The sequence below is a fragment of the Mycobacterium sp. E2479 genome (genome assembly GCF_001667925.1).
Taxonomy (GTDB): domain Bacteria; phylum Actinomycetota; class Actinomycetes; order Mycobacteriales; family Mycobacteriaceae; genus Mycobacterium.
The window spans coordinates 1-46,828 of the sequence record NZ_LZJR01000069.1; the positions used below are offsets into that span (position 1 = coordinate 1).

Here is a 46,828-nt window from a genome sequence, read left to right on the forward strand (position 1 = left end):
GCTGTGGGCCTCCGGCAGCGCGTAGTGGGCGCCCGTGCCCGTGTCGGCGATGCCGGGGCCGGCCTCGCCGGGCGCTGGTATCACGACGATCGGACTTTCGTCCGCCGCATGGGCGAAGGCGTCCCGCAAATGGGCGGCGGCGACCCGCCATCCGTTGGTCGGGAGATCAACGAGCGCGTAGATCAGCGCCCGGCGAGGCCGGCCCCGGCATCGCCGACACGGGCACGGGCGCCCACTACGCGCTGCCGGAGGCCCACAGCGAGGCCTGCCGGCGAGCGCTCGATCGCGACCCGGCCCCCGCTACGGTCGTCTCGATGGCCGGAATCCCGCTGCACCAGGCGCCCTCCTTTCCACCGGGCACAGTTCACCTCGCGGTGACCGGGACGTGCATGCACTGGGTCGCCGACGCCGCCGGCTTGCCCTCGAGCGGCTCGGTCTTCCCCGGCTACCCGGACCACGTGGACGAGGACGAGCGACGTGCCTGGCGCGTGGCCGCGGAGCGGCACTGGGAGCGACTGCTCGAGATGCGCGCGGCGGAGTTGACCCCCGGAGGGTATTTCATCGCCGCCATCCCGGCCTCCCCCAAGCCGTGCCCGGACAGGACGGGGCTCTACGTCGAGATCATCGGAGACATGAACCGGCTGCTCGCCGATTGGCGCCGCGCGGGGCGCATCGGCAGCGCCACCGTCGAGGCGGCCGTTGTCCCGGTCTGGTCTCGCACGCTCGACGAGTTCGGGGCGCCCTTCAAGGCGGGCGGCGGGCGCTTCGCCGGCCTCGAGCTCGAGAGTGCCGAGCTGTTTCGTCTCGACAATCCCTACTGGCACGACGATCCCGCGGTGTTCGCGCGGGAATACGTGCAGAGCGTGGCCGCATGGGGAGGGCCGCTCCTCCTCCGTGCGTTCGTGCACGAGGGCGAGGCGTGCGCTGCCGGTCTTCTCGCCGACTTCCTCGCAGAGCTCGAGGAGCGCGTCACGGACGCCCCCGACCGCTACCGCTGGGACTACGTCGAGGCCCTCATCATCTGCCGGAAGACGGACGAGGCGGGGCGAGGTCGTGCCCACGTCTCCTCCGCAAGTTCACCAGCGCACCCTGGCGTCGTGCCTCATGGTTGATCGATCCGTTTCGCCGCTTAACACGCGCCTGCGAACTTCGACGGAGTCGGATACGAAGTTTTAAGACACCCATACGTCGCCTATTTCGGGGCGGCGTTCAGGTTTGCCCGGGCCTGGTCGATCTGGTCGCATGCATACGTCACCATCTCGGCCGTGGTCATCGTCTGGCCCTTGCGGGCAAGCGGTTCGTAGCCCTGGTCGCCGAGGACATCGCGGAGGTGGGTAATCGCCGTGTTCAGTTGGGGATAACTCGCACGCGAAAAGAGACTTGCCGCGAACCCGCTGATGATCGCGGCCTGTTCGTGGTGTCCGAGTCGGTCCAGTAGCGATACGAGTATTGCCAGCGGGTTCTTTATCAGGGCGGCGTTGCCGATCTCGTAATAGCGGCCGATCAATACCATCAAAGTCTCGAACGTTCCACTGGGATCACGTTGAGCCGCAACGAGTAATACCGTCGACGCCGACGCCGATTCCATCTGTCGGTTGCGGCTCTCCTGCGCGATGGTCAGCGATCGGCGTAGCGCGTCGTAAGCCCCCGCGGGGTCGGCATCGTGATAGGCAAGGCCGTGGGACAACAGCGCGAAGCAGGCCGTACTCGGGCTGCGCGCCGCGTCTGCGGCGGCGAGCAATCCCCGCGCTGCGACCCTCGCTTCATCGCCTCGGCCTAAGAAGTAGTACGCCATCACCAGAGATGCGCGGGCCACGGTTTGCGGGCCTCCGTATCGACCAATCGCACTGCGGCACATCTCAACCCAACGCTCGCTCTGCCCGGCGTGGGTGTACACAATTCCGGTCGAGATTTGCACTTCGTAGAAAGTCTCGTCGAAACCACCGTTGTCCGTTAACGGGCGGCTGGCGTCGAGATAACGGACGGCGTCGTCTGACCGCCCCGCCGCGTGGCACTGCGCGGCGACCACGTACAGGTGCGCGAGCCGCCGATGGTTCGCCCTTCGTGCAGGTTCGATCATTTCCTCGGCCCATCCGACGGGCTCGTACTGTTCGGTCATCAGGCCGAGCAGTGTCGCGCAGACGGCGAGCGACGCCGCGCTGTCGACGTCGCCTTGGTCGGCGGCCCAGCGAAATGCGGTGCGCAGGTTGGGTAACTCGGTGGTGAACCAGTCGTAGGCCTCGCGTTGTCGGGGGCTGTCCCATAGCGCCATGATGTCGGGTTCCCGGCCGGCGTAGTACCGCGAATGGGCGGCTCGGGCCTCGAATGCTTCACCGCGGGCCACGAGTTGTTCCTCGGCGAACTGGCGGATGGTCTCCAGCATCGAATACCGGGTCCGTCCCACTGACTGGTCGACGATCAGCAACGACTTGCGCACCAACGCTTCGAGCAGGTCGAGGACGGCAAGGTCGTCTCTGTCGTCGTATCCCCCTACCGCGCAAGCGCTTTGCAGATCGAATCCGCCGGTGAACACCGAACACCGCTCGAGTAGCCCCTTTTCGGCATCGTCGAGGAGCTCGAACGACCATGCGACGGCGTGGCGCAGGGTGTGGTGACGTTCCAGCGCGCGCCGCGAGCCCACCAGCAGACGAAACCGCTGGTCGAGCCGATCCCGCACCTCGCCGGCAGTCATCGACGCCATCCGCGAAGCCGCGAGCTCGATGGCCAACGGGATCCCGTCCAGGCGGCGGCAGATCTCCACCACCGCCGCCGCGTCGTCACGTGTAGTCACCGAGAACTGCCAGGCCTCGCCTTGCGCTCGGTCGACGAACAGCGCCACCGCGGCAGAGTCGGTGCCGGCACCGACATCCAACGAGGGCACCAACCACGCCCGCTCATCGGCAACCCGTAGCCCTTCGCGGCTGGTCGCCAAAACTTTCACCGTCGCCGATTGCGCCAAGATCGTCTCGACGAGATCGGCCGCAGCCTCACGCAGATGCTCGCAGTTGTCGATCACCAACAATCGGATCGTGCCGTCCATAGCGGCGGCCAGCGAGTCGCTCATGCTTTTTCCCGGCTGCTGGGCAATGCCCAGCACGCCCGCGACGGCGTCGGGCACCGCCGCCGGATCGGTGACGGCGGCCAACTCGAAAACCCATATCCCATCCGGGAATTCGTCGACCAGACGTCTCGCAACCTCCAGTGCCAACCGTGTCTTGCCGACCCCGCCCACGCCGGTCAACGTGACAAGCCGATGCGCTTTCACCGCCGCTTGCACCTCGTCGAGTTCGGCTTCGCGTCCGATGAAGCTGCTGGTCGCCAAACGCAGATTCCCCGGACTCGCGTCCAGCACCCGCAAGGGCGGAAAGTCGGTCCGCAGGCCGGGTGCGCGGACCTGAAACACCCCGACCGGGGTTGGCAGGTCCCGGAGCCGTCGCGCTCCCAGATCGATGAGATCAGCGTCGCTGAGCAGACCGGCAGTCGACTCGGCCAACAGGATCTGACCGCCGTGCCCGGCCGCCATCACCCGCGCGGCGCGGTTGAGCACCGCGCCGAAATAATCGCCCTCCCTCAACTCGGCCTCGCCGGTCGCAATCCCCATCCGCACCGGCAATTCCAGCACCCGCTGCGCGGTCACCGCGGCGTCCACCGCTGCCTTCGGGGAGCTGAATGCCGCACACACACCGTCACCGGTGTGCTTGAAAAGGAACCCGGCGTGCGCGGCCACAGCGTTACGCAATACCTCATCGTGGGCAACCAGCGCCGAGCGCATCCCCTCGGCGTCGGCTTCCCACCGACGGGTCGAACCCTCGACGTCGGTGAACAGGAACGTCACCACACCAGAAGGCGGTCCCGCTGCGGACACCCGCACAGAATGTCACACCGGGCGCCCGACCATCCAGCAAACTGCGACGGACGTTTCCAGACTCTCGTATGCCATCCAGCCAAGGGCCGCGATACACCGGGCGCGCGGAGGCGTTTTCACCCGCTGAGCGGGGCCTTTACTTCACAGCTTCTACATAAGTAGCGCATAGCGGCCACTACTGTTAACGGCTTCATCATTTGTCTCATGAGTGAAACACCTGAAACCCCCACTGTGCGGCACTCCACCGCAACTGCACCGGCCGCCGCGGAAGCGGTTGCGGCCTACCGAGCCCCGCGCGTCTTCCAAATCGCCGCGTGGGTCGCCATCGTCGCCGGGATCGTGTTCATCCTCGCGGTCATCTTCTTCACCGGCTTCATCCTCGGCCACCGCGGCGGCCATCACGGCCACCACCACAAGCACCACCACCACGCGATGATGCACCACCGCGGCCCTGGCGGCCCCGGCAACTTCGGTGGCCCGGGCGCACCCGGCGGCCAGGGTGGACAGGGCGGACAAAACGGCCCCGGAGCCACCACCACTGCTCCGGCCCCGTCGTCGGGCGTGCGTCCCAGTGGCATGGCCCCGGGTCAGCTCCCGGCGTCGGTGTTCCACTCGGCTGCCACCGCTCATGGCGCGCCGGGACAGGCGCCGAGCGTCATCGTCCTGACCAACTGAAAAACCCCATCAACCAGCGGCCCGGCGTTCGATGCGAGCGCCGGGCCCCTTGTCGTTGGCGGTCAGCGGCGCCTAACCGCAGCATCTCGATTGGCGACATTTTTGACGCCAGCCCCTGTTGGGCACCAGGCATGCGGGGCAATATGGCAAGGCATGAGCGAGACACCCGAACCACCAGTTGAGCCGACCGCCGAGCCGACGCCGGCCCCCTCAGTCGCCGAGCCACCGCCACCCACCCCGCACCGGGTGCAACCGCCGCGCCTCTACACCGCGGCTGCCTGGGTGGTGATCGTCGCCGGCGTCGTCTTCATCCTCACGTCGCTGTTCTTTGTCGGCGCCTTCATTTGGAAGCACAACTACTACTGCAACCACCACCACCACCACGGCATGTTTCATCCCGGCGGGCCCGGACCGGGCAACGGGCCATGGGGCCCCGGTGGCCCGGGACCCGGCAATGGGCCGGGGCAGTACGGCGGCCCCGGCGGCGGCTACGGCCCGTGGTACGGCGGGCCTGGTGGTCCGGGGCCAGACAACGGACCGTGGGGATACGGGCCCGGCGGACCCGGGCTGATCGTTCCCATGCCCCCGAGCGGTCCGGGCGGCCCCGGCGGACCGCATGCCGGCCCGGGCGTCAGCGGCCCCGGTCAGCCGCCTGCGAGCCCGCCCCCCGGCGCGCCCGCGCCACGTCCCTGATAGCGCTCACTTAAGCAGCGCCCGAAATGGGTACTAACCCGTAGTGGGCAACCGATCGCGAGTCGCCCGCATTTGTTGGACCAGATCAAGATGAGGAGAACACTCGGTTGCGGCCGGAGGATCCGGGGGGCTCACCGCCGTGCTGAAATTGCCTGAAGGAAAGCGGATTCGGTACCCGGGCATGCGACCTCGGATGCTGCGGCCCCCGTGACGAGGAGTAGAGCGTAATGACGGAGCGTTTCACGACCAATGACGCCGGTATCGCTGCGCCGAGCGACGATCAGTCGCTGACGATCGGCCCAGACGGCCCGATCCTGTTGCAGGACCATTACCTGATTGAACAGATGGCGATGTTCAATCGCGAGCGCATCCCGGAACGTCAGCCGCACGCCAAAGGTGGTGGCGCGTTTGGTCATTTCGAAGTGACCAACGATGTCAGCCAGTACACCAGGGCCGCGGTCTTCCAGCCCGGCACCAAAACCGACATGCTGGCCAGGTTTTCCACCGTCGCCGGAGAGCGGGGCAGCCCAGACACGTGGCGCGACCCGCGTGGCTTCGCGCTGAAGTTTTACACCAGCGAAGGCAATTTCGACCTCGTCGGCAACAACACCCCGGTCTTCTTCATGCGTGATCCGTTGAAGTTCCAGCACTTCATCCGGTCCCAGAAGCGCTTGCAGGCAAGCAATGTGCGTGACCACAACATGCAGTGGGACTTTTGGAGTCTCTCCCCGGAGTCGGCGCATCAAGTGACCTGGTTGATGGGCGACCGGGGAATTCCCAAAACCTGGCGGAACATGAACGGCTACAGCAGCCACACCTACAGCTGGATCAACGCCGCCGGCGAGATCTTCTGGGTGAAGTACCACTTCATCACCGATCAGGGCATCGAGTTCCTGACCCAGGAGGACGCCGACCGGCTGGCCGGCGAAGACGGCGACTATCACCAGCGCGACCTGTTCGAGTCGATCGAACGCGGGGATCACCCGAGCTGGACGCTGAAGATGCAGATCATGCCGTACGAGGAAGCCAAGGATTACCGGTTCAACCCGTTCGATCTGACCAAGGTGTGGCCGCACGGCGACTACCCGCTGATCGACGTCGGCAGGATGACGCTGAACCGCAACGTCACCGACTATCACGCGGAGATCGAGCAGGCGGCGTTCGAGCCGAACAACACCGTGCCCGGCACCGGCTTGAGCCCGGACAAAATGCTGCAGGCGCGGGGCTTTTCGTATTCGGACGCGCATCGTGCCCGGCTGGGGACCAACTACCGGCAGATCCCGGTCAACACCCCCAGAGTCGAGGTGAACAGCTACTCCAAAGACGGGGCCATGCGCATCAACAACGTCTCCGACCCCGTGTATGCGCCCAACTCCTACGGTGGGCCACACGCCGACCCGGCACGCGCCGCAGAGATCCGCTGGCATGCCGACGGCGACATGGTCCGGTCGGCGTACACGTTGCACGCCGAGGACAACGACTGGGGGCAGGCCGGCACCATGGTCCGCCAAGTGCTCGACGATGCGGCCAGGGAACGCTTGGCGCACAACATCATTGGCCACGTGTCCCAAGGCGTCAAGGAGCCGGTGCTGTCGCGGGTGTTCGAGTACTGGCGCAACGTCGATCCCGACCTGGGAAAGAAGGTCGAGGAAGGCGTCCGGGGCAACGGGGGCTGACCGCACGTCCGTGCGCCTGGCATGATCGCTGCATGACCATGCGGGTTACGCAGGCTGCCCAGATGCGGGGCGCTGTGATGGCCATCGGCTTGGCCCTGGCCGGAACCGTCGTGGCGCCCTCGGCCGCCGCGCACCCGTCGGAGCCGGGCGTGGTGAACTACGCGGTCCTGGGCAAAGGCTCGGTCGGCAACATCGTTGGCGGACCGATGGGGTGGGAGGCGGTGTTCACCCAGCCCGGGCAAGGCGACTGGGTGGACCTCCCGGAGTGCAACAACTGGGCCGACATTGGTTTGCCCGAGGTCTACAACGATCCGGATCTGGCGTCGTTCAACGCAGCCCTGACCCAGACGTCGGCCACCGACCAGACACATCTGGTCAAACAGGCCGTCGGCGTGTTCGCCACCAATGACGCCGCAGGCCGGGCTTTTCATCGGGTGGTGGATCGCACGGTGGGGTGTTCGGGACAGACCACCGCGCTGCATCTGGACAACGGCAGCACCCAGGTCTGGTCGTTCGACGGCGGGCCGGCCGGTCCCGCCGACGAGAACTGGACCAAGCAGGAGGCGGGCACCGATCGCCGGTGCTTCAATCAAACCAGGCTGCGCGAAAACGTGTTGCTGCAGGCGAAAGTGTGCCAATCCGGCAACGCCGGGCCCGCGGTGAACGTGCTCGCCGGGGCGATGCAGAACGCCCTGGGTCAATAATCGGGCGATGGGGTACCCGTTTTCCCCGTGCACGCAGACCGCGGGGAAGGGAATATGTCGGGGGCATCTGATAGATGAAGCACTAGACGAAGTAGTCCGATTATCGTTCGATTAGCTGCCGCAGGGAAGCGGTCCGCAGGGCTATGTGCAGGCTCGCCCGGACCCGAAGGGATCGTGATATGACGTTCGCGCCGATCACCCCCGCGGCTTCGCAGTCCGAGTCGCGGGTGGCCGGCGCTGACCCTGCCCCGGAGCTGGACATCGCCGAGCTGGCCGATTCCGCGGCCGTGGCGCAGTACATCGCCGAGGGGTGTCTGGTGGACGCCCCGCTGGGCCGTATCGGTCTGGAGTTGGAGGCCCATTGCCACGACCGGGCCGACCCGTATCGCAGGCCGAGCTGGGGCGAGATCGCCGACGTGCTCGACGCGCTGCCCGCGTTGCCCGGGGGCAGCAGGATCACCGTCGAGCCGGGGGGTGCCGTCGAACTGTCCGGGCCGCCGGCCGACGGCGTAGTGCCCGCTATCGACGCCATGCGCCGGGACCAGGCCGCGCTGCAGCCCGCGTTTGCTGAGGCCGGGCTGGGCCTGGTATTTCTTGGCGCCGACCCGCTGCGCCCGCCCAGGCGCATCAATCCCGGTGCCCGGTATCGCGCCATGGAGCGGTTCTTCGCCACCAGCCAATCGGGGGAAGCGGGAGCGGCGATGATGACGTCCACCGCATCGATTCAAGTCAACGTGGACGCCGGGCCGCGGGACGGCTGGGCGGCGCGGGTGCGCCTCGCACATGCGCTGGGGCCCACCATGATCGCGATAACGGCGAACTCGCCGATGCTGTGCGGTGAATTCACGGGCTGGGTGTCGAGCCGGCAGCGAGTGTGGGGTCAGATGGACTCGGCACGCTGCGGACCCATCCTGGGCGCCAGCGGAGACGACCCTGGCACCGACTGGGCCCGGTATGCGCTCAAGGCCCCGGTGATGCTGGTGCACAACCCCGACGCCGAGGCGGTCACGCACTGGGTGCCGTTTGCCGACTGGGTCGACGGCCGCGTGTTGCTCGGGGATCGCCGACCCAGCGTCGCTGACCTGGAGTACCACCTGACCACGTTGTTCCCGCCGGTGCGACCCAGGCAGTGGCTGGAGATCCGTTACCTCGACAGCGTGCCCAATGGGCTGTGGCCCGCGGTGGCGTTCACCATGGCGGTCCTGCTCGATGATCCGGCCGCCGCCGACACCGCGGCCGAGGCGGTCGAACCGGTTGCCACCGCCTGGGACACCGCGGCCCGGGTGGGGCTGCGGGATCGGCGACTGTACTTGGCGGCCAACGCGTGCCTGGCCGTCGCCGCCGCCAAAGCCCCGGCCGAAATCGGTGATTCGATGCAGCGGTTGGTCCGCCTCGTCGAACAAGGCCGCTGTCCCGGCGACGAGTTCTCCGACCAGGTGATCGAGCACGGCCTCGCGCCCACAGTGGCGCGACTGGCGCAGGGGGAGCTGTGACGTCTCCTGGCGATTCCGACGCGCTGCGCCCGGCCGCGCCGCGCTTGCCGTCGTCATGCCGGGAGGGCCTCGCCAACGAGTTAGCGCGGGCGCGGGCGCGGACGTTGCGCCTGGTCGAGTTCGACGACGCGGAACTCTGCCGGCAGTACGACCCGCTGATGAGTCCCTTGGTGTGGGACCTGGCGCACATCGGTCAGCAGGAGGAGTTGTGGCTGTTGCGGGGTGGTGACTGTTCGCGGCCCGGGATGTTGCCCCCGGCGGTCGACGGGCTCTATGACGCCTTCGTGCATTCCCGCGCCAGCCGGGTCGACCTGCCGCTGCTGTCGCCGGACAGAGCGCGCGCATATTGCCAGACTGTGCGGTCCGCGGTGCTCGACGCGCTTGACGTGCTGCCCGTCAATCCCGCCGGCGACGAGGCCGCCTTCGTGTACGCGATGGTGGTCAGCCACGAAAACCAGCACGACGAGACGATGCTGCAGGCTTTGAACTTGCGCACCGGCGCACCGCTCTTGCGCGACGCCCCGGGGCTGCCGCGCGGTCGGGCAGGGTTGACCGGCACGTCGGTGCTGGTGCCCGGCGGCGAGTTCGTGCTCGGTGTGGACGCCGCTGACGAACCGTCCTCGCTGGACAACGAGCGTCCGGCCCACGTCGTCGACCTGCCCGCGTTCCACATCGGACGGGTTCCGGTCACCAACGGCGAATGGCGCCAGTTCGTCGACGACGGCGGCTACGAGCAGCCGCGCTGGTGGTCGAAGCGTGGCTGGCAGCACCGCCAGGCCGCGGGCGTGACCGCGCCGCAGTTCTGGAGCTCCGATGGCACCACCCGCACCCGGTTCGGCCACGTCGAGGTCATCGCGGCCGACGAACCCGTCCAGCACGTCAGCTATTTCGAGGCCCAGGCGTACGCGGCCTGGGCCGGTGCCCGGTTGCCCACCGAGATGGAATGGGAGAAGGCCTGCGCCTGGGATCCGGTCACCAACGCCCGGCGCCGCTACCCATGGGGAGACCGCAAACCGGACAACACGCTGGCCAACCTGGGCGGCACGGCGCTGCGGCCGGCGCCGGTGGGCGCCTACCCCGGTGGCGCTTCGGCGTACGGGGCCGAGCAGATGCTGGGCGATGTCTGGGAGTGGACCGCCTCGCCGCTGCGGCCCTGGCCCGGGTTCGTCCCAATGCTGTACGAGCGGTATTCGCAGCCGTTCTTCGACGGTGATTACCGGGTGTTGCGCGGCGGCTCGTGGGCCGTGGCGGAAAGCATCATGCGGCCGAGTTTCCGCAACTGGGATCACCCCTACCGTCGCCAGATCTTCTCCGGCGTCCGGTTGGCATGGGACGTCTCCGACGCCGGGGATCCGGCCTGATGTGCCGGCACCTGGGCTGGCTGGGCACCGGCGTCACGGTTTCCTCTCTGGTACTCGACCCGCCGTTCGGGCTGCGCGTGCAGTCCTACGCACCCCGCCGCCAAAAGCACTGCCTGCTCAACGCCGACGGTTGGGGCGTCGGGTTTTTCGACACCCCATCGCAGGGCTCCCCGGAGGCCGGGGTGCCACGGCGCTGGCGCAGCCAGGCGCCGCTGTGGGGCGATGTGTCGTTCGATTCCATCGCGCCCGCCTTGCGCAGCCACTGCGTGGTGGCCGCCGTCCGCTCGGCCACCGTCGGCATGCCGATCGAGGTCAGCGCGACCGCGCCGTTCACCGATGGGCGTTGGTTGTTGTCGCACAACGGCATCGTCGATCGAGCCGTGCTGCCGATGACGTCGCAGGCCGAATCCGTCTGTGACAGTGCGATACTGGCGGCCGTCATCTTCGACCGCGGCCTCGACGCGCTGGGGGACACCATCGTCGAGATAGCTTCGGCCGACCCGGGTGCTCGGCTGAACATATTGGCGGCCAACGGCTCTCGCATGCTGGCGACGGCCTGGGGCGACACGCTGTCCGTCCTGCGCCGTCCGGACGGCGTGGTGCTGGCCAGCGAACCGTATGACAACGACTCGGACTGGGAAGACGTGCCGGACCGCCACCTCGTCGAAGTCACCGCGCAAGGTGTCACGCTGACGCCGCTGGACCAGTCGAGAGGATCCTGATGACACTGTCGCTGTCGAACCACCTGGCCGCCGACTCGGCGTACCACGCGTTGCGCCGCGACGTGCTGGATGGCCTGCAGAAGACACCAAAGACATTGCCGCCCAAATGGTTCTACGATTCGGTGGGTAGTGATCTGTTCGACCAGATCACCCGGTTGCCTGAGTACTATCCGACGCGGGCCGAAGCTGAGATCTTGCGCGCCCGCGCGACCGAAGTCGCATCGGCCAGCGAGGCCGACACCCTGGTGGAATTGGGCAGCGGCACGTCGGAGAAGACGCGGCTGTTGCTCGACGCGCTGCGCGCGCGGGATTCGCTGCGCAGGTTTGTTCCGTTCGACGTCGACGCCAGCATCCTGTCGACCTCGGCCGCGGCCATCCAACGGGACTACCAGGGGGTCGAGATCAGGGCCGTCTGCGGCGATTTCGAAGAGCATCTGACCGAGATCCCCGAAGGCGGGCGACGGCTCTTCGTGTTCTTGGGGTCGACCATTGGCAATCTCACACCTGGACCGCGTGCGGATTTCCTTGCCGCACTGTCCGCTCAGATGCGGCCCGGCGACAGTTTGTTGCTGGGCACGGACCTGGTCAAGGACACCGAGCGACTCGTGCGTGCCTACGACGACGCCGCGGGGGTGACGGCTGCGTTCAATCGCAATGTGCTCGCGGTGGTGAACCGGGAACTCGACGCCGACTTCGACGTCGCAGCCTACCGGCACGTGGCCCGGTGGAACGCGGCGGAAGATCGCATCGAGATGTGGCTGCGGTCCGACCGTCGCCAGCAAGTGCGGGTCGGCGCGCTCGAACTGACCGTCGACTTCGATGCCGGCGAGGAAATGCTCACCGAGGTGTCGTGCAAGTTCCATCCCGACAAGGTGACTGACGAATTGGCTGCCGCGGGGCTGCGCCGTATCCGGTGGTGGACCGACGAGGCGGGCGACTTCGGGTTGTCGTTGGCCGTGAAGTGACCGACGGCAACGCGCTGGCCCGCCGATGGCGGTCAGCCCGCCCGCCGATGGCCGGGCTACACCTGGACAACGCGGCCTGTTCGCGCCAGAGCCTGGCAGTGATCGAGGCGGCCGCGCAGCACGCCCGCAACGAGTCCGAGGTCGGCGGCTATGTCGCGGCGGAAGCGGCCACACCGGTGCTCGATGCCGGGCGTGTCGCGTTCGCCGCGCTGACCGGAATGTCGGATGCCGAAATGGTTTTCACCACGGGCTCGCTGAACGCTCTGGATCTGTTGTTGGGTGGCTGGCCCGCGGAGCGCCGAACGGTAGCTTGCCTGCCCGGCGAGTACGGGCCCAACTTGGCACTGCTGGCAGCGCACGGATTTGAACGACGGCTGCTGCCGACTATGGAAGACGGCCGGGTCGCGCTCGACGACGCGGCGCTGGCGTTACAGACCGATCCGCCGGACCTGGTGCACCTGACCGCGGTGGGTAGCCATTGCGGTGTGGTGCAGCCGGTTTCAATGATCGCCCGGCTCTGCCGGGAATTGGGGCTGCCGCTTGTCGTCGACGCGGCGCAGGCGCTTGGCCAGGTGGACTGCGCGGTGGGCGCCGACGCGACCTATTCCTCGTCGCGCAAGTGGATCGCCGGGCCGCGCGGTGTCGGGATGCTCGGCATACGCCGCGAGCTGTTGAAATCGCTGCACCCAAGGCTGGCGGCGCCGGACTGGGCCAGGAAAGACGGTTCGCCAACAGTCGCCGAACAGCTGGAATTCGGCGAGGCCAATGTGGCTGCGCGCGTTGGGTTTTCGCTGGCACTGGGCGAGCATCTGGCCTACGGCCCACAGACGGTGTGCGCACGACTGGCTGAGCTGGGCAGCCTGAGCCGCACGGTTCTGGCCGATGTGGCGGGCTGGACGGTGATCGAAGAGGTCGACGAGCCCAGTGCCATCACCACTTTGGCCCCGGCCGACGGCGCCGACCCGCAGGCGGTGCGGGCCTGGCTGCTGGCCCAGCGGCGGATCCTGACCACATTCGCGGGGGTGCAGAGGGCGCCCCTGGAGATGACGGAACCGGTGCTGCGGATCTCGCCTCACGTGGATACCACGGCCGACGATTTGGAGACGTTCGCCGAGGCGCTCATCGCCGCCACCGCAGCGACCGCGGCCGGCTAACCGGTTTTGTGCGCGGTCAACAAGTAGGCCGGCATCTTCATCCGGCCCTTCTCGTCGAGGTCGTGCGGTGGGAATTCGAAAGGCGCATCGGGGATTTTGACGACGTTCGACAGGATGTACGAAGGGCGAATCTCATCGATCTCCCAGTACTTGCCCACCGCGGCGCGCAACTCGTCCTCGTCGACCTCGTTGGGTTTGGGTTGCATCTCGGCCGGAAAAGCGCCCTTGGCGAACACCAGGACGAAGAAGCTGGCGCCCGGAGCGGCCGCACGGTGTACCGACTTCAGATAGCCATCGCGGCCCTCGACAGGAAGCGAGTGGAACAAGGTGCTGTCCACGACGGTGGAGAACCGTCCGTCGTGGCCGGAGAACGACGTGATGTCTGCCTGGACGAAACTGGCCGTGCTCAGGCCGCGCTCCCGGGCGGACTTGGTCGCCACCGCGATGGCCGTCGGTGTCAGGTCGACACCGACGACGGTGTAGCCCTGGTCGGCCAGTGTCAGCGACAGCTCGGCGAAGCCGCATCCGGCGTCCAGCACGTCGCTGCGGAATTTGCCGGCCGCGACCAGCGCCGCCAGTTCGGGTTGCGGCTCTCCGATATTCCACGGCGGTGGACCCTCGAAGTGGGCCTGCTCGCGATACGCACTGTCCCAGTCCATCACTTCATCAGACATGGTTTTCAAGCTACTCCCAGGTGTGGACCGGTTCGTTGGCGTGCATGTGGTCGCAGTATCGGTGCAGCATCTCTGCCAGCGCCGCGGGCCTGCTCAGGCCGCCGTCCTGCAGTGCCCGCACGGTGGACATCTGCCAGCTGGCGCCGTTGCGTCCGGCCCGGGCCCGGCCCTCGATGACCCCGAGGAACCGGTTGCGCACCTCGGTGTCGACGCCCCAGCGCTGCAAGCCTTCGTCGGCGATCGGCAGCAGCGTGTCGAGCACCAATTCGCGTGCGCTCACCTCGCCCATCCCGGGCCAGCGCTGCCGTGCATCGATGCCGTGGCGGGCCGCCGCCAAGAAATTGGCTTCTGCCGCACCGAATTCCATGTTCTCCCACAGCGGGTGCTCCGATTCGGACAGACCGCGCAGCGCGCCGTAGAAGAAGGCCGAATTCGCCAGCATGTCGACGACGGTCGGCCCGGCCGGCAGCACCCGGTTCTCCAGGCGCAGATGGGGGCGATTGTCGACCACGTCGTACACCGGACGGTTCCACCGGTAGACGGTCCCGCTGTGCAGGCGCAGTTCGGAAAGCTGCGGGATGCGCCCGGCGGCGAGCTCGGCGACCGGGTCCTCGTCGGACACCTCAGGCAGCAGGGACGGGAAGTAGCGGATGTTCTCCTGGTAGAGATCGAGGACCGAGTTGATCCACTGCTCGCCGAACCATACCCGCGGGCGCACGCCTTGGGTTTTCAGTTCCTCGGGCCTGGTGTCGGTGGACTGGGTGAACAGCTCGATACGCGTCTCGGCCCACAGCAGGTGGCCGAAGAAGAACGGCGAGTTGGCGCCCAGCGCCAATTGCGGGCCGGCCACGATCTGGGCCGCATTCCAGTTGGCGGCGAAAATCTCCGGCGCTAATTGCAGATGCAATTGCATGCTGGTACAGGCGGATTCGGGCGCGATCGTGGCGGTGCGCCAACTCAGCGGTTCGGGGCCGGAAATGTCGATGGGAATGTCTTCGCCGCGGGCGGTGAAGATCGAGTCGTTGAGTGCGGCGTATCGCGTCGACTCGCTCATCCACCCGTGGTCGAGGTGTTCGGACATCAGCGTGGGCAGGATGCCGATCATGACGATGTGGGCGCCGCCCGCGGCGCTGGCCTTCTTCTCGGCGTCGTTCAGGCTGGCCCGCACCTCGGCCTCGAGATCCAGCGCGGTGTGTCCGGGCAGCGCGTGCGGCGGAACGTTGAATTCGATGTTGTAGGCCCCCAATTCGGTTTGATACGCCGGATCGCCGATGGCGTCGAGCACGTGGCGATTAGACATGGCCGGCTGGTAGTCGGCATCGACGAGGTTGCATTCGATCTCCATGCCGGTCAGCGGCTGCTCGGAATCAAAGCATGACCGGGCGAGCATCGTCTCCAACGCGTCCAGGCACAGCTGTACCTTGCGCCGGTATTCCCGCCGTTGCGCGCTGTCGTACGTGGTGCGCTTGACCTCTTCGCCCACAACGCAGATGCAACAGGGTTACCGCCCGTAACGCAAGCTCCCGCGAGTCGCAGTCCCGGTCCCGGCCGTCGCCGCGGGTAGACCATGATGGACTTTGACGTTAAGTGTTCCGACTTACGGGTGGAGGAGACCAGTTGGCCGAGTTCGCCGAATTCGTCGCAGCCATCGACCAGGGGACCACCAGCACCCGCTGCATGATCTTCGATCACGATGGTGCCGAAGTGGCCCGCCATCAACTCGAGCACGAACAGATCCTGCCCCGGGCCGGCTGGGTGGAGCACGACCCGGTCGAGGTCTGGGAGCGCACCTCCTCGGTGCTGACATCGGTAATGAACCGGGCCAATCTGAGTTCGAAAAACATCGCCGCGCTGGGCATTACGAATCAACGCGAGACGACGCTGGTGTGGAACCGTAAGACGGGGCGCCCCTACTACAACGCGATCGTCTGGCAGGACACCCGCACCGACCGGATCGCGTCGGCGCTGGACCGCGACGGTCGCGGTGACGTCATCCGCGGCAAGGCCGGCCTGCCTCCGGCCACCTACTTCTCCGGGGCCAAGCTGCAATGGATCCTGGAGAACGTCGACGGGGTGCGTGCGGCCGCCGAAAGCGGCGACGCGTTGTTCGGTACTCCCGACACGTGGGTTTTGTGGAACCTGACCGGGGGGCCGCGGGGCGGCGTACACACCACTGACGTGACCAACGCCAGCCGGACCATGTTGATGAACCTGGAGACCCTGGATTGGGATGACGAGCTGCTGTCACTGTTCTCCATTCCCCGTGCGATGCTGCCGACGATCGGGCCGTCGTCGTCGCCGCAGCCCTACGGCGTGACCTCGGAAACGGGGCCGGCCGGCGGCGAGGTATCGATCACCGGGATGCTTGGCGATCAGCACGCGGCGATGGTGGGCCAGGTGTGTCTGTCGCAGGGGGAAGCCAAAAACACCTACGGCACCGGGAATTTCCTGCTGCTCAACACCGGCGAGACGATCGTGCGGTCGGACAACGGGTTGCTTACCACTGTGTGCTATCAGTTCGCTGACGCCAAACCCGTCTACGCGCTCGAGGGTTCGATCGCGGTGACCGGTGCGGCCGTGCAGTGGCTGCGCGATCAGCTGGGCATCATCAGCGGTGCCGCGCAAAGCGAATCGTTGGCACGCCAGGTCGACGACAACGGTGGAGTCTATTTCGTCCCCGCGTTTTCCGGATTGTTTGCGCCCTACTGGAGATCCGATGCGCGCGGCGCCATCGTCGGGCTCTCGCGGTTCAATACGAACGCGCATCTGGCGCGCGCGACGCTGGAGGCGATCTGCTACCAGAGCCGCGACGTGGTGGACGCCATGGCGGCGGATTCCGGTGTGCGCCTTGAGGTCTTGAAGGTCGACGGCGGCATCACCGGTAATGACCTGTGCATGCAGATTCAGGCCGACGTGCTGGGGGTGGACGTGGTCAGGCCGGTTGTCGCCGAGACGACCGCACTCGGCGCCGCCTACGCGGCCGGTCTGGCGGTGGGGTTCTGGGCCGATCCGGCAGACCTGCGTGCCAACTGGCAAGAGGGCAAGCGTTGGACGCCGGAGTGGAACGGCGACCAACGCGCCGCGGGATACGCGGGCTGGCGAAAAGCCGTTCAGCGGACCCTAAATTGGGTCGACGTCACGTGACATCACCTGACCCAGGGCCCGCTGCGGGCGCTCAGTCTTCGCCGAGGATGCCGTAGATTTCGCGCCGCGCATTGTTGAGGATGTCGACGATGCGCTGCTGCTGCTCGGCGGAAGCGGTGTGGGCGGACTGCGCGACCGCGCCGAACAATTGCCCCACGGCGGCCCGCAGATTCATGTGACCGGGGTCGGCGCCTTCGGTGATCTCGTCCCACGGCGGGGTCTCGATCTTGTCGGCCGCGGCGCGGCCCTGCTCGGTCAGCTCGAAAAGCTTCTTGCTGCCTTCGGTTTCGCTGGCGGTGATCAGGCCCTCGTCGTCGAGCAACTGCAGCGTCGGATACACCGAACCGGGGCTCGGCTTCCACAGCCCGTTACTGCGCTCGGCGATCTGCTGGATCATTTCGTAGCCGTGCATCGGCTGCTCGACGAGCAGCTTCAGGATGGCCGCTCGCACGTCGCCGCGTTTGCCGCGCCCCGGCCCACCGCGGCGCCATCCGCCGCGCCGGCCACCGGGCCCGAAGCCGAAGCCGGGCCCGAAGCCGGGGCCGAACGGCGGTCCAAAGCCGAGCGGCCCGTCGTGGCCGCCGGCATGATCGCGCAGATGCTCGCGGATGTCCCGCCGGGCTTGGCGGCGTGCCTCGTGCAAAGCGCGCCGGTCAATCGGGCCCGAGCCGAAACCGAATCCGAAGCCGGGCCGGCCGCCGAAAGGTGCGCCGGCCGGAATGAATGGGTTGCTCATTTTTCCGTCCTTACGTCGGTGAGTCGCGCATCGGTAGCGCGTTACGAAACATCACGATATATCGAAAACTAACGTGATGCAACGAAAGGCATCGAGGAGATCGCGCGGGGCTGTCTGACCTGCGGTAACCCGAGCCGATTGGGCCCGCGATCCGTCCGGTAGGGCGGTTTGCGTGGGCCAAACGGCGGGTAGAAACTACCGGGATGGATCCCGACAACAACCTGAAGGTGGATGGCGGCGGCGCGGGCGCGTCTTGGCGACCCGATGGTGCCCGGACTCGCAACACCTGGCTGTGGATCAACTGGGGGCTGGCGCTGGCGACACTGCCCGCCGCCGCACTGGTGATGCTGTTCGCGCTCGGTGCCGTAATGAGCACCGACGGCTGCAGCGATCGCAACTGTCCCAACCTGGGCCACGGCGGGATCAACTTCGGCGTCGCGTTCTACGGCGCGCCCGCAGTCGCCGTCGTTGTCATCATCATCTCGTTTTTCACCGCCAAACGCCGCGGCGGTATCGCGGTTCCGCTGTGCGGATGGGCGCTGCTGGTCGTCGACGTCCTACTCATGGCGGCAAGTGTGGCCGGCTAGCAGTACAGCTGATATGTAGTCCTTCGGCCCCGAGTCAGCCCCCATACCGTCTAGCTCGGCAGCGAGAAGCCGTCGGGCGGATCGGCCTCTTCTCCCGCGCGGGACCGACCGGGTTGCGGTTCCGGCCATCCCATGGCTGGCGGTGGCGGTTGCGGTACGCCCGGCGGTGGACTGGGCCAGGCCGGCGGGCCGTGGTACGTGGTGGCGGGCGGTGGCCACGGCGCCGGTTCCATCGGCGGTTGCCCGGCCGTGGGCATGACCGGCCGCAGCCGGGCCAGTTCGCGGCGATGCCGCTCGGCGAGGACCGCGGCCAGCACGAGTTCCGGCGGAGCGCCGGGCGGTGGCGGCGGCGCGATGCGGGCCACCACGTCGCCGGCGATCCGGTACCCCATCTGCAGGCGCAGCTGACGGTCGAGCTGCGGTGCCCTGGACAGGAATTGGCGGGCAACCTCGACCTGACCTGCGGACAGCCCCGACAGCTGCAGCGACGATGCCCACCACGCCAATGAGGGCGGCATCATCGGCGGGGGGCCCAGTCGCGGTCCGCGTTCGTTGACCACCACCGTGCCGGCGAAAATATCGCCAATCCGTTTGGCCTTGGGGGACAAGATGCTGCAGATGACGGCGGGGCTCCCGAACAGCATCCAGATCTCCACCAACGACGCCAGGGCGCGAAACAACGCCTGACGGAAGCGTTCCGGGCCACCGTCGTCGGACACGACCCGCAGGCCCATCGCGATCTTGCCCACCGAGCGTCCCCGCGTTGCTGTTTCGAGTATCAAGGGATAGCCCACGATCACCAGTACCAAAAAGATCAGCAGGATCGCGCTCGACAGTGCCTTATCGAATTGAGTCAGGGTGGCTGCCCACAACATCAGCCCGAGCAGGTAGCCGATGAACATGATCGCGATATCGATCAGCGCGCTCAATGTCCGCACCGGCAGCTGGGCTATCTGCACATCGAGCACCACAGCGTCCCCGGTCACCACCTCCGACATAACTTCGAACGGTACAGGTGGCCAGGCACGCTTTGCCGTGCCCGCGGTGCGATTAGGCTGCCGAGGGTGGATGTCGATGCATTCGTGCTGGCCCATCGCCCTACCTGGGACCGCCTAGACCGATTGATCGGGCGGCGCCGGTCGCTGTCCGGCGCTGAGATCGACGAACTCGTCGACCTCTACCAGCGGGTCTCCACCCATCTGTCCATGCTGCGCTCGGCGTCGTCGGATTCGGTGTTGATCGGTCGGCTCTCGAGCCTGGTCGCGCGGGCCCGTTCCGCGGTGACCGGTGCCCATGCACCACTGAGCAGAGCGTTCAGGAGGTTCTGGACGTTGTCTTTCCCGGTGGTTGCCTACCGCACCTGGCGGTGGTGGCTGGCCACGGCTGCGGCGTTCTTTTCGGTAGTCGTGATCATCGCGCTGTGGGTGGCCAAAAACCCGGACGTGCAGTCGCTGATCGGAACGCCCACTGACATAGAGCAATTGGTGAACCACGACGTCGAGGCGTACTACAGCGAACATCCCGCCGCGGCGTTCGCGCTGCAGATCTGGGTGAACAACTCGTTGGTTTCGGCTAAATGCATCGCACTGTCGGTGGTGCTGGGCCTGCCGATCCCCCTGGTGCTGCTGGAAAATGCCGCCAACCTGGGGGTCACTGCGGGCCTGATGTTTTCGGCCGGGAAGGGTGCCCTGTTGCTGGGCCTGCTTGCCCCGCATGGGCTGCTGGAACTCACGGCGGTATTCCTTTCGGGCGCAACGGGAATGCGTCTGGGTTGGTCAGTGATCTCGCCTGGAGACCGGCCCCGCGGCCAGGTGCTGGCCGAACAGGGTCGCGCCGTCGTCTCGGTCGCCGTGGGTCTGGTTGCGGTGCTCCTGGTCTCGGGGTTGATCGAAGCGCTGGTGACGCCGTCCCCGCTACCGACCTTCGTACGGGTCGGCATCGGTGTCATCGCCGAGGTGGCGTTCTTGTCCTACATCGTCTACTTCGGCCGCCGCGGGGTGAAGGCCGGCGAAAGCGGTGATATGGAAGAGGCGCCGGACTTCGTGCCGACTCGCTGAGCGGCCGTCGCCGACGGCTGACGCGGCCCGGCGTTCTACAGACGCCCGGTCGCCTTCATCGCCAGATAGTGATCGGCGAGCGCGGGTGCCAGTTCGGCGGGCGCCGCGTCGACGACTTCCACGCCGCTGCGGCGCAGCCGCGTGGCGATCGCAACGCGGTCATTACGGGAGCGTTCGGCGGCCGCCGCGTCGTACACCGCCGCGGCATCCGAACGTCCCGCCGCCATCTGATCGACGCGCGGGTCGGCGACGGCGGCCAGCAGCAGGTGATGCTTGGCCGACAGCTGCGGCAACACGGGTAACAGCCCCTCGTCGAGGGCGGCCGCATTGAGATCGGTCAGCAGCACCACCAGGGACCGCCGGCGAGCGCGCAGTGCGATCGTGGAAACCATTGCGCGCCAATCCGATTCGACTAACGTCGGCTGCAGTGGAGCCATCGCGTTGACCAGCTGGGCGAGCAGTTCGGTGCGCGAGGCGCCGAACACGCCGGCACGACTCACCCGGTCGTGGGCGAGGAAGTCGACATGGTCCCCGGCCCGCGACGCCAGCGCCGCCAACAACAGCGCGGCGTCCATCGACCAATCCAGCCGCGGCCAGCCCGCGGGATCGGACGCGGTCGGATCGACGCCGACCCGCCCCGCGGCCGTGCGGCCCGTGTCCAGCACGATCACCACCCGCCGGTCGCGTTCGGGCCGCCAGGTGCGCACCACCACATCGGCGCGTCGCGCGGTGGCGCGCCAGTCGATCGAGCGCACGTCGTCGCCGACGACATACTCTCGCAGCGAGTCGAATTCGGTTCCCTGACCGCGCACCAGCGTGGGCAGCATGCCGTCGATCTCTCGCAGCTTGGCGAGCCGCGACGGCAGGTGTTTGCGGGCCAGGAACGGCGGCAGCACCCGCAGCTGCCCCGGCACCGGTCGTGAGCCCTGCCGCCCCGCCAGCCCCAGCGGGCCGATCGATCGGGCGGTCACCACCGTCGCTCGCTGGTCGCCGCGGCGAACCGGTCGAAGCTGCGTCTGGACGTGCTGGTCGTGCCCGGCGGGGATGTCGATGGGATGGATGCGCGGGCGCGCCTGGGCGCTGGGCGGCCAGGCGTCGCGGATCTGGCCGCGGAACCGGCGCGGGCCCTCGTTGTGGATCGACAGCCCGCACTTGACCTGCTGTCCCAGCCGGGCCGAGCGGTCCGGCGAACGCGCGTACCGCAATTTGGCGGTGCCGGCCGCCAGTAGCACGTCGAGGATCACCATGGCCGCCAGCGCTACCAGCAGGACAACGAAAGTCGTTGCCGGCCAAGGCGACAGCGCGATAGGCAGGACGCAGATAAGTGCGACCAGCCCGGTTCGTCCGGTCAGGACCACTAGCGGGGCACCGGAACCGACGCCAGAATCCCGTCGAGCACACCGTCTGGTGTGGCCCCTTCGAGCTCGGCCTCGGGCCGCAACATCACCCGGTGGCGCAGCGTCGGGCGGGCCATGGCCTTCACGTCGTCGGGAGTGACATAGTTGCGCCCGGACAGCCAGGACCAGGAGCGGGCCGTGGCCAGCAGGGCGGTTGCCCCGCGGGGCGACACACCGAGCTGCAGCGCGGGGGAGGAGCGGGTGGCTCCGACGATGTCCACGATGTAGCCCAGCACCTCGTCGGCAACCAGCACGTTTCGCACGGCGTCGCGACCGGCCGCGAGGTCGGCGGGTCCGGCCACCGGCTTGATCGCCGATAGGTCGCGCGGGTCGAAGCCGTGCGCGTGCCGGTGCAGGATGGCGATTTCGGCGTCTCGGGGCGGGAGCGCCACATTCAGCTTGAGCAAAAAGCGGTCCAACTGGGCCTCGGGCAACTGGTAGGTGCCCTCGTATTCGACCGGGTTCTGGGTCGCGGCCACGATGAAGGGGTCGGGCAGCGGCTGCGGTTCGCCCTCGACGCTGACCTGACGTTCTTCCATCGCCTCGAGCAGAGCGGCCTGCGTCTTGGGCGGGGTGCGGTTGATCTCGTCGGCCAGCAGCAGGTTGGTGAACACCGGACCGGGCCGGAAGACGAACGCGGCGGTGCGTGCGTCGTACACCAGCGAACCGGTCACGTCGCCGGGCATCAGGTCGGGCGTGAACTGCACGCGCTTGAACTCCAACTGCAGCGCCGCGGACAGCGCGCGGACCAGTAGCGTCTTCGCCACTCCCGGAACGCCTTCCAACAGCACGTGGCCGCGGCACAGCAGCGCGATCACCAGGCCGCTGACCACGCCTTCCTGTCCGACGACAGCCTTGGCGAGTTCGCCGCGCAACGCCAGCAGCGCCTCGCGCGCCGATTCGGCGGTGGGGGACTGGGCGGTAGTGGGTTGTGTCACGGGTGTGCGACCTGCCTTTCGATTTCGTCGAGCGCACGGGCAAGTTGTAACAGGTCGTTGTCGGTCGTCGGCGGCGGACCGAACAGATGGTAGGAGACGAACGCCGGATCGGCTCCGATGCGCCCGGCCGCGGTGGCCACCACGGCCGCAGGCGAAGCGCCCGCACCCAGGCCGAGCCGCGGCAGCAGCCGCGCCAGGGTGGCGGTGCGCAGTGCGGCGGCCGCGCGATCGCGTGCCCGTCGGGACCGGTACAGCCGGCCGCGGCCCTCCACGGTCTCCGACGCGCGCACCACCACCGGCAGCTCCTCGGCCACCAGGGGTCCGGGCCGGCGGCCCTTCCACATGGCGACCAGCAGCACCACCAGCGCCAGTTGTCCGACGAGCCAGAACAACTTGGGCGGAAGAAGCTGGAAGAGCGTTGCCTTGGGCGAGGATTCACCCTCCACCTCGTGGGGTGCGTACCAGATTAGCCTGGGCCGGGCACCCGCGAGGTTCATCGCCAGCGCGGCGTTTCCCGCTTGCAGCAGGCTTGCGTTGGTCATGAAGTCGGTGCTGCCGACGGCTGTGATGGTGCGACCGTCGTTGCGGAAGCGGATCAACGCGCCGTCATAGCAGCTCGTCATCGTGCGACCGTCTTCGGACTCGTAGGTGTTGCTCACCCCGAACCGGACCGGGCCGGACCGAACAGCCTCGCGCAGTGTGCAATTGGGGTCGAGGTCAAAACCGGTGACCCTGGACACCCGCACGCCGGGCAGCAGCGCGTCTCGGGTCCGTGCCGTGGGTTCCACCAACAGCAGGTCCGAATGGACGTTGTCCAGCCGGTCTAGAAGCGTGTCGGTGAGGTATTGACTCTGAGCCACCAGGATAAGCGCGTCCGGACGTGCCGCATGTTCGACGTCGGCGATGTTTTTGGCCACGACCACGTCGACTCCGGCGCCGCGCAGCAACTCGACCAGCGCGTGCGCTCCGTCGGAGCTGGTCGACGCGGGGTCCATGCGGGCGCCGGGTCGCGGTGCGTTCAGATATGCATCGACGCCGGCGATGACGGCGAGCACCAGCAGCGTGACGAGCACCCAACGCCAGAAGCGCCAACGCCGTGGCGCGGCTTCGGGACGGGCACCGGTGATCGTCGCCATCACCGCACCTGCGCCCATGACTCGGTTGCTGCGGGCCGGCTGGGCTCCAGCGGACCGCCCTGCCAGCGCGACCGCAGGTGGTCGTCCAGGTCGGTGATCAATTGGTAGGCGTCCTGGGTTCCGGGTTGTTCACCGTAGGTGACGTCGTTGAAAGCCGTTGCCGCTTGCGCCAATTCACTGACCAGGTGGGGCAACGTGGCACCCGCATCGCGGGCCAGCTCGTTGGCCGTCCGGCCCGGGGTCGGTGTCAGCACCCCGGTCTCCTCCAGCTGACGGGCGACGGTGCGCAACCGGTGACGAATCGCCGCAGCCCAATCGCCCTCGGCTGCGAAGCCTTCGGCGGTCGCGCGATGCTGGGCGGCGGTCAGTTGGGCGGCTTCGAACAGCGAGTGGTCACCGCCGCGGCGGGTGCGCATCGTGCGCCGCAGAATGTAGATGCCGACAATCACTGCGATCGCGAGCAGGGTGAAAAGTACTGTCGCCGTGAGCCATCCACCTGGAACCAGAGAAATCTTCTGCAACAGCCGGTAAATCAGATCGTGAATCCAGTCGATGAGGCGATCCGCGGGCGAGCCCTTCGAATAGATCGCTTTGTTGAGCTCGTCCTGCGCGGCGCGATGCGCGGCATCGCGGTCGATGTCGATGGAAGGCATCCGCAGCTAGTCCTCGTCCGGCCCTTACAGGGGCCGTGTCAGCCAGAGGTTGTCGGTGGACGCGGCCGCGTAGGGCCCCTGGGCGGCGCCGCTTTGCAGCACCAGGTCGAATGCCTCGGCGCGCATCCGGCGGTCGGTGTAGAGCAGGACGACGACACCCGCAGTGAACGGCGCGGTAATGATTTCGCCGATCGCCGCCCCCACCGAGAGAACCGCCGCGCTGACGACGAAGGCTGTGGGGGACGAGCTGATCTGGAAAAATTGGCCGATGATGCTGAACGGGACCGCCACGGCGTTGGCGACGACCGACGTCACCAGCAATGCGAGCACCCTGATTCCCAGCACCCGCCAGAAACCGTTGCGAACCAGTTTGAACGATCGGGTGATCGCGTCCATGACCGGCAGCCGTTCCAGCACGATCAGCACGGGGGCGAACAGCACCACCGTGTACAGGTAGACCAGCAACGCGAGGACGATCAGCACCAGCGGGATGCCCAACACCACGGCCGCCGCGGCGTTACCTATCGCCGCCAGCACGCCGATGATCACCGCGACCAACCCGCCGAGAGCCGCCACCACGACGGCTTCCAGTAGAGCCAGGCCGAGCAGTGCCAGCAGTCGCCCGCGGATCTTGATCCAGGTTTCGCCGATGGTGATGGGTGACCCGAACACGGCCCGCCCGATGATGACGGTGAGCATGCCGGACAGCAGCATGCCGCCCAGCCAGCTGACCAGGATGCCGCCCACCAGCGACGCGGACCAGGCGCCGACGACGCTCGAAGTCAGTTCGTCGGGTCGATCGCTGGTGAACCTGTCGGCCGCGGCCAGCGGTCCGAAGAACGCGACCTTGGTGACGATCTGCATGATCACCACCACGATGGCGGTGAGTCCCAGCGTCGCCTTCGGGTTAGCCCGGACGTAGCCGACCGCGCCGTTGAAGATGTCGCCCAAGGTCAGCGGCCGCAGCGGGATGATCCCCGGCTTGACGGCTCCGTAGCGTGGCGCGCCGAAGTGCGGCGCCGATCCGTAGCCGGCCGCGGGCCCGTACCCGGGTGGCGGCCCATACCCGGGAGGCGGCCCGTATCCCGGTGGTGGTCCGTAGCCGGCCGGGGGCTGGTAGCCGGGTGGCGGGCCATATGGCGGTGGTTGGCCGTAAGCCGAGGGTGGGCCATACGCGGCGGGTGGACCGTATTGAGGTTGTGGGCCGTATGCCGGTGGCGGACCAGCCGGAAAACCAGGCGGCGGCGCGCTCACCGAGTGCAGCGGCCCGTCAAACCAGCCCTGCAGCCGGGCGCGTCGATCGTCATGGGCTCCATCCTGTCGGCGGTCGGCCCATTTCACAACGTTGACCCGACCCCCGGCGCGTAGCGTCTTCCTCATGGCGGAACTCAAATCCCGGATCCGGACGGACCTGACGGCGGCGATGAAGGCCCAGGACAAGTTGCGAACGGCCACCCTGCGCATGCTGTTGGCAGCTATCCAGACCGAGGAAGTCTCCGGTAAGGAGGCAAAAGACCTCACTGACGAGGATGTCATCAAGGTGCTGGCCAGGGAGTCCCGCAAGCGGAGCGAAGCCGCGGAGATCTACACCCAGAACGGGCGCGGGGAGCTCGCGGCCAACGAGCACGCCGAGGGGCGCATCATCGACGAGTACCTGCCCACCCCGCTCACCGAGGCCGAGGTGGCCGATGTCGCCGACACCGCGATCGCGCAGGTCGCCGAGGAAATCGGTGAGCGACCGGGGACGAAACAGATGGGCATGGTGATGAAGGCCGCCACGGCGATCGCCGCCGGCAAGGCCGACGGCGCCCGGCTCGCGGCCGCCGTCAAAGAGCGGTTGTAGCCGCGCGGGTCGGTCCGCGACCCGGCGACACCCCCCGCCAGCTCGCCGTCGGTCCAGCTTCAGCCCGGGTCATCTGGCTGGGGCGCACGGAACGCGTCGGCATCAAGGTCACCTGGCGAAACACGTTGGGCCGCAACATCAGACTGTCCGCCGTGATCGCGATGGCGCTTGGCACCGTCGCCACGGGACCCATCACCACCGCGGGCGTGCAGGGCCCGGTGCGTCGTTTGCGCTCGGATCAGTCGGGTACCCAGTCACGCATGACGAATTTTGGCTACACTTTGATGACCGAGCAGAGTGGACCCAAAGACCTTGTGCAGTACGCGGTTTCGGCGGAAGAGCGGGGCTTCGATTTCCACGTGTGCAGCGACCACTTCTCGCCGTGGCTCATCTCGCAAGGACACGCCCCGAACGCCTGGGCGGTCCTGGGTGCGGTGGCTCAGGCCACCGAGCGGGTCGACCTCTACACGTATGTGACGTGTCCGACGATGCGGTATCACCCGGCGATCGTCGCCCAGCAGGCGGCTACCGTGCAGATTCTGTCCGATGGCCGATTCACCCTGGGCCTGGGCAGCGGGGAGAACCTCAACGAACACGTCGTCGGCAAAGGCTGGCCGGCCGTCGCCCGCCGGCAGGACATGCTGCGGGAAGCCATCAAAATCATCCGGGAGCTGTTCGGCGGGCAATTGGTCGACTTCACCGGCGACTATTTCCGGGTCGACTCGGCGCGCTTGTGGGACGTGCCGGACATTCCGGTGGGCATCGGGGTGGCGATCGGGGGCACCAAGGCGGTCGATAAATTCGCCAAGCTGGCCGACCACCTCATCGCAGTGGAACCCAAGAAGGAACTCGTCGACGCCTGGCACGGCGCCCGCCAAGCGGCCAATCTCGCCGGCGGCGGTCGGGTGGTCGGCCAGATACCGGTGTCCTGGGATCCGGATCGTGACACCGCGGTCAAACGTGCGCACGACCAGTTCCGCTGGTTTGCCGGAGGCTGGAAGGTCAACGCCGACCTACCGACGCCGGCCGGCTTCGCAGGCGCGACCCAGTACGTGCGGCCCGAAGACGTCGCCGAGACGATCCCGTGCGGTCCTGACCTGGACGCCATTGTCGAAGGTGTCCGGCCCTACTGGGAAGCCGGCTTCACCGACATCGCGCTCGTCCAGATCGGGGGAGACACCCAGGAGAGGTTCCTCTCCGAAGCCGCCGAGCCGTTGCTGGCGGCGCTGCGTGACGCAGCGAACTGATCGCAGGTTTGACCGTGTTGCGCCCGGGTATCCGGGTCGCAGTCGTGGGCAGCCAACCAACGCGCGGCCGGACGTCGGTGGAGCTGGGACGTGAACAGGCGTTCCGGCGCGCGTTGGTCCATTCGAACTGCTGCCGCCCAGCCGACTCGCAGGTATGCGCATTTCGGCTAAGCAGGGGGAGCGAACCATGAGCGATGGCTACGGTGACACCACAACCACTCTGGTAAGGGCGCTCACCGCCGCCAGTTTCGGCCTGGGCGTGGGGGAACTGGTTGCCCCGGGCAAGGTCGCCGCTATTGCGGGCGTGGACGACACCAGCCGGTCGCGGCGGGTCATCCGCGGACTCGGCGCGCGCGAATGCGGCCATGGCGCGGCGCTGCTGGGCGGTCCCCCCAAGCTGGTGTGGACGCGGGTGGCCGGCGACGTCCTGGACATGGCGCTGTTGATCGCGGGCGTCGTTGCCCGTGGGCCCGGGCGACGGCAGCAGGGCACGGTTTCGGCGGTACTGCTTTCCGGAATCGCCGGACTCGACCTTTACACGGCGTTGCGAACGACCGGCAATGGTGCGCGACGAGGCGCTGCGCAGTTACGAGCTCTTTGATCAGAAGGAAATCGACGATCGCAGGAAGGGGAAGCGACGATGTCAAATGATTTGCAGGGCAAGAGAATAGCGATTCTCGCGGCTGACGGTGTGGAGAAAGTGGAGCTCGAACAGCCACGTGCGGCGCTGCAGGAAGCCGGTGCGCAAGTGCAGGTGCTGTCGCTGAAGGACGGCGAAATCCAGGCGCGTAACCACGATCTCGAACCGGCCGGAACCTTCGCCGTCGACCGAAAGGTATCCGAGGCCTCGGTGGACGATTACGACGGCCTGGTGCTGCCGGGTGGCACCGTGAACCCGGACAAGCTGCGCATGGACAGCTCCGCCGTGTCCTTCGTCCGAGATTTCGTCGGGTCGGGCAAGCCGGTGGCCGCCATCTGTCATGGTCCCTGGACGCTGGCCGAAGCCGGTGTGGCAGTGGGCCGGACGCTGACGTCGTATCCGAGTATTCGCACCGATCTGCGCAATGCGGGCGCCCACGTCATTGACGAGGAGGTCGTCGTGGACGGCAATCTGATCACCAGTCGCTCGCCGTCGGACCTCCCGGCATTCTGTGCGGCCGTTCTCAAGCAGTTAGCCGGTGTGACGGCAGGTTAGCAGCAGGACTTTCCGGCTCGTTCGTTTGAATGAAGCGGTTTGCGGGCATTATCCCGCCAAGCCGTGATCAGCGGCAGATTTTATTGGGTTCTCGAAAGGCCAACAGTGACAACCACGTATCCCGAGCCCGCCGTCTCGTCCGTTCCTAACGTGTATCAGCCACAAGAGGACTCTCGATTGCTGGTGGACGTGATGCATGACACTGGCCTGATCCCGGGGCGGCGGGTGCTCGATCTGTGCACGGGCAGCGGTTTCGTCGCGATCGCGGCTGCCGCCATGGGGTGCGCCGGCGCAACGGCCTTCGACATCTGCCCGCAGGCCGTGCGCTGCGCTCGGAAAAACGCGGCGGCAGCCGGTGTTGAGGTGGACGTCCGCGAAGGATCGTGGGTCGCCGCTGTGGATTGCGCGCCGTTCGACGTCGTTGTCTCGAACCCACCGTATGTTCCGACCCCGCCCGGCGCCGAAATGGGAGAGATCTGCCCGGTGGCCGGACCGTCGTGGGCGTGGAACGCCGGCGTGGACGGACGGATGATCCTGGACCCGTTGTGCGAGTCGGCTCCAAAGCTCTTGCGCGACGGTGGATCCCTGTTGCTGGTGCATTCGGCGCTTGCCGGTGTCCAGCAGTCGCTGGATTCGCTCAAGTGGGCCGGCATGGACGCGAAAGTGATTGCCTCCAAGTGGATACCGTTCGGGCCGGTGATGTCGTCTCGGGCGGCGTGGCTGGAGGAGGTAGGCCTGATACCGCGCGGACGCCGGGAAGAGGAGCTTATCGTGATCCGAGCCGAAAAGCGATGACTACAACCCGGGTGCAGGTGGTGCCCAACGGGCCCGTGCTGGTGTCGGGTCCGGTGCGCATTGAGATGCCCGACGGTGAGGTCGTGGAATCCGATCGATTCATGGTGGCGATCTGCACTTGCCGCCGAAGCGACCGCTACCCGCTTTGCGACACCAGTCACCGCCGGTGCCGGCGCCTCAAGACCTCGGCACGCTCATCCGCTCCAGCGGCCTCCGCAACGAAGTCTGATCCTGGCCCCACGACGCCATAATCCGTTCGGCCAGGCGGTCTTCGACCGCCGCGTGGGCCCGGATGCCGAAGATGACATCGTGTTCGAGTCGCGGGTCCTGGGTGACGAGATTACCCACCACATCGTTGCGCACGACGTGTTCGTGTACCGCATCGGCCTCGACGTGCTCGCTGTAGAACTCGATGCACGCCGCCGGTGCCTGCAAGCGGCGCAAGGCCTTCACCATGCGTTGCGATCCCGGTGGCGAGGTGATCTCCGTGGCGGCGAAGTGCCCGATCGCAGCGCCGCGCAACGAGCGGTGCAGGCCGAACAGCGACATGAGGTTGACCACCGCCAAAGCCTCGGCCGGCACCGCGTCGACGTAGCCCCAATACGTCGCATCCAGATCGGCCGCGGCGAGCAGATCGGCGAACAGCCGCTGGTGTACCCGCGAGCCCCGTCCGGCACCGTACTCATCGAATTCGATTGCCACAAACGCCGCTTTGGCCACACCCGTCAGGCGCGGAATGGCAAAGGCGTGCGGATCACCCTCTTTGAGGTGGTACAGGGAGCGGTGCACGAAGTACTCGCACATCTGCTGCCACGTTCCGGTGTCACGCAGGTAGTACGACGGGCCGGTGCCGTCGACTGGCTCGATCGTGAGCGCTTCCATTTCGGCCGCGGCGGTCTGGTCTGGATCGATTTGACCGACGTCGCGGCGCACGCCCGCCAGAAAAACCCGCTCCAGTTCAAAGCGCAGACCCAGCAGCGCGGGGTTCCACTCCCATGCGGCGTCGACGCCGGCAAGCCCCCGGTAATGCAGCTCGTAGCACATGGACAGCGCCAGTTGCAGATCCAGTCCCCAAGGATCGGAATCTTGCACGGAGGGGCCGATGCGCGCCAGGTGGTCAACCGATGGTGGACCCGCCAGCGCGCTGCGCACGGCCGTTGACAGCGGCCCGTGCGCGGCAGGCAGGGCGGGTTCGGTCATGGTCGATGCGTAAGTCACGCCGGTGTCTACCCGCTGTACGGGCCCGGCAAACGGCTCGACGCCAGCTACTGGGTCTTTCATCCGCCTCAGACGGCCCCTCCCCGCAGTCGGAAGGTGATGTCCGCGGTGGTGCCGGTGGCGGTGGTATCGAGCTCCATTGAGTCACTGAGGGCCCGCATCAGCGGCAAGCCGCGTCCGCCGTTGCTCCGGGTGGCCGGCGGCGTCTTCCACGATCCGTAATCGGTGATCTGGGTGCGTACTTCGCCGTCGGTAAGACTGGCCTCGAGCAACATGGCTCCGGCGGCGAATCCACGGTAAGCGTGTTCTACACAGTTGGTACACGCCTCGTTGACGACCAGCACGATGTCGGCTGCCTGGTCTTCCGTTACGCCGCGGGCGCGCAGCCAGTCCGCCAACCGATGCCGGATGATAGCCAATTGGTCTGCGGCGGCAACACTTTCGATGCGCAGCGGTGTCTGCTGGTGTCGGTAGATCACCATCGCGACGTCATCGTCGTACCCCGCGGCCGGTGCTAGTTCGCGAAGCACCACATCGGCCACCGTATCCAGCGGCGATGTCATGGTCTGCGCCAGAACGTCTGCGGCACGGGCGATTCCTTCGTCGATTGACTCATGCTTGCGTTCGACGAGCCCGTCGGTGAACAGCATCAGTGTCGAGCCGGGCGGCAGCACCTGGGTGGCCTGCGGGCGCGGTTGGTTTCGGCGGACCGCCAGCGGCAGCGACGCGGCGTCGGTCAGCACCGCCGTCATGCCGGGCTCCGGCCCGGCCAGCACGGCCGGCATGTGGCCGGCGTTGCTGTACTGCAGCAGCCCGGTTTCGGTGTCCAGAATCGCCAGGAAGACCGTTGTGCAGTACGCGTTGGGGATGAGCGATGCCGCCGAGTCGAGCTGTTCGAGCAGCACCGCGGGCTCGGCACCGTTGATCAGCAGTGCCCGCGCGGAACTTCGGAGCTGCCCCATGATCGCGGCCGCCGGTAGGCCGCGACCGACGCAGTCTCCGACGACGATGCCGATGTGGTGCTCGTCCAGCGCTAGCACGTCATACCAGTCACCGCCAATCTCCAACGGCGGCACCGCGGGTTCGTACCGAACTGCGAACCCCGGCGGGGGCTGGACCGGTGGCAGCATGGCCCGCTGCAACGTCAGCGAAGTCTCACGCGCGCTCTCGAACTGACGCACGTGCTGCATGGCCAGACTCAGGTGCCCGATCAGCACGGTGACCAGCAGCCGATCCTCCCCGCTGACCCAGCGGGGCGTCCGCAGCTCCAGCCACAACGCCAGGTCGCCGGTACCGGAGAGCACCGCCACCAATCCCTGGACCTTGCCGGGATTGCTCGGCGCCTCAACCGTTTTCGCGGTCAGCGGCAGTTGATGACGCGCATCCTGGAAGGTATGACGCAACCACGGATCCAGCTTGCGCCACGACGAGGCCGCGGGCTCGCCGGCCACCTGGACCGTCGGGTCCCCGTCGCCGTTGGGCCACGAGACCGCGATCACCCGTTGCACGTCGATTGCCGCGCTGCACTCCTTAAGGGTGATCGTCAGCAGTTCGTCCACAGTCTTGGCCACCGCCACGGCGGTGGCCAATCGCAGCACGGCGGTCTCGCGGGCCGCGAAGGCACGCTCGGCGGTGACGTCGCGGATCGTTCCGACATAGACTCGATCGCTGCCCGTTTCCTTGACCGCGTTGATGCTCACCTTGACCCAAGCCAGGTGGCCGTCGGCATGGCGAATGGGTGTCTCGTAGTCGGCCCTACCCTGGGCCAGGACCAGCGTTACCTGTTCGGCCGCAGTCGTCGTGTCTACCAGCCAGGGGTGGGGCCACTTGTACGGCAAGCCCTCGTTGGGATAGCCAAGGATCTCGATGAAGGCACTGTTCATCTCGACCACGGAGCCCTCGTGATCGGCGACGAAGAAGCCTTCCTGCAGCGAATTGACCAGCGCGGTGCGGAATTTGTCGCGGTCGGCCAGCCCCTCGGCGCGGGCACGTTGTTCGGCATAGCGTCTGTTGCCGTCGATGAAGCCGCGCGTAGCGACGTCGAGTGGCACCAGCAGCTGCAGGAGGAACTCCAGCGCGATCGGCGCATCTATGCGCACGTCCTGCGAGATCTCGAAGACCAGCCGGACATGTTGTTCGACCAGGTCGAGCAGGCTTATCTGTTCTTGTAGGGCCCTGCGGCCGAGCTCATTGGCGACCGACAGGGTGGCCTCGTCGTGTGAGACCAGGTAGGCGCGTAGCGCGGCCTCGTACTGATCGTGAAAGTCGTTGTCGCCGGTCAACTCGTTACTCCCCTGTGACGTGCCGCCAGCACCATCGCATCGTCGGTCTCTTTCGCATCCTTGCCCAGGAGCCCCTCAGCGATGGCGACAGCGGTGGCTGAGAAGTCGATGTGGTCCAGGTAATCCTGGGCGATGCCGTCGGTGCTCATCAGGAGTAAATCGCCAGGGCGGATGGAAACCACTTGCGCCGGAGGTATTTCCGGCATACGGTCGCCCACGATACCTCCGGTAAGCCGTGCACTGGACCGAACCTCTAGACCGGTCGGCGCCTTGGCAACCAGGTCGGCGGTGACATTGCCGACGCCGGACCAGGTGAGGGTGTTTGCGGCAAAGTCCATTCGCGCCAATGTCATTGCCACCCCACGGGTGCCGGCCAGCACCCGGTGGCAGAGCTGGAGCAATACCTCGACATGCTCGGAACTGGCGCGCGTGAGCACATCGACCGCGCGCAGCGCGGCTTCTGCGGCGGCCGGCCCGTGGCCGAGCCCATCAACAACTCCGAACAGCGCTGCACCACCGTCGATTTCGATTGCGATACTCCGGTCACCGGACGTGTACTCGCTGGGCAGAGGCCTTCCCGCCCTTGCCCACTCGATAGGTCCGAAGCGTCCGTGTTCATGCACGAGGAGGAACCCATTTCCACATTTCAATGACGGTTCCCCGACCGAGAGTGGACTCGACCACCAGTCGGTCCATCAGGCGGCGCGCGCCGGGCAGGCCCAGTCCCAGCCCGCGCCCGGTGGTGTAACCGTCTTCCATCGCCCGTTCGATGTCGGCGATGCCGGGGCCCTCGTCTTCGGCGCGCACCACCAGAGCCTGACGGCCGTCCCGGTCGTCGACGGTCACCCGGATGATTCCGCGACCCGCGTAGCTCGTGATATTTCGCGCTACTTCGGAGATCGCCGTGGCGATCATGGTGACGTCGGTCAACGAGAATCCGAGATCGAGTGCGAGCTCGTGTCCGGCCTTGCGTGCGGCGACGATGTCGTCGGAGTTATGGATGTCGACGACGATGTCACCCACCACCGTCGCGCCCGATCATCGATTTACCCTGTCCCCGTTCGCGATTCAACAGGGCAAGTCCTTCTTCAAGATCCAGCGCGGTGTTCATGTCGTCGAACGCCAGACCAAGCTGGACCATCGCGAATGCCACCTCCGGCTGCAACCCGACGATCACCGTCTCGGCGCCGCGCAGTCGGGTCATGTGCGCAATCGTCCGCAGCGACCGGGCGGCGAAGGAATCCATCACATCGATTGCGGTGACGTCGACGATGATGCCCTGAGCGCGGAACCTACTGACCCGCTCCATCAGGTCATAGCGCAGGCGTTCGGCGTCGGAGTCGGTGAGCGCCGACTGCACCGAGGCGATCAGGATCGCGCCCTGCTTCAGGATCGGTACCGGCATGGGGGTGCTCGCCTAGTGGTGCTTATCCGGTTTGCTCGCCCGTGCGGGTGACCTCGTAGCCCAGCAGGCGTTCGGCTTCCTCGATACCGCCCTGTAGGTCGCCGACGGCGTTCATCTTCGACAGGTCCAGCCCGATGGTCACCAGCGTCAGTGCGATCTCGGAGGACAGGCCGGTGATGATCACACTGGCACCCATCAATCCCGAGGCGTCGACCGTTTGCACCAGGTGATTGGCCACCGTCGAATCGATGGTGGGAACACCGGTGATGTCGATGACCACCACTTTGGCGCGGTTGGCGCGGATTGCCCGCAGGAGCTGTTCGGTGACCTGGCGGGCACGCTGGCTGTCCAGCACGCCGATGATGGGCAGGATCAGCAGCTGCTCACGCACCTGCAGCACCGGCGTCGACAGTTCGCGGATGGCCTCCTGCTGCTGGCGGATGATGCGCTCGCGTTCCTGCACGAAGCCGACAGCGACGGTGTTGGCGATGCGGTTGGCCGCGGGTTCGTAGGCGTCGAGCACCCGATTGAGTAGGTCGAAGTCCGTCTGGTACTTCTCGAACAGCGAGCGGGCCAGCACGTCGCGCAGCAGGAGCACGATGCCGACGACCTCGTTCGTCTCAACGCCACGCGGGATGATGCGCTCGGACAGGTCGCGTGCGTAGTCCTGCAGCGCCTCGACGCTACCGGTCTCGAGTACCTCGACATAGCTGTCATACACCGTGGTCGCCTCGGAGAAGATCTCCTCGGGCGACATCGCGGTGAGCAGTTCGGCCGCGGTGATCCGGCGGGCCCACTCCTCGCGCAGGATCGTTCGATTCTGCCGCAAGTGCTGGACAAGCTGCGGTAGTAGCCCCTCGCTGGAAACGCCCACGGTCTGCGCCGCAGTGCCGGTACTGTTGAGATCCGACGGCGAATCTGACATCTGGCCTCCCGAGTGCCACGTCGCGCCCCTGCGGTCTGCAGTTCCTTTGCGAGACTAGCCTGGGTTGCCGCGGGGCACATGTAGAGGGCATATTCTTCTCGCAGTTCATAACGCAGGCTAGGGTTGAACCACGCCACCGCCCAGGACAAAGGATTGCCATTGTCAGCTCCTGATTCGATTACCACGTTGGTTGAGGACCACGACGGGGTCTCCGTGGTCAGTGTCAGCGGCGAAATCGATTTGGTCACGGCTCCTGCCCTGGAACAAGCCATTAGCGCGGTCGTCGCGGATAGCCCGACAGCGCTGATCATTGATCTCTCCGCGGTCGAGTTTCTCGGTTCGGTCGGGCTGAAGATCCTGGCGGCGACCTATGAGAAGCTGGGCAAGCAGACCGGGTTCGGTGTGGTCGCGCGGGGCCCGGCCACTCGCAGGCCGATTCACCTGACCGGTCTGGACAAGACCTTCCCGCTGTACCCGACGCTCGACGACGCGTTGACCGGGATCCGGGACGGCAACCTCAACGGCTAGCGATTTGTTCCGCGAGCGCGGGCCGCTTCGCGCTGTGAATCCGCGGTGCCCATCGCTTGCCTGACAACGTCTTTGGCGCACGTACGGCGAGTTTTATTCCGCTCTGCATCAAATCCAGTGCTAATTGCGTCTATCCCTCATCGGGGCCTCCGTAATTCGCTCAAACATTTTTGTCGCGAATGACGCGTCATGGTCGGCCTATCCGTTGCGGTGTCCACACTCGGCTCAAGTGCGATCATCAGGGTATGGACGTCGACGACCCGCAAGAAGACCAACGGTGGGATCGCCGTGAGCGAGGCGAAACCGAAGTTCAACGGCTGGACCGCAATTGGAATAGCCTGTTGCAGGAGTTGCGGGTCGTCCAGACTGGGGTACAGCTGCTGACCGGATTCCTATTGACACTGCCGTTCCAGCAACGCTTCGACGTGTTGGGGCCGCCGATGCGCATCGTCTATCTGACGACCGTGGTCTGTGCGGTGTGCGCGACCCTTCTGCTGATCGCCCCGGTCGCCATGCACCGGATCCTTTTTCGGCGGCACCGCCTTCAGGTCCTCGTTTCGGCCGCACACCGGTGTGCCTTCGCCGGGCTGGGGTTACTCGGTCTGGCGGTGATCGGTCTGACCACCATCATTTTCGCCGCGGTGGCCGGGCTAACAGTGGGCCTCATAGCCGGAGCGTGTGCGCTGCCGTTGTTCATCTTCTTCTGGTGGGTGCTGCCGCTGTCACTGCGCACGCACGGCGACTGAGCGGGTTCGTCGGTCAGCGGTCTGGCGCAAGTGCCGCGATTCGGGTCGACTCCAGGTGCTCGAGCAGGTCGCGTGGATCCTCGAAGACGGGCTCGGCGCCCGCCTCCAGCAGTTCCGCGCCCGAGATGCCGCCGCTCAGCAACCCGATGCACGGCAATCGCGCGCCGGCCGCGGCGTGTGCGTCCCACACCGCGTCTCCGACGAACACGGCATGGTCGGCATCGACGCCGGCGCGATCCAGCGCTACCTGCACAATGCCGGGTTCGGGCTTGGCGGTATCGACGTCGCGGGACGACGTCGTCTCGGAGATGACATCGTCGCAATCGAGAACCTTGCGCAAGATCTCCAGTTCGTCTTCGGGCGCCGAGCTGGCCAGGACGACCTGTAAACCTAGGTCGGCGACCCGGTGCAGCAGGCTACGGGCACCGGGCAGAGGTTGCAGCAACGGGGTGATCTCCCGGTAGTACTTGCTGTGCTTGTCGCTGAGCCGCTCCTGCACGTCGTCGGGGGCGTCATCGGAGAGCGTCCGGACCAGCCGGGACCCGTCCATGCCTATGCAGCGATGAATTTGCCACGACGCCACCGCCATGCCCTCGGCGTCGAACGCCCGCTGCCAGGCATGGACATGCAGATAGTTCGAATCCACCAGGGTGCCGTCGACGTCGAACAGTACGGCGGGTGCCGCGCCGCGCGCCATCAGTGCGGGCTCCCCGCGTCGGTTTGGGGACCCGTGCCCGCGTGCGCTGGTGATGTCATGTTTCCCGGCATACCCACGCCGAGCGTTGCCGACACCGTCGCGGGTTAGTTTGGCCACCGGGGCGACGGGTACAGCTGCGTGGGTGGTCCGCGACTTCGGGGCGGCTTCGCCGTGCCTGTTCGCCGGGCCGACCGCGATCGAGTTCCGCACGAATAATGCTGATACACAATAACTCTCGACGAGGAATGACGTTGGATCACCGCAAGAACGCCGCAGTCGACCATGCCCGTACCACTCGTCAGCACGCCGGCGAATCCCTCAAGAACGGCGCCAACGCCCCCGGCCTCGCCGCTTCGGCGTTCGCCGTGATTGCGCTGACCGTGGGATTGTTCACCGTTGCGGCCGGACATCTGGTGGGTGGCGCCATCGCCCTCGTCGTGGCCGTCATACTCGGCACGCTGAGCGCGGCGTGGCTGCTGCGTGCCCACCGCAAGGTCCGCGATGCCGAACTGCGCTGGCACGCCGCGCATTCCGACCGCCCCGTGCCCCCGCCCAGCAGCTGAGCTAACGATCATCAGCGCCACGCAGATTGGGGTCTGATGTCTGCTTCCCACGCCAACGGGCGAATCCGGTCCCGTTGGACCGCTTGGGGCTAACCCTGCCAGCAAACGCCATAGTCGACGGCGACGTAAATGAGCCGTGCCCGAGTAAGGCCAGGGGCGAGACATCGCCGCCGCCCATTTCTCGGTCGGCGCAACTTTTCAGGGTCGCTTGGTGTAGCTAGCCTCCGAACCGGGTACAGCCTGCGCCACGGGTGAGTACAGGAAAGTGCGTCAACCCGTTCCACTAGCAGGAAGGAACCCCAATGGCGACCACCACTGACTACGACGCACGCCGTGTATCCGACGCCGACACCCAGGACAACTCCGCGATTCGCGAACTGGCGCCGACCCTGCCGAGGCCTGTCACCACCGTGGTCGACGAGGACCCCAACGACGTGCACTTCTTCGAACTACCCGGGGCCGATCTGTCAGGCGAGGAGCTGTCGGTGACCGTGATTCCCCAGCGCGCGGACGAGTTCACTTGCTCGAGTTGCTTTTTGGTGCAGCACCGTAGCCGGATGCGCGCTTCTGGCTCGGGCCTCCCGGTGTGCGCCGACTGCGCCTGACAAAGGAAAGCCCTCAGACGGGTGCGTCCCGACCACCAAGGCGCACCGTGAATCCGCGCCGGGTTGCACCGAATTGTCGGTGGCATCCGCTAGGTTCAGCGACAAATGGAGAAGGTACTCGGGTCGCTCCTGGTACTGGGATTAGCGCTCCCTTGGTATTTCACGCAGAAGGCCACCGGGAGTCTGCCGCTGGGATGCTTGGCCGGTCTGGGCGGGCTCGCCTTCGCGTTGGCCATCCTGTGGTGGCTCTCGCTGCAACGAGACCGCTACCAGCGCGACGCGCACCGACGACGCGACGTCAAGTTGACGAAACGAGGGTTGCGGGCGATCGACCGGATGTCCGGCACCGAGTTCGAGGAATTCGTCGCAGCGCAGCTTCGCGTCGCGGGCTACAGCGTCACCCCCACCGCCGGCACCGGCGACTACGGCGTGGATCTGATCGCCAAGAAAGACGGCGCCCGCGTGGCCGTCCAGTGCAAGAGGCTCGCGAAGGCCGTCGGTGTGGCCGCGGTTCAGCAGGTCGTGGCCGGGGCTTTACACCATGGCTGTAGCCGGACGGTCGTCGTTACCAACCAGACCTTCACCAAGGCGGCCCGCCGATTAGCCGGCACCCACCATTGCCGCCTCGTGGGCCGCTCCCAGCTACAGAGCTGGACGCGAATTCAGCCGGTCGTAACGCGGGGCCCGCGGCGCACACACAGTTTCGCACCTCATGCCGGACAACGACGGCTGGAATCGGAGTAGGAAAGCTAGCGAGATGCTCTGAGCCACAGCGCATTCGGTTCGGCCAGACGTTCGCCCTCCGACGCCACCGCTCTTCTTGCGGCCTCGATCACCCGGCGCGGATATCGCGCAGCGGGTTGTTCACGCTGTGCGAAATTTGATCAGTGCGGCACGTGCGCGGCCTCGATGTGCGCGATGTGTTCAAGCTGGCGGTCGATGGCCTCTAATTGGTTGGAAAGCGTGCGAATCTCCGCAAGTACGTCCACGCGCTGGCGAACGAGCTTGTCACGCCTTACGGCCAGGGTGACGCGCAGATCGTCATGCGGTGCCGGACTCACCGGCCGCGACGCATCATTGGCGGCCATGGAGGAAGCCCTCCTTCGTGATGGGCACCCCGCTTTCGGGAACCGAATCGCCGAGATCGCCAGGCTCCGGACCCCAACGTCTTGTCGAACAGCAATGACGCTACACCGAATGGTGCGCCGCTTACATGGCTGAAGATGGACCGGAAGAGTCCGGCGAACGCACCCTGCATCGACCGCGGGAATCATTTCCTTCTCGACACTTTGGGAACGCCCGGAAATCTGTTGCGTTGGCAACGGGTATCCGGGCTGCAAGATGTAAAGGAGTACAAAGTGGCGAAAGATCATGGTCCAGCGTCAAGAACGACAAACAGTACGAGGGCTTGCGCAAGAAGGGCATGAGCAACTCGAGAGCGGCGGCGATATCGAACTCGCCTGGCGCCTCGAGCAGGGGCGGCAAGAGCACCGGCAGCAGCCAAAGTAGCCCCAGCAGCGGCAGCGGCGGCAACCAGTCCCAGAAGAAGGCCGCAGGACGCAAAGGCGGCAAGAAGTCGGGGGGCTAGACGCACTGACGGACCCAGTGCCGATCACGCCGTATAGATACGGCGTCGCGTTACCTTGAGTCGGGGTGGCGGGATTTGAACCCACGGCCTCTTCGTCCCGAACGAAGCGCGCTACCAAGCTGCGCCACACCCCGCTTGAAGCTTCGACAGCCTATCGCACCTGGCCGTCGGCTGGCCAAACCGCGGTGCGCCACGTCACTCCCATAAGCAAGATCGTTCGAACGCGACCAGCGATTCGGCTGCGGTCGTCGGATGCAGTCCCTGCGCCGCGACCCATTCGTCGCGGAAATAGGTGTCGCGGTTGCGGTCGCCGCTGTCGGCGAGGAGCGTCACCACCGAACCGCTGCGGCCATCGGCGACCATCTCGGCGACCAGGCCGAACGCCCCCACATGTCGGTGCCCGTCGACGGTCCCACCCGGCGCCCCAAGACCGCGCTCGCGTGCCGCGCGGCCGCGATCGACGCCGCGTCCGGGACGGCCACGATGCGGTCGACCACGCTGGGCAGAAACGATGGCTCCACCCGCGGTCGGCCGATGCCCTCGATGCGAGACGATTTGGGCATCACGACGTCGCAGCGGTCTTCGGCGTAGGCGGGAAACGGATCGCGCCGTCCGTCCAGCAACGTGAGCGGCTGCGGTCCGCGATCCGGGTCCGGTCCGTCAACGCACCGATGCTGTTGGCTGCGAACGGCTCAGATCGCTGGCCGCATCGTGGTCGCCCATCGGGGTGGCGATCAACGTCAGCAGGGTGGCCTCCGGCCGACAGCAGAACCGCACCGGCGCGAATGGCGAGGTGCCAATACCGGCGGAGACATGCAACTGCGTGTTCGCGCCCCAGCGGCTCGGCCCCTTTACCCGTGAGCGGTCCAGACCGCAGTTGGTCACCAGTGCGCCGTAGAACGGCAGGCAGACCTGACCGCCGTGCGTGTGTCCGGCCATCACCAGCTGATAGCCGTCAGCGGCGAAGCGGTCCAGCACCCGCGGCTCGGGCGAATGCGTCAGACCCAGGCGCAGATTCGCGGCCGGGCTGGCCGGGCCGGCGATGGTTTCGTAGCGATCGCGGTCGATGTGCGGGTCGTCAACGCCCGCGGCGGCGATGTGCAACCCCGCCACCTCGAACTCGCGCCGGGTATGGGTGAGGTCGATCCAGCCACGCTCGGTGAACGCCGCCCGCACGTCCTGCCAAGGAAGGGGTTCACCACGAACCCGGTGTGACGGGTTGGTCACGTAGTTCAACGGGTTCTTCAGCCGCGGGCCGAAGTAGTCGTTGCTGCCGAATACGAAGACGCCCGGTCGCGACAGCAGATCGCCGAGGGCCTGGATGACCGACGGCACCGCCTTGGGGTGGGCCAGGTTGTCGCCGGTGTTGACCACCAGGTCCGGCTCCCAGCCCGCCAGCTCCCGCAGCCACGCCTGCTTGCGGCGCTGGCCGGGCGTCATGTGCAGGTCGCTGATATGTAGCACCCGCAGCGGAGTCGAACCCGGTGTCAGCACGGGCATGGTGATCTCGCGCAGTACGAACGCGTTGCGCTCGATCACTGCGGCATAACCAAGGCCGGCGACGCTCGAACCGAGCACGGCGGCGCCGGCACGTATCAGGACGGGCAAAACATCAGCCATGCTGGCAGCCTACTGCCGGTCGCGGGCTCGCACCGTATCTCTGGATTACGCGACGCCTATGGGGGCGGCTGACCGGGCGGCTGACCGGGCGCCGGCGGCGGCGGTGGCGCCAGCAAAGGAATGGTGATCGGCGGCAGACCCGGAATTTCGACCACCTGCGAGCCGACAGGTGGCGGGGCCCCTTCCGGCGGCGGCGGTGGGGCCGGCGGTATGCCGTTGCTCACTTGGATGGTGATGATCGAGCCCGGAATCGTTGCCCCGCTCGGTGTGGTTCCCACCACCTCGCCCTGCTTTGCGCTGCTGTTGACGAAATTGTTTTGGTCGGCGACCTGGAAGCCGGCCTCCTTGATGCGCTGGCGTGCGGCATCGATATCCAGGCCGGCGACGCTGGGCACCCGCGAACCGGGCGCGCCGTCGACATAGCGAGGGTCGGTGGGCGGCAACTGCACAGGCCCGAAGTTGGTGGCGATCGGCTTCATCGCGGTAAACCACGTGCGCGCCGGTTCATTACCGCCGTACAGGTCGCCCTCCCCGCAGTGCCGCAGCGGGGCCGAGCACAGATCGGTGGGGTTGGGGGAATCGTCGTAGATGTAGTTGGCCGCCGCATAGTGGTTGGTAAACCCCACGAAGCCCGACGAGCGGTGCGCCTCGGTGGTCCCCGTCTTGCCGGACATCGGCAGGTCCCAGCCCGCCGCACTGGCCGAACCGGCCGCCGTGCCGCCACCCAGGGCGTCTTTGCTCATCGCGTTGGCCAACGTGTTCGCCAGGCCCTCGGGCACCACCTGATCGCACGTCTCGGTGGTCACGGCGACCTCGTTGCCCTTGCGGTCGACCAGCTTGTCGATCGGATTGGGCGGGCACCAGGTGCCGCCCGAGGCGAGGGTGGCCGCGACGTTGGAAAGCTCCAGCGCGTTCACCTCAATCGGGCCCAGCGTGAACGAGCCGATGTTCTGCCGTTTGACGAAGTCGGCCAGGCTCTCGTTGCTGTCAGGGTTGTAGTCGCGGGCCGTGCCCGGGTCGGCGTAGGACCGCAGCCCGAGCTTGATCGCCATGTCCACCGTGCGCGTCACCCCGACCTGTTGGATCAGCTTGGCGAACGCGGTGTTGGGCGAGGTGGCCAACGCGTCCGTGACATTCATCGACCCGCGGTAGTTACCGGCGTTGACCACGCACCAGTTGTCCTTCGGGCAGCCCTTGGCTCCGCCGCTGCCCATGCCCTTCGCCTGGAACCGGCCCGGCACCTCGAGCGTGGCGTTGGTGCCCATCCCCATGTCCAGCGCCGCCGCGGTGGTGAAGATCTTGAAAACGGATCCCGCGCCGTCACCAACCAGCGAGAAGGGCTGCGGGCGCATGGTTTGACCGGCATCGACGTCGAGCCCGTAGGTGCGGTTGCTGGCCATCGCCATCACCTTGTGCGACGTCTTTCCCGGCTGCAGCACGCTCATCACACTCGAGATCCCCGGGAGCGTCGGGCTGGCGAACTTGTCGATGGCCGCCTTGACCGGAATCTGCACGTCCGGGTCCAGCGTGGTTTTGATGGTGTAGCCGCCTCGCGCCACCTGTTCCTTACTGATCCCGGCCCGGGAGAGGTACTCCTGGACGTAGTCGCAGAAGAACGCGCGATCGCCCGCCGCGATGCAGCCGCGGGGTAACTCGTTGGGCTGCGGGAGGATCCCCAGCGGGGCGGCCTTGGCGGCACGCAGGGCCTCCTCCTCCTGCGGAATGTTCTCGATCATGGTGTCCAGCACCAGGTTTCGCCGCGCCAGCGCCCCGTCGGGGTTGATGTACGGGTTCAGTGCGCTGGTCGACTGCACCATGCCCGCCAGCAGCGCCGCCTGCTGCCAGTTCAGGTCGGAGGCGTTGATGCCGAAGTAGGTCTGGGCGGCGTCCTGCACGCCGAACGAGCCGTTGCCGAACGACACCAGGTTCAGATAACGGGTCAGGATCTCCGGCTTGGTGAAAGTCTTGTCCAGCGTCAACGCCATGCGGATCTCGCGCAGCTTGCGCGCCGGGGTGGTTTCGATGGCCGCACGCTTCTCGGCATCGGTCTTCGCCGTGACCAGCAGCTGGTAATTCTTGATGTACTGCTGCTCGATGGTCGAACCGCCGCGCGTGTCGACGTCGCCGCGCGCATAGCCCGCCAGCCCCGTCAGGGTGCCCTTCCAGTCCACCCCGTTGTGCTCGGCGAAACGCTTGTCCTCGATGGACACGATCGCCAGCTTCATCGTGTTGGCGATTTTGTCGGTGGGCACCTCGAACCGGCGCTGCGAGTACAGCCAGGCGATGGTGTTGCCCTTGGCGTCGACCATCGTCGACACGGCCGGCACCTCGCCCTCCAGAAGCTGAGCCGACCCGTTGGCAACCACTTCCGAGGCCCGATTGGACACAAGCCCTATGCCGCCGGCGAAGGGGAACAGCAGCGCCGTGGCGACGACACTGGCCAACAAGCAAAGCCCCGCGAGCTTGAGGATCGTGAGCGCGGCCGGGGGGCGGTCTGACATGGCTACTACATTAGCGGCCGCCAGTCACCCCGCCACGCTGCGCGTTCACCCATAAAAGGGGCCTATTTCAGCGCCGTGGCGGCGGCTGGCGCGAAATTTGCAGTTCCGTCACGCGACGCGCACCGCGCGTCCAAGATCACTTCCGTGTCCATCTTCTGGTGCGAGACGGCACGCCCGTCCCAAAAAAAGCGTTATCGGACTGTTGCGCAATTGGCACCTGACCACCTAACTTAGACACACGGTGAGATTCAGGTAACACCGAAGTACATGGTGTGGCGTAGATCGCAACGTCGGGATCTGCACCCGAGGAGGGCGGCCGTTGACGGGCGGCCGGTAGGGAAGGGAACAGTTCGTGTCACCAATACGGCCGGCGGCGCGTAGGACAAACATTGCAGCCGCACAAGGGGTACTTCGCAGTGTCGATGCCGAGGAACGGATCGCGTGGGTCTCGAAGGCGCTTTGCCGGACCACAGATCCCGACGAACTGTTTGTCCGCGGAGCGGCCCAGCGTAAGGCGGCAGTGATCTGCCGACACTGCCCGGTGATGCAGGAATGCGGGGCGGACGCCCTGGACAACAAGGTGGAGTTCGGGGTGTGGGGCGGCATGACCGAGCGGCAACGTCGGGCCCTGCTCAAGCAGCACCCCGAGGTGGTTTCCTGGGCGGACTTCTTCGACAAGAGGCGGGCCCGCAGCGTCAGCTGAGCCTTTCGTGCGGCCGCTGGCGGCAGGTTTTCAGCGGGCCGTTGCCCGGCCCGCACCATCACCCACCGAGGTGATCTGATCGGCGAGCGCGCGCAGCGCCTCCAGATCCGAAACGTCAAAGGGCAGCGACGGAACACCGATGACCGGCACGTGCGGATTGGCTCCGGTGAACCGGGAAAGCAATCTGATCTCCCGTTTGGCGGTCTGCGCACGTTCGGCGTGAATCTTCAACACGGCCGAGGCCAGCGACGTGGCTTCGGAGTCGCCATCGTGTTCCAGCATTTCGCTACCGTCGATCGCCCGCTCCGCCGGCAGGGAGCACAACGGCGGATGGGTGCGGTTCAAGACCAGCCCCGCGAGCGGCATACCTTCCTGCGACAGCCGGTCGACGAAGAAGGCCGCCTCCCGCAGAGCGTCCGGCTCGGCCGCCGACACCACAACGAACTGCGTCCCACGCCTTTTCAGCAGCGCGTAGGTGCGATCGGCTTTCTCGCGAAACCCGCCGAAGGTGGCGTCCAGCGATTGCACGAACGCCGCGGCGTCGCCGAGCATCTGCGAACCCAGGATTGTCGACATCGCCTTCATCGCCAAACCCATTGCGCCGGTTACCAAACGCCCGATGCCCCGGCCCGGCGCGAGCAGCAGCCGCCACAGCCGGCTGTCCATGAAGCTGCCCAGCCGTTTCGGCGCGTCCAGGAAGTCCAGCGCGTTGCGAGATGGCGGTGTATCGACGACTACCAGGTCCCAGCGATCCTCGGCCAGCAGCTGACCCAGCTTCTCCATCGCCATGTACTCCTGCGTGCCGGCGAGCGAACTGGCGACCGTCTGATAGAACTGGTTATCCAGAATCGCTTGGGCGCGACCGGGTCCCGAGTATTGGATCACCATCTCGTCGAAAGTGCGACGCATGTCGAGCATCATCGCGTGCAGCTCGCCGGGCACCTCCGTTGCCAGCGGGACTCGTTGCGGTGTGTTACCGAGGTCGCTGACGCCGAGCGCCTGCGCCAACCGCTTGGCCGGATCGATCGTCAAAACGCAGACATTGCGGCCGTATTCGGCGGCGCGCAGCGCGATGGCGGCGGCGGTGGTGGTCTTGCCCACCCCACCCGCGCCGCAGCACACCACCACGCGGTTGGTCGTGTCTGCCAGGATGGCGGCCATATCAAGCTGGGTAGGCGTGGTGCTCATCGAACCCCCTGCTGTGCAAGTGATTCCGACAGCTCATAGAGGCTACCGAGGTCGACCCCGTCGGAAATGGCCGGCAGTTCCAGCCGCGCCACCTTCAAAGCATCGAGCTGTTGTGCGATCTCGGCGCGCGTGGCGACGACCGTCGCGTGCTCGATGGTCTCTGTCAGCAGGCCGGCAAAATCCTTGTCGGTCATGGTGATTCCGCACTTTTCCAATCCCGCCCGCACGGAGTCCGCGTCGACATCTCCCTCGGCGGCCTTCGCCAGATCGGTCGCCTGCAGGTAAGCGGGGATAGTGCGGTTAACGATCACGCTGCCGATCGGCAGCTGCATCTCGGCGAGCTCCTCGATGGCTTCCAGCGTCTCTTGCACCGGCAGCGCCTCCAGCAGGGTGACTAAGTGAATGGCCGTCTGCTCGGAGTGCAGTAGCTTTACAACGCCGTCGGCCTGCGAATGCACCGGGCCACCCTTCGCCAAATCAGACACGGCCTTGGTGACATCCAGGAACCGCGCGATGCGTCCGGTCGGCGGGGCGTCGACGACGATCGCG

Annotated in this window: 48 protein-coding genes, 1 tRNA gene and 1 pseudogene; 26 read left to right on the forward strand and 24 right to left on the reverse strand. The window is 66.7% G+C overall.

What is annotated here, in order from left to right:
* Positions 1-314: 314 nt before the first annotated feature.
* Positions 315-1,112 (forward strand): hypothetical protein, encoded by a 798-nt coding sequence (locus A5686_RS08540; protein WP_067933068.1) that lies wholly within the window; start codon positions 315-317, stop codon positions 1,110-1,112.
* Positions 1,113-1,192: 80 nt separating this feature from the next.
* Here the strand turns inward: A5686_RS08540 and A5686_RS08545 are convergent, their stop codons facing one another.
* On the reverse strand, positions 1,193-3,865 hold the full coding sequence (locus A5686_RS08545; RefSeq protein WP_369829688.1) for an AAA family ATPase: 2,673 nt from the start codon (positions 3,863-3,865) through the stop codon (positions 1,193-1,195).
* A gap of 231 nt (positions 3,866-4,096) precedes the next feature.
* Here A5686_RS08545 and A5686_RS08550 point away from each other — a divergent pair, with 231 nt between their 5' ends.
* The 9 genes from A5686_RS08550 to egtE all read left to right on the forward strand — a co-directional run bounded on the left by A5686_RS08550 (position 4,097) and on the right by egtE (position 13,308).
* Positions 4,097-4,540: a hypothetical protein gene (locus A5686_RS08550; protein WP_197520521.1), complete on the forward strand. Its 444-nt coding sequence runs from the start codon at positions 4,097-4,099 to the stop codon at positions 4,538-4,540.
* A gap of 153 nt (positions 4,541-4,693) precedes the next feature.
* Positions 4,694-5,233, forward strand: a complete 540-nt coding sequence (locus A5686_RS08555; protein WP_067933072.1) for a hypothetical protein — start codon at positions 4,694-4,696, stop codon at positions 5,231-5,233.
* 227 nt (positions 5,234-5,460) lie between these two features.
* Positions 5,461-6,909, forward strand: a complete 1,449-nt coding sequence (locus tag A5686_RS08560) for a catalase (protein ID WP_067933073.1) — start codon at positions 5,461-5,463, stop codon at positions 6,907-6,909.
* 62 nt (positions 6,910-6,971) lie between these two features.
* Positions 6,972-7,613: a sensor domain-containing protein gene (locus A5686_RS08565; protein WP_369829689.1), complete on the forward strand. Its 642-nt coding sequence runs from the start codon at positions 6,972-6,974 to the stop codon at positions 7,611-7,613.
* Positions 7,614-7,792: 179 nt separating this feature from the next.
* Positions 7,793-9,106: an ergothioneine biosynthesis glutamate--cysteine ligase EgtA gene (egtA, locus tag A5686_RS08570; RefSeq protein ID WP_067933077.1), complete on the forward strand. Its 1,314-nt coding sequence runs from the start codon at positions 7,793-7,795 to the stop codon at positions 9,104-9,106.
* A gap of 44 nt (positions 9,107-9,150) precedes the next feature.
* Positions 9,151-10,467 (forward strand): ergothioneine biosynthesis protein EgtB, encoded by a 1,317-nt coding sequence (egtB, locus tag A5686_RS08575; RefSeq protein ID WP_067933146.1) that lies wholly within the window; start codon positions 9,151-9,153, stop codon positions 10,465-10,467.
* Complete coding sequence (gene egtC / locus A5686_RS08580) at positions 10,467-11,189, forward strand: ergothioneine biosynthesis protein EgtC (RefSeq protein ID WP_067933080.1); 723 nt, start codon at positions 10,467-10,469, stop codon at positions 11,187-11,189. The genes egtB and egtC overlap by 1 nt, the downstream gene beginning before the upstream one ends.
* Positions 11,189-12,154: an L-histidine N(alpha)-methyltransferase gene (gene egtD / locus A5686_RS08585; RefSeq protein WP_067933082.1), complete on the forward strand. Its 966-nt coding sequence runs from the start codon at positions 11,189-11,191 to the stop codon at positions 12,152-12,154. Before egtC ends, egtD begins: the two co-directional genes overlap by 1 nt.
* Positions 12,155-12,201: 47 nt before the next feature.
* Positions 12,202-13,308, forward strand: coding sequence for an ergothioneine biosynthesis PLP-dependent enzyme EgtE (egtE, locus tag A5686_RS08590; RefSeq protein ID WP_231986325.1), 1,107 nt, complete (start codon positions 12,202-12,204; stop codon positions 13,306-13,308).
* On the opposite strand, the gene A5686_RS08595 is transcribed toward egtE, so the two are convergent.
* Both A5686_RS08595 and A5686_RS08600 read right to left on the reverse strand, forming a co-directional pair.
* Complete coding sequence (locus A5686_RS08595) at positions 13,305-13,982, reverse strand: class I SAM-dependent methyltransferase (protein ID WP_067933148.1); 678 nt, start codon at positions 13,980-13,982, stop codon at positions 13,305-13,307. The genes egtE and A5686_RS08595 overlap by 4 nt on opposite strands.
* A gap of 10 nt (positions 13,983-13,992) precedes the next feature.
* Positions 13,993-15,465, reverse strand: a complete 1,473-nt coding sequence (locus A5686_RS08600; RefSeq protein WP_067933086.1) for a glutamate--cysteine ligase — start codon at positions 15,463-15,465, stop codon at positions 13,993-13,995.
* A gap of 134 nt (positions 15,466-15,599) precedes the next feature.
* Here A5686_RS08600 and glpK point away from each other — a divergent pair, with 134 nt between their 5' ends.
* On the forward strand, positions 15,600-17,126 hold the full coding sequence (gene glpK, locus A5686_RS08605; RefSeq protein WP_067933088.1) for a glycerol kinase GlpK: 1,527 nt from the start codon (positions 15,600-15,602) through the stop codon (positions 17,124-17,126).
* A 31-nt stretch (positions 17,127-17,157) separates the two neighbouring features.
* On the opposite strand, the gene A5686_RS08610 is transcribed toward glpK, so the two are convergent.
* The gene (locus A5686_RS08610; protein WP_067933089.1) at positions 17,158-17,862 is read right to left on the reverse strand and encodes a PadR family transcriptional regulator; all 705 of its coding nucleotides are present in this window, start codon (positions 17,860-17,862) and stop codon (positions 17,158-17,160) included.
* A gap of 203 nt (positions 17,863-18,065) precedes the next feature.
* On the opposite strand from A5686_RS08610, the gene A5686_RS08615 reads away from it, so the two are divergent.
* Positions 18,066-18,449 carry a hypothetical protein gene (locus tag A5686_RS08615; RefSeq protein ID WP_067933091.1) on the forward strand — a complete coding sequence of 128 codons (384 nt, stop codon included), beginning with the start codon at positions 18,066-18,068 and terminating at the stop codon, positions 18,447-18,449.
* Between the two features lie 50 nt (positions 18,450-18,499).
* Here the strand turns inward: A5686_RS08615 and A5686_RS08620 are convergent, their stop codons facing one another.
* Complete coding sequence (locus A5686_RS08620) at positions 18,500-19,447, reverse strand: RDD family protein (protein ID WP_067933094.1); 948 nt, start codon at positions 19,445-19,447, stop codon at positions 18,500-18,502.
* Between the two features lie 66 nt (positions 19,448-19,513).
* On the opposite strand from A5686_RS08620, the gene A5686_RS08625 reads away from it, so the two are divergent.
* A complete protein-coding gene (locus A5686_RS08625) occupies positions 19,514-20,506 on the forward strand; it encodes a stage II sporulation protein M (RefSeq protein WP_067933096.1) in 993 nt (330 codons plus the stop codon).
* Positions 20,507-20,541: 35 nt separating this feature from the next.
* On the opposite strand, the gene A5686_RS08630 is transcribed toward A5686_RS08625, so the two are convergent.
* The 5 genes from A5686_RS08630 to A5686_RS08650 are packed head-to-tail and all read right to left on the reverse strand — an operon-like array spanning position 20,542 to position 26,010.
* The gene (locus A5686_RS08630) at positions 20,542-21,864 is read right to left on the reverse strand and encodes a DUF58 domain-containing protein (protein WP_067933098.1); all 1,323 of its coding nucleotides are present in this window, start codon (positions 21,862-21,864) and stop codon (positions 20,542-20,544) included.
* Positions 21,864-22,841 (reverse strand): MoxR family ATPase, encoded by a 978-nt coding sequence (locus A5686_RS08635; RefSeq protein WP_067933100.1) that lies wholly within the window; start codon positions 22,839-22,841, stop codon positions 21,864-21,866. Before A5686_RS08635 ends, A5686_RS08630 begins: the two co-directional genes overlap by 1 nt.
* Entirely contained in the window at positions 22,838-23,977 is a 1,140-nt protein-coding gene (locus A5686_RS08640) for a DUF4350 domain-containing protein (RefSeq protein ID WP_067933152.1), read from the reverse strand. The genes A5686_RS08635 and A5686_RS08640 overlap by 4 nt, the downstream gene beginning before the upstream one ends.
* On the reverse strand, positions 23,977-24,630 hold the full coding sequence (locus A5686_RS08645; protein ID WP_067933103.1) for a DUF4129 domain-containing protein: 654 nt from the start codon (positions 24,628-24,630) through the stop codon (positions 23,977-23,979). Before A5686_RS08645 ends, A5686_RS08640 begins: the two co-directional genes overlap by 1 nt.
* 24 nt (positions 24,631-24,654) lie before the next feature.
* Positions 24,655-26,010, reverse strand: coding sequence for a hypothetical protein (locus A5686_RS08650; protein WP_197520520.1), 1,356 nt, complete (start codon positions 26,008-26,010; stop codon positions 24,655-24,657).
* Here A5686_RS08650 and A5686_RS08655 point away from each other — a divergent pair.
* The 6 genes from A5686_RS08655 to A5686_RS26515 all read left to right on the forward strand — a co-directional run bounded on the left by A5686_RS08655 (position 26,009) and on the right by A5686_RS26515 (position 29,961).
* Complete coding sequence (locus A5686_RS08655) at positions 26,009-26,473, forward strand: GatB/YqeY domain-containing protein (protein WP_067933105.1); 465 nt, start codon at positions 26,009-26,011, stop codon at positions 26,471-26,473. The two genes, A5686_RS08650 and A5686_RS08655, sit on opposite strands and share 2 nt — an antisense overlap.
* A 260-nt stretch (positions 26,474-26,733) precedes the next feature.
* Positions 26,734-27,720 (forward strand): LLM class F420-dependent oxidoreductase, encoded by a 987-nt coding sequence (locus A5686_RS08660; RefSeq protein WP_067933154.1) that lies wholly within the window; start codon positions 26,734-26,736, stop codon positions 27,718-27,720.
* Positions 27,721-27,907: 187 nt separating this feature from the next.
* Complete coding sequence (locus A5686_RS08665; RefSeq protein ID WP_067933156.1) at positions 27,908-28,321, forward strand: malate dehydrogenase; 414 nt, start codon at positions 27,908-27,910, stop codon at positions 28,319-28,321.
* A 39-nt stretch (positions 28,322-28,360) separates the two neighbouring features.
* The gene (locus A5686_RS08670) at positions 28,361-28,915 is read left to right on the forward strand and encodes a type 1 glutamine amidotransferase domain-containing protein (protein ID WP_067933106.1); all 555 of its coding nucleotides are present in this window, start codon (positions 28,361-28,363) and stop codon (positions 28,913-28,915) included.
* Between the two features lie 105 nt (positions 28,916-29,020).
* Positions 29,021-29,710: a HemK2/MTQ2 family protein methyltransferase gene (locus A5686_RS08675; RefSeq protein WP_067933158.1), complete on the forward strand. Its 690-nt coding sequence runs from the start codon at positions 29,021-29,023 to the stop codon at positions 29,708-29,710.
* Positions 29,707-29,961: a CDGSH iron-sulfur domain-containing protein gene (locus tag A5686_RS26515; RefSeq protein ID WP_082947538.1), complete on the forward strand. Its 255-nt coding sequence runs from the start codon at positions 29,707-29,709 to the stop codon at positions 29,959-29,961. Before A5686_RS08675 ends, A5686_RS26515 begins: the two co-directional genes overlap by 4 nt.
* Here A5686_RS26515 and A5686_RS08680 read toward each other — a convergent pair.
* The 6 genes from A5686_RS08680 to A5686_RS08705 form a co-directional block, all read right to left on the reverse strand.
* Positions 29,888-30,910 (reverse strand): iron-containing redox enzyme family protein, encoded by a 1,023-nt coding sequence (locus A5686_RS08680; protein ID WP_082947539.1) that lies wholly within the window; start codon positions 30,908-30,910, stop codon positions 29,888-29,890. The genes A5686_RS26515 and A5686_RS08680 overlap by 74 nt on opposite strands.
* A gap of 86 nt (positions 30,911-30,996) precedes the next feature.
* A complete protein-coding gene (locus A5686_RS08685; RefSeq protein ID WP_067933111.1) occupies positions 30,997-33,210 on the reverse strand; it encodes a SpoIIE family protein phosphatase in 2,214 nt (737 codons plus the stop codon).
* On the reverse strand, positions 33,207-33,833 hold the full coding sequence (locus A5686_RS08690; RefSeq protein WP_067933113.1) for a SpoIIE family protein phosphatase: 627 nt from the start codon (positions 33,831-33,833) through the stop codon (positions 33,207-33,209). Before A5686_RS08690 ends, A5686_RS08685 begins: the two co-directional genes overlap by 4 nt.
* Entirely contained in the window at positions 33,826-34,236 is a 411-nt protein-coding gene (locus tag A5686_RS08695) for an ATP-binding protein (RefSeq protein ID WP_067933115.1), read from the reverse strand. The genes A5686_RS08690 and A5686_RS08695 overlap by 8 nt, the downstream gene beginning before the upstream one ends.
* The gene (locus A5686_RS08700) at positions 34,226-34,615 is read right to left on the reverse strand and encodes an STAS domain-containing protein (RefSeq protein WP_067933117.1); all 390 of its coding nucleotides are present in this window, start codon (positions 34,613-34,615) and stop codon (positions 34,226-34,228) included. Before A5686_RS08700 ends, A5686_RS08695 begins: the two co-directional genes overlap by 11 nt.
* Positions 34,616-34,637: 22 nt before the next feature.
* Positions 34,638-35,540 (reverse strand): STAS domain-containing protein, encoded by a 903-nt coding sequence (locus A5686_RS08705; RefSeq protein WP_067933119.1) that lies wholly within the window; start codon positions 35,538-35,540, stop codon positions 34,638-34,640.
* Positions 35,541-35,699: 159 nt separating this feature from the next.
* Between A5686_RS08705 and A5686_RS08710 the strand changes: the two genes are divergently transcribed.
* Together A5686_RS08710 and A5686_RS08715 are read left to right on the forward strand one after the other, a co-directional pair.
* Positions 35,700-36,068, forward strand: coding sequence for an STAS domain-containing protein (locus A5686_RS08710; protein ID WP_231986323.1), 369 nt, complete (start codon positions 35,700-35,702; stop codon positions 36,066-36,068).
* 245 nt (positions 36,069-36,313) lie between these two features.
* The gene (locus A5686_RS08715; protein WP_067933123.1) at positions 36,314-36,814 is read left to right on the forward strand and encodes a DUF6328 family protein; all 501 of its coding nucleotides are present in this window, start codon (positions 36,314-36,316) and stop codon (positions 36,812-36,814) included.
* A 13-nt stretch (positions 36,815-36,827) separates the two neighbouring features.
* On the opposite strand, the gene A5686_RS08720 is transcribed toward A5686_RS08715, so the two are convergent.
* Positions 36,828-37,511, reverse strand: a complete 684-nt coding sequence (locus A5686_RS08720; protein WP_067933161.1) for an HAD family hydrolase — start codon at positions 37,509-37,511, stop codon at positions 36,828-36,830.
* Between the two features lie 245 nt (positions 37,512-37,756).
* On the opposite strand from A5686_RS08720, the gene A5686_RS08725 reads away from it, so the two are divergent.
* The 3 genes from A5686_RS08725 to A5686_RS08735 all read left to right on the forward strand — a co-directional run bounded on the left by A5686_RS08725 (position 37,757) and on the right by A5686_RS08735 (position 39,423).
* Positions 37,757-38,074, forward strand: coding sequence for an MnhB domain-containing protein (locus tag A5686_RS08725; protein ID WP_067933125.1), 318 nt, complete (start codon positions 37,757-37,759; stop codon positions 38,072-38,074).
* A 302-nt stretch (positions 38,075-38,376) separates the two neighbouring features.
* The gene (locus tag A5686_RS08730) at positions 38,377-38,679 is read left to right on the forward strand and encodes a DUF4193 domain-containing protein (RefSeq protein WP_067933127.1); all 303 of its coding nucleotides are present in this window, start codon (positions 38,377-38,379) and stop codon (positions 38,677-38,679) included.
* A 105-nt stretch (positions 38,680-38,784) separates the two neighbouring features.
* Positions 38,785-39,423 (forward strand): restriction endonuclease, encoded by a 639-nt coding sequence (locus A5686_RS08735; protein ID WP_067933130.1) that lies wholly within the window; start codon positions 38,785-38,787, stop codon positions 39,421-39,423.
* A gap of 140 nt (positions 39,424-39,563) precedes the next feature.
* Here A5686_RS08735 and A5686_RS08740 read toward each other — a convergent pair whose 3' ends face one another.
* Positions 39,564-39,767, reverse strand: coding sequence for a hypothetical protein (locus A5686_RS08740; RefSeq protein ID WP_067933132.1), 204 nt, complete (start codon positions 39,765-39,767; stop codon positions 39,564-39,566).
* Between the two features lie 335 nt (positions 39,768-40,102).
* Here A5686_RS08740 and A5686_RS26520 point away from each other — a divergent pair, with 335 nt between their 5' ends.
* Complete coding sequence (locus A5686_RS26520) at positions 40,103-40,267, forward strand: hypothetical protein (RefSeq protein WP_231986324.1); 165 nt, start codon at positions 40,103-40,105, stop codon at positions 40,265-40,267.
* 60 nt (positions 40,268-40,327) lie between these two features.
* Here A5686_RS26520 and A5686_RS08745 read toward each other — a convergent pair.
* The 4 genes and pseudogenes from A5686_RS08745 to ponA2 all read right to left on the reverse strand — a co-directional run bounded on the left by A5686_RS08745 (position 40,328) and on the right by ponA2 (position 44,388).
* Positions 40,328-40,401, reverse strand: a tRNA-Pro gene (locus A5686_RS08745).
* A 61-nt stretch (positions 40,402-40,462) separates the two neighbouring features.
* Positions 40,463-40,866, reverse strand: a pseudogene (locus A5686_RS08750) (PLP-dependent cysteine synthase family protein); the annotation flags it as partial.
* 61 nt (positions 40,867-40,927) lie between these two features.
* Positions 40,928-41,887 carry a metallophosphoesterase gene (locus A5686_RS08755; RefSeq protein WP_067933134.1) on the reverse strand — a complete coding sequence of 320 codons (960 nt, stop codon included), beginning with the start codon at positions 41,885-41,887 and terminating at the stop codon, positions 40,928-40,930.
* Positions 41,888-41,943: 56 nt separating this feature from the next.
* On the reverse strand, positions 41,944-44,388 hold the full coding sequence (gene ponA2, locus A5686_RS08760) for a transglycosylase/D,D-transpeptidase PonA2 (RefSeq protein ID WP_067933136.1): 2,445 nt from the start codon (positions 44,386-44,388) through the stop codon (positions 41,944-41,946).
* Positions 44,389-44,740: 352 nt separating this feature from the next.
* Here ponA2 and A5686_RS08765 point away from each other — a divergent pair, with 352 nt between their 5' ends.
* Entirely contained in the window at positions 44,741-45,091 is a 351-nt protein-coding gene (locus tag A5686_RS08765) for a WhiB family transcriptional regulator (protein ID WP_067933138.1), read from the forward strand.
* A gap of 30 nt (positions 45,092-45,121) precedes the next feature.
* On the opposite strand, the gene A5686_RS08770 is transcribed toward A5686_RS08765, so the two are convergent.
* Both A5686_RS08770 and A5686_RS08775 read right to left on the reverse strand, forming a co-directional pair.
* A complete protein-coding gene (locus A5686_RS08770) occupies positions 45,122-46,279 on the reverse strand; it encodes an ArsA family ATPase (RefSeq protein WP_067933141.1) in 1,158 nt (385 codons plus the stop codon).
* Positions 46,276-46,828, reverse strand: a 553-nt coding sequence (locus A5686_RS08775; RefSeq protein ID WP_304528439.1) for an ArsA-related P-loop ATPase, incomplete at its 5' end; no start/stop codon positions are given. The genes A5686_RS08775 and A5686_RS08770, both read right to left, overlap by 4 nt.

Bases quoted from the DNA above. Each gene is read 5' to 3' on its own strand.
- A5686_RS08540 (WP_067933068.1), top strand. From the start codon at position 315: ATGGCCGGAATCCCGCTGCACCAGGCGCCCTCCTTTCCACCGGGCACA.
- A5686_RS08555 (WP_067933072.1), top strand. From the start codon at position 4,694: ATGAGCGAGACACCCGAACCACCAGTTGAGCCGACCGCCGAGCCGACG.
- A5686_RS08560 (WP_067933073.1), top strand. From the start codon at position 5,461: ATGACGGAGCGTTTCACGACCAATGACGCCGGTATCGCTGCGCCGAGC.
- A5686_RS08565 (WP_369829689.1), top strand. From the start codon at position 6,972: ATGCGGGGCGCTGTGATGGCCATCGGCTTGGCCCTGGCCGGAACCGTC.
- egtA (WP_067933077.1), top strand. From the start codon at position 7,793: ATGACGTTCGCGCCGATCACCCCCGCGGCTTCGCAGTCCGAGTCGCGG.
- egtC (WP_067933080.1), top strand. From the start codon at position 10,467: ATGTGCCGGCACCTGGGCTGGCTGGGCACCGGCGTCACGGTTTCCTCT.
- egtD (WP_067933082.1), top strand. From the start codon at position 11,189: ATGACACTGTCGCTGTCGAACCACCTGGCCGCCGACTCGGCGTACCAC.
- egtE (WP_231986325.1), top strand. From the start codon at position 12,202: ATGGCCGGGCTACACCTGGACAACGCGGCCTGTTCGCGCCAGAGCCTG.
- A5686_RS08595 (WP_067933148.1), bottom strand. From the start codon at position 13,982: ATGTCTGATGAAGTGATGGACTGGGACAGTGCGTATCGCGAGCAGGCC.
- A5686_RS08610 (WP_067933089.1), bottom strand. From the start codon at position 17,862: ATGAGCAACCCATTCATTCCGGCCGGCGCACCTTTCGGCGGCCGGCCC.
- A5686_RS08615 (WP_067933091.1), top strand. From the start codon at position 18,066: ATGGATCCCGACAACAACCTGAAGGTGGATGGCGGCGGCGCGGGCGCG.
- A5686_RS08620 (WP_067933094.1), bottom strand. From the start codon at position 19,447: ATGTCGGAGGTGGTGACCGGGGACGCTGTGGTGCTCGATGTGCAGATA.
- A5686_RS08640 (WP_067933152.1), bottom strand. From the start codon at position 23,977: ATGGCGACGATCACCGGTGCCCGTCCCGAAGCCGCGCCACGGCGTTGG.
- A5686_RS08645 (WP_067933103.1), bottom strand. From the start codon at position 24,630: ATGCCTTCCATCGACATCGACCGCGATGCCGCGCATCGCGCCGCGCAG.
- A5686_RS08655 (WP_067933105.1), top strand. From the start codon at position 26,009: ATGGCGGAACTCAAATCCCGGATCCGGACGGACCTGACGGCGGCGATG.
- A5686_RS08650 (WP_197520520.1), bottom strand. From the start codon at position 26,010: ATGAGGAAGACGCTACGCGCCGGGGGTCGGGTCAACGTTGTGAAATGG.
- A5686_RS08660 (WP_067933154.1), top strand. From the start codon at position 26,734: ATGACGAATTTTGGCTACACTTTGATGACCGAGCAGAGTGGACCCAAA.
- A5686_RS08665 (WP_067933156.1), top strand. From the start codon at position 27,908: ATGAGCGATGGCTACGGTGACACCACAACCACTCTGGTAAGGGCGCTC.
- A5686_RS08670 (WP_067933106.1), top strand. From the start codon at position 28,361: ATGTCAAATGATTTGCAGGGCAAGAGAATAGCGATTCTCGCGGCTGAC.
- A5686_RS26515 (WP_082947538.1), top strand. From the start codon at position 29,707: ATGACTACAACCCGGGTGCAGGTGGTGCCCAACGGGCCCGTGCTGGTG.
- A5686_RS08680 (WP_082947539.1), bottom strand. From the start codon at position 30,910: ATGACCGAACCCGCCCTGCCTGCCGCGCACGGGCCGCTGTCAACGGCC.
- A5686_RS08700 (WP_067933117.1), bottom strand. From the start codon at position 34,615: ATGCCGGTACCGATCCTGAAGCAGGGCGCGATCCTGATCGCCTCGGTG.
- A5686_RS08705 (WP_067933119.1), bottom strand. From the start codon at position 35,540: ATGTCAGATTCGCCGTCGGATCTCAACAGTACCGGCACTGCGGCGCAG.
- A5686_RS08715 (WP_067933123.1), top strand. From the start codon at position 36,314: ATGGACGTCGACGACCCGCAAGAAGACCAACGGTGGGATCGCCGTGAG.
- A5686_RS08720 (WP_067933161.1), bottom strand. From the start codon at position 37,511: ATGGCGCGCGGCGCGGCACCCGCCGTACTGTTCGACGTCGACGGCACC.
- A5686_RS08725 (WP_067933125.1), top strand. From the start codon at position 37,757: ATGACGTTGGATCACCGCAAGAACGCCGCAGTCGACCATGCCCGTACC.
- A5686_RS08730 (WP_067933127.1), top strand. From the start codon at position 38,377: ATGGCGACCACCACTGACTACGACGCACGCCGTGTATCCGACGCCGAC.
- A5686_RS08735 (WP_067933130.1), top strand. From the start codon at position 38,785: ATGGAGAAGGTACTCGGGTCGCTCCTGGTACTGGGATTAGCGCTCCCT.
- A5686_RS08740 (WP_067933132.1), bottom strand. From the start codon at position 39,767: ATGGCCGCCAATGATGCGTCGCGGCCGGTGAGTCCGGCACCGCATGAC.
- A5686_RS26520 (WP_231986324.1), top strand. From the start codon at position 40,103: ATGAGCAACTCGAGAGCGGCGGCGATATCGAACTCGCCTGGCGCCTCG.
- A5686_RS08755 (WP_067933134.1), bottom strand. From the start codon at position 41,887: ATGGCTGATGTTTTGCCCGTCCTGATACGTGCCGGCGCCGCCGTGCTC.
- ponA2 (WP_067933136.1), bottom strand. From the start codon at position 44,388: ATGTCAGACCGCCCCCCGGCCGCGCTCACGATCCTCAAGCTCGCGGGG.
- A5686_RS08770 (WP_067933141.1), bottom strand. From the start codon at position 46,279: ATGAGCACCACGCCTACCCAGCTTGATATGGCCGCCATCCTGGCAGAC.